Below are 56,986 nucleotides of genomic sequence, written 5' to 3'. Positions count from 1 at the left end.
CCTCACAAGCACCAGGCGATGATGGAGCAGGAGGATACTTCTGTGCCTGCTGGTACGGTTCTGCAGGTTTTCCAGCAGGGCTACATGATTGGTGACCGCGTTTTGCGTCCGGCCATGGTTGTGGTTGCGAAAGGTGGTCCCAAAGCTGCGCCCGCATCGGTCGAGGCGACGCAGAGATCCGGGACGTCCGATCAGCCGGAAGGGCCTGCGAATGAGGCAAGCCCATCGGATGAGGATGAGCCGGATCGCTGATCACTAAACTTGAGTTGGGTTATAATTCAGGAGCGCTGGCGTAGTTGCGTCAGCGCTCTTTTTTGGCTTCGAGCCCGCCCCCTATTCGAGCAGGGTGACAAAACGGCGATCGGCGCATGTGACTCCGCTTTCCTCAGTGCACGAATAGAAGCTGTAGAGGATAACTTCTGCTCGACCGATGAGATTTTCAGCTGGCACCATACCCATCTGCGGGAATCGGCTGTCCGAAGAGTTGTCGCGGTTGTCACCCAGCATAAAATAGTGGTCCGGCGGTACGGTGACCTCAGCCATATTTCGGCCGGGCATATAACGGGTCCGCTGTAGAACCTTGTGGCTATCTCCAGGAATGAGGGTTTCCTCGAACTCATCGACCTCAACGATGCGCCCTTCGTATTCGCGATAACGGTAGGTCCTCAGGTGGCGGCGCGGCACGGGCTGGCCATTCAGCACCAGTTCGCCATTCACCATCGCGATGCGGTCGCCGGGTAATCCCACAAGACGCTTAATCATGCGTTCACCTGACGTCGGGTGCATAAATACGACGATGTCACCATGCTTGGGCTGGTGGCCAAAGATCCGGCCGGTGAGGCTTACGGGAAGCTTCAAGTCATAGGGCAGCGAGTATCTGCTCCAGCCGTATGCGTATTTGGAGACGGTCAGCCGATCGCCGACCTGCAACGTCGGCAGCATGCTTTCGGACGGAATGAAGTATGTTGCGAAAGCGGTCGCCTGAAAGAGGAAAGCAAAGCCGATTGCTAGGCCGATGATGCCCAGGAAATCACGGATTTGGCGCAGCATATTGTCTCCGGGTAGAGCCCGCCTGACGGTCGGAGCTACCACCTACCATACAACTAAAGGCGGCATCATTACGTAGTGGGACGACAGATAGTTTTTCTTAAGTCCCGCGGGTTCGGTCAAGATCGGGCACGGGATTTTGATATGTGGTGACGCGGCGCAGGGTCAGATTGAAGCGGCCGCCCTCCGTCAGCAGATCGGACGATCCCGGGATGATCCTGTCGATCCCGTGGTAAGCCTTGCGGGCCGAACCACCGAGGACCGCCACGTCTCCGGAACTTAAGACAATGCGCGTTTTGGGATCCGACCTACGAAGTCCTCCGACGTGGAAAATTGCGTCATCACCGAGGGAGACGGATACGACGGGGGCAGAAAAATCGCTCTCATCACGATCGACATGACTGCCCATACGGGTTCCCTGACCGTAGTAGTTAATCAGACAAGCTTCAGGATCACCTGGCCAATCGGCCACGTCTCGCCATAACGCGCGCAGTGTCGCGGGTAAGGGCGGCCATGGCTCGGCCGTCTCGGGATGTCGGTCCTGATACCGGTAGCCTGAAATGTCAGAGACCCAGCCCAAGGCGCCTGCGTTGGTCATTTGTACGGAAAATGGTTTGCCGGTTCTCGGCATAGCGGGGCTGAAAAGCGGGGCCTGGGCGATGATTCGGCGGATTTCCTCGAGAAGTTCGAGTTGCTGAGGGTCCTTGAAATAGCCGCGAATATGACGGAAACCTCTGAGCATGGGACCTACCTGCGACACGACCCCGCCAAGTTGAGGCTTGGGAGGGGAAATATTTCACTTCCGGATCACGTTCGCGTTAGCGCGCACAGTTGCACCCGGAAAAGCCCTGCTTATATAACGCCAAGCTGATCCGTGAACTCCAGGGGACCGTGTCCGACCGCACGGTGGTTTGGGCAATCAGCACCCAAGCCCCAGTGCTGGACAGCAAAGGCGCCAGTCTCTGGGCCTTAACGGTCTGCCGAATTAAGAAGGAAATTAGACTATGGCTAAAGTCATCGGCATTGATCTCGGTACGACCAACTCGTGCGTCGCCGTCATGGAAGGCGGAAAGCCGAGAGTTTTGGATAATGCGGAAGGCGCCAACACGACGCCGTCCATCGTCGCGTTTACTGACGATGGTGAAAAGCTCGTGGGTCTGCCAGCCAAGCGCCAAGCCGTAACGAATCCACTGAATACGTTCTTTGCGATCAAGCGCCTTGTAGGTCGTCGTTACGATGATCCGCTTGTCGAGAAGGACAAGAAGCTTGTTCCCTACAAGATCGTTGAAGGCCCAAATGGCGATGCCTGGGTTGAGGCCAACGGTCAGAAATATTCCCCGCAACAGGTTTCCGCATTCATCCTTCAGAAAATGAAGGAGACCGCCGAAGCGAAGCTTGGCGAGAAGGTGGAGCAGGCGGTTATTACCGTTCCGGCTTACTTCAACGATGCGCAACGTCAGGCAACCAAGGATGCGGGTAAGATCGCAGGCCTTGAAGTTCTGCGCATCATCAACGAACCGACGGCGGCAGCGCTCGCTTATGGTCTTGAGAAGACAAACGATTCCAGCACGATCGCGGTCTACGACCTCGGCGGTGGTACGTTCGATATTTCGATCCTGGAAATCGGTGACGGTGTTTTCGAGGTCAAGTCCACCAACGGCGACACCTTCCTCGGTGGTGAAGACTTCGACATGAAGCTCGTTAGCTATTTCGCCGATGAGTTCAAGAAAGAGAGCGGCATCGATCTTCGTGGTGACAAGCTGGCTCTGCAGCGTTTGAAGGAAGCTGCGGAAAAGGCAAAGATCGAGCTGTCGTCCTCGTCCCAGACCGAGGTCAACTTGCCGTTCATCACGGCCGACCAGTCCGGACCGAAGCACCTGACGATGAAGATGACGCGCGCCAAGCTCGAAAGCCTCGTCAACGATCTGATTTCGCGTACCAAGGGGCCGTGCGAAGCGGCTTTGAAGGACGCAGGGCTCAAAGCGGCTGACATCAATGAGGTGGTTCTCGTTGGCGGTATGACCCGTATGCCGCGCGTGCAGCAGGTCGTTAAAGAACTGTTCGGCAAAGAGCCGCACAAGGGTGTCAACCCAGACGAGGTTGTGGCTGTCGGTGCCGCTATTCAGGCCGGTGTTCTCAAGGGCGACGTCAAGGACGTCCTGTTGCTTGACGTTACGCCATTGTCGCTCGGTATCGAGACCTTGGGTGGTGTGTTTACGCGCCTCATCGACCGCAATACGACCATTCCGACGAAGAAGAGCCAGGTCTTTTCGACAGCAGAGGATGGTCAGAGCGCGGTTACCATCCGCGTATCTCAGGGCGAGCGCGAAATGGCCGCCGACAACAAGCTGCTCGGTCAGTTCGATCTCGTCGGTATTCCTCCCGCACCTCGTGGTGTGCCGCAGGTCGAGGTGACCTTCGATATCGATGCGAACGGTATTGTGCACGTGTCCGCCAAGGATAAGGCGACAAGCAAAGAGCAATCGATCCGCATCCAGGCGTCTGGCGGTCTGTCCGACACCGAGATTGATCAGATGGTGAAGGACGCAGAGGCGCACGCTGCTGAAGACAAGAAGCGGCGCGAGCTTGTTGAGACCCGCAACCAAGCTGAAGCCTTGATTCACCAGGTCGAGAAGTCACTGGAGGATAACAAGGACAATCCGAAGGTCGATGCCGTCAAGGGCGAGGTCGAGGCTGCTATTGCGTCCGCTAAGGAAGCGATGGGTAAGGACGACGTGGAAGCGATCACTACCGCTGTGGCAGCTCTCACGCAGGCGTCGATGAAGATCGGTGAAGCCGTTTACGCCGGCCAAGGCGGTGATACGGCGGCTGGCGGACCTGCTGCCGGTGATGGGGCTGAGGGAGGTGCCCAGGCTTCCTCGGAAGGCCGCGACGACGTCGTTGATGCTGATTTCGAAGAGATCAACGACGACAAGAAGTCGGCTTAATCTCAAGTCCACTGGTGCGCGAAAGTCTCTTTCGCGCACCAGTACGTCACGGGGCGGCGCGCTAGGTCCGCGAATCAGTGACAGTGTCCGTTGGTTATGCACGGGGACATTGATCGCGTTATCCGGATCCGAGTTGCCGGAAGGGGTTTTCGCCACACAGGGCGAACTGGTGGTAGAGGATGAGCCGCATTGGTCCGGTCCGCTATGCCAGTGAGGATATTTTCATGGAGCACTTGCGGTCATAGGCGTAGGTTCATGCGGGGTGTGCAATGCGCGGAGACGCGTACCGTGTGGGATGGGAGATCTTCTATGATTGTCTGGCTCGCAGCGAAGAAGGACGCGCGCTGAAATGAGCAAGCGCGACTTTTACGACATCTTGGGCGTGCAGCGCGGAGCACAGGATCAGGAAATCAAGTCGGCTTTTCGCAAGCTGGCGAAGAAATATCACCCTGATGCCAACGCAGATGAAGACGCCGAGCTTCGTTTCAAGGAAATCAACACCGCCTATGAGGTTCTGAAGGATCCACAGAAACGGGCTGCTTACGATCAGTTCGGACACGCAGCCTTCGATGGCAGCATGGGTGGCCGGGGTGGTCCGGGCGGTGGCTTTGGGCCGGATTTTGCTTCGTCCATGTCGGACATCTTCGACGATTTGTTCGGAGAGTTCATGGGAGGGCGTCGGGGCGGTGGTGGTCCTCGCAGCCGTACGGGCCGTGAGCGCGGTGCCGATCTTCGCTACAACATGGAGATTAGCCTTAGCGAAGCCTATACGGGCAAGACGGCTGAGATCCGCGTGCCGACGAGCGTGGCTTGCGAAACATGCTCCGGCACAGGAGCCAAGCCGAATACGAAACCCGTGGCGTGCCCGACCTGCGCAGGGCTCGGCAAAGTGCGCGCCAGCCAAGGCTTTTTCACGATTGAGCGGACGTGCCCGTCGTGCCACGGACGTGGCGAGATTATTCAGGATCCGTGTACGAGCTGCGGCGGCTCAGGACGCACCACGAAGGAGCGTACGCTGTCGGTCAATATTCCAGCCGGCGTTGAAGATGGTACGCGCATTCGTCTAGCCGGAGAAGGTGAAGCTGGATTGCGCGGCGGGCCTTCGGGTGATCTCTACATTTTCCTTTCCATCACTCCGCATGCTTTTTTCCAGCGCGACGGCGCGGACATCTTCTGTCGCGTTCCCATCTCTATGACGACTGCGGCTCTTGGCGGTCAAATCGAAGTTCCAACAGTTGCTGGCAGCAAGAAGCGGGTCAAAATCCCCGAAGGAACGGAAAGCGGTAAGCAGTTCCGGCTTAAGGGAGAAGGGATGTCCGTCCTACGTTCCAAGGTGATGGGCGACATGTACATTCAGGTTGAGGTCGAAACGCCAAAGAATTTGACCCGCCGGCAGCGTGAGCTGCTTGAAGAGTTCAGAGCGCAAAGCGGCGATGAGACGAGCCCAGAGAGCCACGGCTTTTTTGCGCGCGTGAAAGAGTTCTTCGACGGTAAGGCGGGCTGATGGGCAATCAGGCGAAATTGCTTTTTTTCGCCGGCTCAACACGGAGTGCTTCGTTCAACAAGAAGCTCGCTCGTCTCGGCGCGACGATCGCTTCGTCGGATGGCATCGACGCAACGTTCGTCGATCTCGCCGACTACGATATGCCGCTCTACAACGGTGATCTCGAACTGGACTCCGGGCAACCGGAAAATGCCAAGCGGCTTAAGAAGCTGTTTGAGCAGCACAACGGAATTATGATCGCGTGCCCCGAGTATAATTCCTCCATCACGCCGCTGTTGAAGAACACCTTGGATTGGGTGAGCCGCATCCGAGAGAATGATGGGACGGCGAAGGTCTTTAAGACACGCGTGTTTCTACTGGTGTCCGCATCATCGGGCGGTACGGGTGGACTACGTGGCCTTCATAGCGTGCGCCCGGTGCTAGAGTTGGGGCTTGGCGCTCTTGTGCTGCCGGATCAGTTCATGTTGCCGCGCGCAAATACCGCTTTCGCGGAAGACGGCAGTCTGAACGATACAGACGCGCAGGAACGTCTGAGGACGGCCATCCGCAAACTTGCACACACGGCATCCGTCTTGGATGCGGCGGGTGTGTTCCCGCGTTAGTGCTGAATTATAGCCAGCAAGATCGAGATCGTTACGGCCGACAGGACTGTGCCCAATGCGATTGCGCCCGAGGCTGAGTTGATGGCCCGGCCGCTTTTGGAGGCGAACAGAAACGCGTTGGCGCCCGTCGGTACGGACGCAAAGATCGTGATGACACCCTGCGAAACGGGGCTCAACTGGAATACCTGAGACGCCAGCAGGTAAGCGATCGTCGGCATGGCGATCAGCTTCAGCAGCACAATCGATGACAGGGTCGGCGCTTGGCCTTTGATTTCGGCTTTCACGAGAGACAGGCCGAGTGCGATCAGTGCTGCGGCGACGCCTGATTGCGCAAGCAAGGTCAACATCGTGAGAATAGGCGCAGGCAGTGTGAGGGTGGTTACGCGCCACAACGCGCCGAGAGCAATGGCTATGATAATGGGGTTGCGGCTGAGATCCCTCACGAGGTTCGAAATGAGATCGCGGGCTGATTGGTTCGCTTCGCGGTCCACCAGTCCAGCGTGAAGCGTTGCCGTCAGCCAGAGTGTTGGCGCGTGGATGGATAAAATCAGGGCGATGGTGGCGGTCGCGGCATTCCCGTACGTGGCCATCGTAAGCGGCAGGCCGAGCATGAGCAGATTGCCGAAGGCTGATGATATGGCAATCGATGGGCCGTCCTGCGCCGGGCGATGCAGGATGCGCGTTGTGGTGAGAGCGGCGAGGAGCCAAATGATGCCTACCGTGCCAAAGTAGCTTCCCCACACACCGACAACGGACAGATCGGCGAACTCGGCTGTCGCTACGGTTTTGAATAGGAGGGCGGGAATCGCCAAGGAAAAGGCAAACTCGGCGACCCCCTTTTCAGCCGCCGGGGAAAGCCAAGCCAAACGGCCAGAGAGGTAGCCTAGGATGATGAGCCCAAACACGGGGGCTACGATGGCCAATACTGCGAGCATGCGCACCGCGCCTTGTTTTAGCCGTTGATGTTGGTCTTCGATCCGGAGGTTTGATCCGGTGGCGGTGAACGCATACGGCTTTGTTGTTTCCTAGCTAAGCTCGGAGGGTTAGGCAACTAGACTAGGTGTCGGATGGTCAGTAAGCGCCGGTCCCTGGGATTGCCCAAGGCGACTCTTTCTGCTGCTGAGGGGAAAGGCCTCCGGTCGTAAGCGGTGTTGTGGGACCGCCGGGCGCGGGATCGACCACGGAGGAGCCGAACTTTTGAACTTCGAGGACTGCGAGCCCGCGCGAGGACAATCCGTCTGGCGTAAAGCGGACGATGCCGTCGACGCCGTTGAAACCAGAGGCCCGCGTTATGGCAGCTGGAGAATAGCGGTTGGCGGACGGATTGGACGATAGCGTAATCGCCAAGCTCATCGCGTCATAGGCGAGGCTCGCCAGCCGTGGCGGCGCCTGTCCAAAGTTGCGTGCAAAGCGTTCTGAGAACTCCCGCCAGCCGCGCGGGTCGGGGTTCGGGTACCATCCGCCAACAAACGCTTGATCTCGCCCGATGTTGGGGAACTCCCACGCGCCTGTTCCAATGATCTTGATCCGAGATGTATCGAGGCCAGCATAGGCGATCTGCGGGCCTAGGCTCGGAAGGGTTTCTTGCCCTCCGGGGAGGAACAACGCTTCGACAGGTGAGCCCATTTGCCCAGCCTGCTTGATGATATCGAATACGCGTCGTGCGGGTTCGAGCATCTGATTTGCGCCGGGTTCGTAGCGCTCCAGTGCGACGATGGTTCCGCCCGAACGCGTCACAGTACTACGAAACGAATTTTCTATCGCTGCGCCATAGGTTCCGTTAGGGATGAGAGCGGCGAAACGGCGCTTACCCTTTGAGATTGTGTAGGTAACTATGCGCTCGACTTCAGACTCGGGAAGGTAGCTCAGAAGGTAGACGCCGTTTCCAGCGACCTTGCGATCGTTCGAGAACGCGATGATTGGCACGTTGGCTGTGCGTGCCACCGACGCAGCGCCGGTTACGGCGCTCGAGAATAATGGGCCGAGGATGATTTCGGCGCCTTCATCGATGGCTTGCTGTGCTGCGGCGCGCGCACCTTCGGGCGTGCCTTTGTCATCCTTTGCAATCAGCTGGATGGCTGGGTTATCCAACTCGAACAGGGCCATTTCGCCTGCTTGTTTCATGCTCTTGGCGACGGCGGCGGATTGGCTGAAGCCGCCGAGTGGGAGCAACATGGCGATTTTAACGGGACGGTGGCTTTTGCCGGAAGGGCCTAGCGCGGCGGCTTCGGTCGCTTGATTGGGCGTGGTCAGTCCGGGGCCGCCCAAATTCGTCGCGCACGCGGCTAGCCCCAGCGAGAGCGCGCTCAGACCGAGAATTGATAGTATGCCGGCGGGCCGGATTCGGAGCCATAGTGCTCCGATTTTTTGTATGAAGCTCGCTGCGACGGCCTTCATCATATTGTATTCGATCTCCGCGAGTAGCAGGCTTGGCCAAGGACCGCGGCAATCCGGATTGGCCAAGGGCGCCCCAGTTTGGCGCCCCGAATCGCTCGCAGCCGCCAATGCAACCCTGGATAGACGGTGATAGCACGCGTCGGAAGTCCTTTCCTGTCACTATGCAGCAAATTTGGCTACACGTTGCCCAATTCGCTGTTGAAACCAATACTTGGTGAACATGATGCTCTTGGGAAACAGCCGTACGCTTGAGCATAGGAAGGTTTTTCCAACGTGACGCGCTTGAAGGTTAATCCCGAAAGAGGCACTTCCGGCCGTGAGTCGACTCGCCACGACGGCGGTTTGGACCTTGTCGCGCCGCGTGTCGTGACTGAGCTGGAGCGGGCCTTCTCCAAGGTTACAGAGGCAGGGCTCTACCTCGTGGCGACGCCGATCGGCAATCTTTCCGATATCAGTTTGCGGGCGCTCGCCGTACTGGCGAAGGCCGATGTCATTTATGCCGAGGACAAGCGCCACAGTGGTACGTTGCTTAGCCACTTCGCGATCAAGGCGCCGTTGCGGTCCTATCATGAGCACAACGCCGAGAAAGAGCGTCCGCATATTCTCGCGGCACTCGCACACGGGGACCGGGTTGCGCTGATCAGCGACGCGGGAACGCCGTTGATCTCAGATCCGGGTTACAAGCTCGTGCGTGACGTCATTGCCGAGGGGCATGCGGTCATTAGTATTCCGGGCGCGTCTGCGCCGCTCACGGCTTTAACGGCAGCGGGTCTCCCCACGGATACATTCTTGTTTGCGGGGTTTTTGCCGACACGGAAGGATGCGCGGCGGGGGCGGATTGAGGCCCTGGCGCAGGTCCCGGCGACATTGATCTTTTTTGAAGCGCCAACGCGACTTGCGGAAAGCCTTTCCGATCTCAGTGCCTGTCTCGGGCCACGTGCCGGAGTCGTCGCGCGGGAGTTGACCAAGCTCAATGAGGATTTCGTGCGCGGGCCTCTGTCCGAACTTGCCGTTGCTTACGATGGTGAGACGGTCAAAGGGGAAATCGTCATTCTTGTCGGGCCGCCGGTTACCGAAGAGATTGCGGATACCGATATCGAGGAACGGCTGAAGGCGGCTCTCGCAGACCTTAGCTTGCGTGATGCCGCGCGTTTGATCGCCAGTGAGTTGAAGGTGGCGAAGGCGCGCGTCTATGATCTCGGACTGGCTATGAAGCGAGCGCAAGATGGCGGATGACGCGGAGGCTAGGCGCTGGAAACGTCAAAGGCGACGTCGGTATTTCAGTGGTTTGATGGCGGAGCGCGTGGCCGCAACTTGGCTGATGTTCAAGGGATACAGAGTGCTGGGCCGCCGTGTGCGAACAGCGGGTGGGGAGATTGATCTCATCGCGGTTCGTGGACGTCGTCTTGCATTCGTTGAAGTGAAACAGCGGCGGAACGTGGGCGCTGCGCAAGCGTCTATTCAGCTGCGGCAGCGACAGCGGGTGCGACGAGCCGCAGAACTCTGGCTCAGCAAACGGCGATCGTTTGAGAATCACGATGTAGGTTTTGACGTGGTGTTTCTCGTGCCGTGGCGATGGCCGCTGCATATTCAGAATGGTTTATCGGATCATGAGCTTCGGTGAACTGTCAGTACGAAAATACTGATGATTGACAAGCCCGTGGCTGGTGCCCTTCTTGTGTCGCGCAAATACCCCGGGAATTTTCCCGTTCCCTCCCTGCTTCAATGAGGAAGCCGCCGATGTCCTTGAAAATTGCTTGCCAGATGGATCCGATTGAGCGGATCGATATTGCCGGCGATTCCACTTTCGCGATCCTGATCGAGGCGCAACGGCGCGGGTACGAACTTTTTTATTATACGCCACAGAGCCTGTCGCTGCACGGCGATAAGCTCATAGCGCGCGGTGCGAGTCTCAAAGTTCAAGACAAGGCAGGTGCGCACTATCACCTGGAAGATCCGCGCACCGAGGATCTGCGCGGGCAAGACGTGGTGCTGTTGCGCCAGGATCCGCCATTCGACATGGCCTACATCACGACGACGCATCTGTTGGAGCGCATCCATCCGCAGACGTTGGTGGTCAACGATCCTGCGCATGTACGCAATGCACCGGAGAAGATTTTCGTTCTCGATTTCCTTGATCTCATGCCGCCGACGATGATTACGCGGCAGCTCGACGATGTTCTCGCGTTTCGGCGTCAGTATAAGGACATCATCGTCAAGCCGCTGTACGGCAACGGCGGGGCTTCTGTTTTCCGGTTGAAGCCGGACGACTCCAATATCGGTTCTCTCGTTGAACTCTTTCAGACGGTTTTTCGCGAGCCCTTCATGGTGCAAGAGTTCCGGCCGGAGGTTAGTGGCGGCGATAAACGGATCATCTTGGTGGATGGTGAGCCGGCGGGTGTCGTCAACCGTATTCCTGCGGAAGGTGAGACACGCTCGAACCTGCATGTTGGCGGCAAGCCCGCGGCGGTGGACCTTACAGAGCGTGACCTTGAGATCTGCGCGCGGCTCGGGCCGGAGCTGAAGCGGCGCGGGTTGTTGTTCACCGGCATCGATGTGATCGGGCCTTATCTCACTGAGATCAATGTCACGTCGCCAACGGGTATCCGGCACATTCAGGCGTTGGGCGGCCCAGACATCTCGGCGAAGATTTGGGACGCGATCGAGGCGCGGGTGAATATCGGGCAGTGAAAACCCACTTCTTGTTCCTCTTATGTTCTTGAAATGGCGTATGCGGTGCGTTAGGCTCCTTTGATCGTGAGTGTACGGATCGGGGGCTCAGATGTACGCGCAGATTTCGACGTTGGCGTTCGTGGGGATCGAGGCGCGTGCCGTTGAGGTGCAGGTTCGGATCACGCCCGGAGCCCCCGCATTTGCCATCGTTGGATTGCCGGACAAGGCGGTTGCGGAAAGCCGTGAGCGGGTCCGCAATGCCTTGCATGCCGTGGGGTTGGGGCTTCCTTACAAGCATCTCACAATCAATCTGGCTCCCGCCGATCTGCCCAAGGAAGGCAGCCACTTCGATTTGCCCATTGCCCTAGCACTGATGGCGGCCATGGGCGCGATAGCGCCGGATGCGATAGCGGATTTTGCTGCAATCGGAGAGCTTGCGCTTGATGGATCTATCCGTGATGTGCCGGGCGGCCTGCCCGCTGCGATCGGTGCGAATGCGCTGGGTAAGGGGTTGATCTGTCCAGCGGGATGCGGGGCGGAGGCAGCCTGGGCAGGCGAGGATTTTACGCTGCTGGCGCCACCGCATCTGCTTTCACTGGTCAATCACTTCAAAGGCCTTCAGACCCTGTCGCGGCCAAAGCCTAATGTCGAGGCGAACAACGAGTTGTTGCCTGATCTGCGCGATATCAAAGGGCAGGAGAGCGCCAAGCGTGCGTTGGAAATCGCCGCGGCCGGCGGGCATAATCTCCTAATGGTAGGGCCACCGGGCTCCGGCAAGTCGATGCTGGCTGCGCGCTTGCCGTCCATTCTGCCGCCGCTCGAAGTGGAAGAGATGCTCGGCATTGCGTAGCAAAAGCACCAAGTAATTCGTAGCTACGTCAGTGCCTTGAGGATAACCTTTCTCAAGGAGAACCGAGCATGCTCGTAAAGCTTTCCCCGCACCCTGAGCAAATTCGCTATTACGCTCAGGGTGCACTTAACGCCTTCAAGACTCTAGACGCGGACACGGCCATAGAAATCGCAATCGCCGAATTGAAATCGCTTCTGTCGTACCTAGACAGAGCAGATGATACCGAAACGGTACTTGGCGTGCGAGCGGTTGAATCTGGAGTCGGGAGTGAAGCTCGTGTCGGTGACGCTAAGCCCGGACATGCGCCCAATCTCGAAATCGTGCGGTCCTAACTGGTCCATAGGATCACTAAGGTTGCGGACTTCATTCCCTGCAACACAGATCTTGCCTGTTGAGGTAGGGAACACAGCGTGAGGATCGAATAGACGTACTTCGTTCTTGTAGGTGAACGTAATTCGCAGACGGTCATTTATTGCCCCGCAAATCACGTCTTCATAGGCGTAGTTGCGCGGCGCGGGTGGATCGCTTGGCTTAGACGAACGCGGTTGAGAAAATCCGAATGCTGTGCGTGGTCTGCGTACCATTGGGGCCTCTGCAATGAATGTAAAAAAGTATCCCCTAGCACGAGTCGCAAATGGCAGAACCTCACGTCATTACAGCCTTAGCGAAGAAGCGCGCCGAGCTTTCGGGCGACATCGAGCGCACACAGATTGAACTACGTAAGATGATCTTGGATCTGGAGCGACTAGACGCAACGCTCCTCATGTTCGATCCAGATTATGAGATAGCTTCAATCAAGCCAAAGGCCTTCCGCCCACCGGAAGACTGGTCAAAGCGCGGGGAAATGACTCGCTTAATTCTCGGCATCTTGAGGAAGGCGACAGAGCCGCTGACGAGCCGGGACATTGCCACTCAGCTCGTCCTAGAGCGAGCCCTAGACCGGCATGACGCCAAGCTCCTACGCCTCATGACAAAGCGTGTAGGGGTTGCCCTCAGAGGCCAGAGGGACAAGGGCGTTACGGTCTCAACGATAGGGCCGGGGCAGTGCGTGCTGTGGAGGCTTATGATCCGACCTTGAGCACGCCGGTACGCTTAAGATCGTCAATTTCTCGAAGAATGAGGTATCGCGCCACATCGGTCGGCGTTGAGCCATATCCCATGTCTGCAAGTCGCTCCAAGCACGCATAGGCGTCTGGCGGCAAACCAGGCTCAACCTTTTTCGTCGTTTGCGGGTTTTTGGGACGTCCCCGCTTGCGTTCGCTTGCTGCCATCTTTTCAAGCCTCTATTTAGAGGCTAAAAATAGCAGTGAATTAAGTGATTCGTTACTCGAATCATCCCTAGTGTTGCGGTACAAAGAAAAAGGGCCCACCTCACGGCGAGCCCTTCTAGTTGACGCTAATGGTGGCAACGGCATTTTACTCAGAACGCTACGCTACCAACTCAGTTACAAGGCTTGGGCTTAGACCGCTGGTGTGGCAACACCTTAACGGTCTTAGGCCCAGGCTTCTTTGAAGTGCGTACCGTCCGCACTTTTTTAGAACAGCTCATGAGCCACCTCCTTTCTGCCCGCTACTGCCGTCCGTTCCTCCTTTTCTCAAGGGCAGGAAACGAGCGAGTGAATGCGTTGCAGTCAGGAGATGCCGCTGCCGGCTGGCACCTTAACTGATTCAGAGTTGAACGTCTGCCTTGCCGGGATGTTCTCTGGCGAAAAGGGGACTTTCACCCTGACCTGATTGGCCCCCTTTGCCATCAGAGCATCATCCAGAACCCGAAGCCGAATAGCGCAATCATCACGACGATGAAGATCGCCTCACGTCGCCATGTAGGAGGCGGACCGCCGTAGTCAGGGGATTTCTCGTAGCCTGAGGGCATCGTTCCATAAGAAATTAGGATTTTGTGTCACTATAGTGTGTATCGTTACACACACTCAAAATCTTGATTCGCGGCTGGGGGTGTGTATATATATGTCCAAGAACCCACATGCTTCGCTTGAGTTCAATAGCCGTAAGCTCTTGCGTTTGCTGCAGAAAGACGGGTGGGTAATCACCCGCATCAACGGCAGTCATCATACACTTAAAAAGAAGGGCGTTAAGCACCCAATCATCTTCGTGCATCCCAAAAAGGACCTGCCCATAGGCTTGGTCAAACGAATTTATAAGGATGCCGGATGGGAATGTTGAGTGGTCTGTAAGAGGAGACACGCGACAATGAAGACCTATATTGCATACGTTTACAAGGATCCTTCCAGCTCGTTTGGTGTCTCGTTCCCCGATCTTCCTGGATGTTACGGGGCCGGGGAGAGCTATGACGAGGCCATCGAAAACGCGAAGGTTTCATTGCGCGAGTATGCGAAGGCTTTGGATGAGGACGGCGATGAGATGCCGACTCCGAGATCGCACAGCGCTCTTGAGAGCGATGCGTCCGAAGCTATCGAGATGGATAAGGCGGCCTTCGTGATCGAAGTGCCCTTGATAGTTGTCAGCAGCAAGCGCCGTGTCAACGTTTCTATGGACGACGGCTTGATCGCCGCGCTTGATCGGGCTTGCCAGTTGGCTGGCGTCAATCGCTCGGCCCTCCTGTCACAGTTGGCTGGAAAGTGGCTTGAGGAGACATTGGGAGCAGTAACCGTCAAGAGACCGAAGAAAAAGGCCCTTATCGCAGCCTAAGATGAGCCGAGCGCGATGCTCCTGCATCGCGCTCGGCGCTTCGGCGTTAAACTTTGGTTCTTTGCCAGTACCCCTTCCAATTCCGGCTAACGGAATGCCCCATTGCGAGGCCGATAACCCGCTTCGCCATCGCGGCGTTGTCCATCTCCCGGTGATCTTCCATCCAAGCTGCGTGTTGTGCGTAGGCGGCTAGATAGCGGGCTGAAACGTGGTGATGCTGACCGCGAACCATGCGGCGGAGCCGGGAGAAGTAGCTTTCAGCTTGGTTCGTGCACACACCGTTGAGGCTGAAAGCTTCGCTGTGATTGATGCGGAGCGTCGGGAACGTGGCGTGCAGAGCATCCCAGTGTGAGGCCTCATCGGCATGAACAGTTGAGCCATTGTCGATGACCTTTGAGACGGTCTCGACGCCATCAGACTCATGCTCATGAACGAAGGGAAGGGTACGGCCTTGGCGCTGTCGAGCAACGACGACCACGCGACGCTTTCCGGTCTGATTTTCAGATAGGCGACGGTCCTTGCGGTCCGTTTTCTTGTTGGCTGGCTTTACGTGGCCGCCGAAGTAGGCGCCATCGACTTCGACAACACCTGAGAGCGTGTGCGAGGCGGTTTCAGAAGCCATCGCTTCACGGAGCTTGTGAGCCAAAATCCAAGCCGTTTTGTGCTGCACATCCAGATCGCGGGAAAGCTGCATCGCTGACACGCCCTTGGCTGCGTCCACAATGATCGCGATGGCGGCCAGTATGTCCGTGAAGCTCAGCTTGCGGCTGGCGAAGATCGTGCCCGAGGTCACGCTGAATTGGTGGTGGCACGCCTTGCACTTGAACTTGCGGCGCGTGGTGATCTCGTAAGCCTTGTCATGGCCGCACTTCGGGCAAACCGCAGCGCCGTCCGTTTCCGGCCAGCGAAGCTGGCGGAACAGGTCATAGGCTTTGTCTTCTCCCATCGTGAAAACCTCACGGAGGGAGAGGGTGCGAGCCCGAGCTGTCAGTTTGAAGTTGGTGGCCATTTCGTACTGTTCCCGTTACGTATGTAACGTATATAGTACGTATGGGCACTGTGGACAAGGGCAAATGCATCGTATATGTTACTTTTTGTAACGCAGGAGATGCATATGGTCGAAAAGACGGACTGGGAAGCCCGTGTCGCAAACCTATTGAAGGCGGAACTTAAGCGGAAAGGCGTGACCTATGCCCAGCTTGTGGAGAAGCTGGCAGAGATCGGAGTTGACGAAAAGGAAGTGAACATACGGAATAAGCTCGCACGGGGGAAATTCTCAGCGGCCTTCTTAGTCCAATGCCTAGAGGCGGTAGATGCCAAAGAGATCAGGATTTGAATGCATCCTTAGGAACGACCACCATCGTCCCTTTTGCGTCTTCGCGCATAAGGCCAACGAACTGGAGTAGCGGCAGCGCCCTGACTATTTCCTGATTGTATGATGTAAATACTACTTCGCCAGCCTCCCGTCTACATTCGATCATTTGGTACAGGCCGCCACTGTATTGGATGGTGCAGTTTTTGAACGTGCACTTCACGAAGTGGTGGTCATCAATGATGACTATTTGATTTTCAAAAGAGGCGTTTACGACCATCTTTAAGTTGGGTTGAGTTTGCTCAATTGTGGCTGTGCCTGGTTGTTCCGTGCGCACCTCAAGAGCGGGCGGAGCGGCAACTTGATTATACCGAAGTCGGCAAAACGCTAGAAACGCGATGCTTCCAGCGAGTATCAAAATGGCAGATGATACCAATGCCACGAGAAGCACAGCAGCCCACCCCTGCGAAGCAAGAGCGCCCCACTGGTTGCCGAGCCATGCGAAGCCACCTGTGCTCATGACAAGTAACCCCAACGCCCACCAAGACTCGACTTTGCTAGCCAAATTCCCGATCTGTGAAAAAGCGCCTCTGAGCAACGACATAGTATAGACTCGCCCCCGATCCGACATCCTTGCCCCCCACGATTCGCGCTGGAGCACGGGGACTCTATCACTTCATTGCTGTGTTTCTTCATCCGAGATCTCCTCGGACATTACGTGAAAAGCTACTTGGTGCTTTTGCTACGCAATGCCGGAGATGCTAGAAGTCTCGATGGTGCATTCCCTTGCCGGAGAATTGATGGGCGGGAAGCTGGCGAGCCGGAGGCCGTTTCGCGCGCCGCATCATTCCGCGAGCATGGCGGCGTTGGTCGGTGGCGGATCGCGGCCGAAGCCGGGCGAGGTTTCTCTGGCGCATCTCGGCGTCCTCTTCCTGGATGAACTGCCGGAATTTACACCTCAGGTTCTGGACAGTCTGCGGCAGCCAATCGAGACGGGTGAAACCGTCATCGCACGGGCCAATCATCGCGTCGTTTACCCCTCGCGCTTTCAACTTGTCGCTGCGATGAATCCTTGCCGCTGTGGTGGCGGGTCTCCCGGCCAGTCGTGCAAGCGAGGGCCGCGATGCGCGAGTGACTATCAGGCGCGTGTATCCGGGCCGTTGATGGATCGCATCGACCTTCAGATCGAGGTACCTGCGGTGTCAGCGGCGGATCTCGTCCTGCCGCCACCTGTGGAAGGCAGTGCGGATGTCCGGATTCGTGTGGATGCGGCCCGTCAGCGCCAACGCGAACGTTTTCGGGCTCACGGTGCCACGCGTATTCGAACGAATGCCGAGTGTTCGGGAGAATTGCTGGAGAAGACCGCTATGCCTGACGGAGAGGGCCGGGCGCTTCTGCGACAAGCCGCAGATACCTTGGGCCTTTCCGCACGTGGTTTTCATCGAACGTTGAAGGTTGCGCGAACGCTGGCGGATCTCGACGGCGTGGAGGAGGTCGGGCAGATTCATATAGCCGAAGCTCTGTCGTACCGTGGTGAAAGCTTGCGACAGCGACAGGTTGCCTAGGACGCGTTCGTGCCGCAAACGGCTAAGGTTTGTTCTGGGTGTTGTCGGCTTCGACATGGGCGCTTTGGATGTCTCCGACTGAAGCAAGGGCCTCGCACCTGACCAGCAACCGCTCGTTTGGAGGAAAGTGGACGTGATGGACGTTTCTACGTGGCGCCCCATGACATTGGGGGACCTTGAGGGTGTCCTGACTTTGGCGGACGTCGCCTTCCCTGATCATTTCGAAGAACCGGCACGTTTTGAAGAGCGGTTGCGGCTTAGTTCTACAACCTGCTTTACGCTCATTGCCCCGCACGGCGACATCGAAGGTTACTTGATAGCCTATCCTTGGACGTATGGTAGCGCGCCACCACTCAACGGCCCGATTGGCGCAATCCCAGAGAACGCAGATGTGCTCTACATCCACGATCTCGCTCTTCTTCCCGTCGCCCGAGGCAAAGGCTATACGCGGGCGATTCTCGATCATCTGGTGGAAGCGGTACCGTTGGCTGGATGGCAAGCTGTGGCACTCGTCGCCGTCAATCAATCCGTTCCGTTCTGGGAGCGGAACGGCTTTGAAGTTCTCGCGATCCCAAGCATGAGCACGAAGCTTGCCAGCTATGGGGACGATGCGCGCTATATGGTTCGCGGGCTCAAACGCTGATTGCGAAATTGTGCGGAGCACACGCGTGTTCGCTGTCGGTCACATCGTGTGTGCTCTGCAATTATATTCGGGAAATTCTTATTCGGCGGCTTTGATGGTGGTGGTCGGCTGAGCCTCCCACAGGGCCTTGAACTCGGGAATACCGAAAACCGCGATGATGTTCAGGTCGTCGTCGAGGATTTCATAGATCGGTCCGTCGACGTTGCGATTGCTGAAGAACGCGATCACGTCCTGATCGCCTCCACCCTCGCGATGAGGCTCGCCTCCGGCTAGCGTCGACACATAACTTCCGACAGGCCTGACTTCTTTCAGCTCTCCATTGGCGCGATAGATGCGAAGTTCGCCCTGGAGCACCAACGTGATGTAAGCGGCGCCATGGCGATGCAATGCGATTTGCGAATTGGCGTCGAACTTGAACAGAATATCGACAATGCGTTTTTCTTCATCGACGGCGCAAATATGGTAGGCGACGTGAGCCAAACCTTCGAGCGTATTCCAATGGATGTTCTGAGTATCAAAAGGAAGGGTCGTCACCGTGGTTCCTTTCACTAAAATGCTCTGCGTTGAAGTGCTGGAAACCTGCCTCAGGCAGCGCAGGCCCGCTTGCCATTTTGCGCCAAGCTCCATTCGATTTTGAAGGTTGCTGGAACGATGGCGCTTCGTTTACCAGGATTTACACGTGCAAGCTCACTCGGGCCTATTCGCACATTCATGGGCGAAGGGGGCGGCTCCATTGCGCGCGTTCTTAGCGCCGTTGATCTGCCGTTCGCGATCCTTGAGCAGCGGGACATTCTCGTGCCGTTACGGGAGCAGTTTCGACTCCTGGACAGAGCCGCGCGGGAAACCGGAGATCCTCATTTCGGCGCCCGGCTTGGACAGGTGGTCAAAAGCACGGAATTGAGTGCATTCGGGGCCTGGGTCTGCGCGGCTGGGACATTGCAGCAAGCCACATGGCGTGCGCAAGTTGGCATGGACACCCTGCTGCAAACGTCTACCCCGCTGACACTTTCAGTGTGCGGGCCGATTGCGCGCTGGTCGATTGAATTTCTCGAGCCTGAAAGTGAGGGACGGCATCACAACGAGTTTCTCGCACTCGGGTACATGATAGATGTCGTGCGCGTTTACGCGGGACCGACATGGCGCCCCAATGTCGTGATGAGCGCGCTTCCCCGCGGGACACCTACGCGTGAGCTCGAGGAGATCTTTGGCGCGAACATCTCTCACGGGCATGCGGTGCCGGCGATAGAGTTTTGTGCGCCGTTACTTGAGAACGCTTCGTTTGCCCATCGTTTCAATCGGCAGCTTGGGGCTCCGGTTCCAGAGCCGTCCGTGCCGCGTCCAACGGATGTGGCGGCGGCGACTGCCAGCGTCGTCGAGCTGGCTCTTCATGACGGCTATCCGCGTGTGGATTGGGTGGCGTCAAAGCTCGGGACAACCCGGCGTTCGCTTCAGAGGCGGCTGAAAGAAGAGGGGACGACGTTCAATCGCGTCGCCGAGGCGATCTTGCTACGGCGGGCCGAGCAACTTCTTCGTGAGAGCGAAGCGCCGGTGACGGACGTTGCGTTTATGCTCGGTTATGGCGACGCTGCGCACTTTACGCGGGCGTTCCGACGATGGACCGGTGTCTCACCGAGTCAATATCGCCAAAATATTCCTTAGGTTGCCGAGGGCGATCAAAAAACGCCGGGACGCTTACGATTAAGCGCCCCGGCAATTTGATGTTCTGAGATGCGGTGCCGTTTCGGCAAACGTTATGCGTCTGCGCTCAAGCCGGTCTGCATTTCGAATGCTTCGACCGTGTTCTTGAGGAGGCAGGCGATGGTCATCGGGCCGACGCCGCCGGGAACCGGCGTGATGGCGCCTGCGACCTTTGAGGCTTCGGCGAAGTTGACGTCGCCGACGAGACGACCCTTGCCGTCCGGCCCTTCGATACGGTTGATGCCGACGTCAATGACGATCGCACCCGGCTTGATCCAGTCGCCGCGAACGAACTCGGGGATACCGACGGCAGCTACGACGAGATCCGCTTTCTTGACCACGTTTTCAATGTCGCGCGTGCGCGAGTGCGCGATCGTCACCGTGCAGTTTTCGCGAAGCAGGAGGGCGGCCATCGGTTTGCCGACGATGTTGGAGCGGCCGACAACGACGGCGTCCATGCCTGACAGGTTCGGGGCGACGGATTTTGCAAGGATGACCGAGCCGGTTGGCGTGCAAGGCACCAGTGCGCGTTCGCCAATCCAAAGGCGGCCGACGTTCACGGGGTGGAAGCCATCAACGTCTTTGATCGGATCGATAGTGTTGAGAACGAGTTCGGCATCGATGTGTTTCGGAAGCGGAAGCTGAACCAGGATGCCGTTCACCTGCGGATCTTTGTTGAGAGTGTCGACAAGTGCGAGCAGTTCGTCCTGAGAGGTTTCGGCAGAAAGTTTGTGCTCGATAGAATTCATACCCACTTCGACGGTCTGAGCGCCTTTGTTGCGGACATAAACCTTGCTGGCCGGGTCCTCGCCGACGAGTACGACAGCAAGTCCGGGTACCTGACCATGCTTTGACTTGATCGCAGCCACCTTCTTTGCCATCTCGGCGCGGACTTCTGCGGCAACCGCTTTGCCGTCGATAATGCGTGGACCTGTCATTTTTTCTGTTTCCTTCCCTTCAGGTATTTAAAAAATCAAGGCTGACTGGATAGCGCGTATCTGGCGCCTATTGCGCTGCGAGGTCTTGCCACAGGCTTTCGAGGCGCGTTGCAAGTCCTTTCGGTTCGCCATGGATGGTCAAGCCCTTGACGCGAGATTTCTGGCCTTGGCTCACCGCAACGGACGTTTTGGGAACGCCGATCCATTTGGCTACGAGCTTCTCGATGGCTGCGTTGGCTGCGCCGTCAGCCGGTAGCGCGCGCACTCGGGCTTTGATGGCTGGGCCATCGGCGGTTTGTTCCAGGCCGAGGATTTCGTCGCGCGCAGCTTTCGGCGTTAGGCGGATACGCAACTCGACGCCTTCGGCGATTTGGCGCCATGGCAGGGATTTGTCCGTCACAATACCATTTTTGCAATGTTGGGCAGTACGACGCTCTGGATGAAGAAACACGCCAAGAGCAGAACAATGGGCGAAATATCGATGGCTCCGAGATCCGGTAAAATTGCACGGATGGGGCGCAACAGAGGCTCGGTCAGCGCGTTTAGAGCACGATAAATGGCCTGGACGGTGGGATTATAGCCGTTGATCACGCCGAAGCCGACGAGCCAACTCATGATCACGCTGGCGAGGATAACGTAGGTATACAGCGTGATGACATAGCTGATGAAGTTCAAGAGCTCGAGCATTCGTGCGGATCCATTTGCTTGCGGTTCGCTGACGTGTAGCGTTGCCGTGCGCTGCGGGCAAGTCGCTCTGGGTATGTATATGATGATGAAAGTCTAATGAATCCCGTGTTTATGCCAGCGGAAGGACGCGGATCACCTTACAGCTGCTTGACATGCTCGGAGTGCGGGCAGTAAATCGCCCGCACCTAATTTTCAGGGGCCGTAGCTCAGATGGGAGAGCGCCTGGATCGCACCCAGGAGGTCAGGGGTTCGATTCCCCTCGGCTCCACCAGCATCTCACCACGACGCCATTGTACCCCGGTCTCAGTTCAGCGGGATATTGACAGTGCCCTGAAGGGTGTAGCCGTTATAGTCACCGGCGCCCATGCCGTCCCAACTGGCCGATCTGCCTGGATTTTAGAAATCGCACTTTCCGAATGGAAGGGTTCGGTCACTCGGCGGTCCGGGATGGGTCGCAAAGTGACGCTGCCCTCAGCAGATCTGCTGGTTACTGAATATCAGCGGCATTTAGATCCGTACACTTTCGCTGTTGTGCCTGACGGACAACAAAACGCTGTCCGAGGACTCCGTAGTCACCGACGGGTTATTGCAATATAATGCATTGGGTGCGTGATTGCTGCCGATGGAGGATTCAGTGAGCAACGAATTCTCTGGAAGTTACCCACTTGAACCGCGCAAGGGAGAGATTGACCGTCTCAACGTCCAGGCTCTGGCCATGGCGCCAGAAACCTCGCGCATGCTCGACCTTATAGGTGTCGGCGAAGGCTGGAAGTGTCTCGATATCCGGTTGCGGGCCAGGCGGGATTACGGGCCTTTTGAGCGAGCGTGTTGGCTCTAAGGGCCACGTTGTCGGTTTGGACATGAACGCGGACTTCCTTGAATACGCCCGAGCTACCGCCCCAGCGAATACAGAGTTCTTGTTGGGTGATGCTTATGACTCGGCGCTGACGGCGGAAACATTTGATCTTGTGCACATGCGCTTCGTTGCCAGTACGGCAGGTGCGCCGGAGAGGTTGTTGCGTGAGGCGACGCGTCTAGCAAAGTCGCGAGGGACAATTGCCTTGCAGGAGCCCGATGGTTCGACTTTGAACTGCTATCCTCCTCATCCTAGTTGGGACAAGTTGAAGGATGCTTTGCTCGGAGCTTTCAGAGGCGTGGGTGCCGATTTGGAACTCGCTCGCCGTATTTACTATGTGATAATTCAATCGGGACTCACCGATGTGCAATATCGCCCCTTCATTATCGGCGTGCGGTCGGTGGATTCGATGGTCGACTACTTGCCGTCGACAGTAGAATCATTGCGCTCGACGGTTCTCCAACTCGGCCTGCTTGAGGAGAACGAATTTACGACAATGCTCTCTGCGTGCCGAGCTCATCTCGCGCGCTCCGAAACGGTTTTCACTATGTATACGGTCGCACAGGTCTGGGGTCGGAAACCTTGACGGCTTTCCTCTCCAATTGGGGAACGTGTCCGTCGCTCAACAGTCTCACCCATCAACTTCGCGTGTTCCTCCTCCGATCGGAGGAGGACGAATGGCCTATTTCCAAGCACAGTCACGGCATTGATGTGAACCGCGAGCGGATTTCAAACGCTTTCGAACCCCCCGCGGCACTTCTTCCTCCCGTTCAGATTCTGAAGCAGCACTCTAAGCCTGCTTCCATTGAAATTTTGGGAGTTACGTCGATGGTGAACAAATCTCTTATTTTGATTATGGCGTCGGCAGCGGTTGGCGCTTTGAGTTCCGTTCCCGTGCAAGCCGTAGAAACGCCTCCAAATAGCGGCACCACGTCCTATACGACACACTTTGTTTTCGTGCCCAAGTCGACGGTGGATATTCCAGGAGTCGGCAAAGCCGTTGCGCTGGAAGCGACCGGACCGACAGAAAACACTAAGGGTGATTCTTTCCTCAACGACATGAAGGCCAAATGTGAAGCGGTCAGTATAGAAACGGCTGGCAAGAAGTGGATCGACGGCGCTTGCGCTTTGACGGATGTAGACGGCGACGTGGTGTTCTCGACCTTTGACACCCGTGATCTCGACAAAACACAGCCGAAGATGGATTGCGGCACGCATATCATCACCGGTGGCACAGGAAAATATCGCGGTATCACAGGGAAGGAGCCGTTTGCCTGCATCAATAAGGACGATGCCAGGGCAATCTGAGCTGCGAGTTTCATGAGTTCAGATTGCCGGGATGTCCCGGTTCTGGTGAAAATATTGTTGAGGTGCGTTCGCGCAGTGCTTGTCGCGATGCCCAGTTCTGCAGCGACCTCGGGTACGGTTTTGCCGGAAAGGATAGGGCCGAGCACGCGAACTTCGGCGGGCGTGAGTCTGAATGCCTGCGCAACGGCTCGGGCACAGGTCGACTCTTCCATTGGAGTGCTTACGAAAACCGCTGCAACCACTTCTGACGCGAAGGGTTTGCGCGTGCTTCCTTGGGAGAGGGGGAGGACGCGGGCGATAACTGGCTTTTCGTCGTCGTTGCTCAACCGAACGGCAAGACTGGTCCCGGCTAAGCCGCCTTCGTTGCGAGCGGCAATTGAAATGGCTTCTTTGAGTTTTGATGATACTGGGCGCCGTTCGGCTTCAAGGTGTCCCTGTATTTGGTGCAAGGGACTCGTCTCGTTGCCCATCATGGTGCTGGCCGTTCGATTGGCATACACGATCTCAGCGTTTTTATTTGTGAGTACTATTCCGAGTTTGAGAGCGTCGAGCGTTCCATGGAGGTGTGTTTCGCTGACTGTCTTCGCGTAGAGTATGTTGCTGATTGTCACGGCGCGACGGACATGCGGAATGAGAACGCGAATTAAATCGATGGCGACGTCATCAAAATAACCTGCGGTTTCATGTCTTCCAAAACTTAGCAATGCAAAACGTGTCGGGGATCGAAAAATGTTAATTTGTGCTATATCGCAAATGCCATGAGAGTGTGCCCATTCTCTGAATAACGGCGATGATTCAATCTTGGAGATTGGTCGTTCGCGAGATGCAATTATCGGCTCATCGATCAAAATTTCCCGACCAACGATGTTTTCTGCGTAAGAAATGTACGGATTTTTTGCCTCACCCCACCGGGTTGCTATTCCGCGCTCTTTGGACATAAGCATGCGTTTGTTTGCAACATCGCTTAAGGCGAGTTGGACAATCGGACAGCCGAGCAAGTTTATACACTCGTCGAGCGTCCCGTCCCATAACCCGGGATCGAGCGTGCAATCGTAAATCCGGGAAATTAAATCGGACAGATCCTTAGAGGACATGAGCGACGTCTTCATGATGCTGCTCAAAAAATTAAGCGGATCGTTCGAGGTTTTGGTGTGTGGGAACAGCTTCCCCCGAAATTACAGCGGGAAGGCGTATCGGTTCAGATCTCGGGGGAAACATCACCAGCACTAGCGCAATTCCGAGATGGGATTGCCTAACAGGCTTTGCTCCCTAAGAGTTCGGTTTGCCACCTGGCCGGACACCAATCGCATCATCGCGATGTGGTGCCGTCAATCTGTCGTGTGACCGGTTACCTTGCCGACGTCTATTCGAATGTGCGGTCCGCATTTCGGGTCCAAAGATTTGTAACTGCGGTATCCGGCCCAGCGTTCCAACTGAACATGCTCGAGGTCGTCGCCTCCTTATACCTATCCTAGCCCATTCGGCATGCGGCTCCTGCTTCGCAGAGGCCGTGCTCTTCATCACAAGCAACAGAGCTTTACGTCCGAAGCGTGGGGGATGCGGCAGCGCGCCGCTTTGTCTTTTAAGATGCATATCTTGTACATCTTTTGCTGGCAGGTCGCCCTAAGCTCAATGGAGAACATAAGAAAATGTCTGCTCAGCTCGCACCTGAGACTATTCAATTGGTCAAAGCCACCGTCCCGGCCTTACGTCAGCATGGGTTGGCAATCACGCAGAAGATGTACGAACATCTCTTCAAGAATGAAGAGATCCGGGATCTCTTCAATCAGTCTCATCAGGGTGCAAACGGTTCCCAACCCAAGGCTCTCGCGCAGGCGATCCTTGCGTACGCGGAGAACATTGAAAATTTGGGCGCACTAGCGCCTGCAGTGGAGCGGATTGCTCAAAAGCATGCAGGGCTCAACATTCTTCCGGAGCACTACCCGTTTGTCGCAAATGCTTTGCTCCAAGCGATCAGCGATATTTTGGGCGATGCGGCATCGGACGATATCTTGAAAGCTTGGGGAGAAGCTTACTGGTTTCTGGCAAATATTCTGATTGGCCGTGAGGCGGAGATTTATCGGGAAACGGCCACGGTGCCAGGTGGTTGGGCCGGATGGCGGCCGTTTGTGATCGAAAAGGTTGAGCCCGAAAGCTCCGTCATCTGCTCCTTCTATTTGCGGCCGCAGGATGGGGGAGCAGTTATCTCCCATAAGCCCGGTCAATATCTGACAGTGCTGTTACAGGGGGATGGGTTGCCACCTCTGAAGCGTAACTACACGATCTCCTGTGCCCCTAATGGCAGTTATTACCGCATCACCGTAAAGCGAGAGGGGCGGGCTTCCACTTGGCTTCATGAACATGCGGCGGCTGGTACGGTGTTGGAGGTCTCACCTCCTGCGGGCGATTTCCATCTCGATGTTGGTCAAAGTGAGCCCATCGTGCTGGTTAGCGGCGGGGTTGGACTGACGCCTATGGTCAGCATGCTTGAGACTGTTGCTGAAAAGCGGCCGGATCTCCCAACCTGGTACGTGCATGGCGCATTGAATGGGGCTGTTCATGCGATGGGGAGCCACGTGCGGGGCCTTGCGCAAAGGTCACCGAACATTGATGTGAAGGTGTTTTATGCGGACGCCACGAGCGCTGTTGGAGAGGCTGGCGGTTGTGACGAGGAGGGGTTGATTTCGGCTGATTGGCTGCATCGAAATACGCCATCCGATCGTGCGACGTATTTCCTCTGTGGGCCAAAGCCGTTTCTACGGGATATCGCGGTTGGGCTCAGAGACGCTGGCGTTTCGCCGGATCGGATTCGCTATGAGTTTTTCGGTCCAGCCGATGATCTTTTAGCTGCCTAAGTCGGCACGGAGTGAGACGGCGCCAAGCAAAAGTTAAGGCGCCGTCTTTTTTCACTGCAGAATGCTGTGGTGCCCCAAAAAACGATCAGCTTTTAGCTGTACTTTTTCATTGGATGGCCATGCTTGGTGTCAGCTCGATTTTTTGGAAGTCAGGCAATCCCCAGGACTTGTCGAAAAACGGCTCGGTTGGACCATAGAACCGGAAGTAGGCGAACCAGCCCATGTCCGGATTGGTCTGCACCCAGTTCGTTTCCTTGCCTTTCGGCGCGCTGGGGCCGAAGTAGACATCCACAGAGCCATCGCTGTTTTTCGCAATGTCTGACTTGCGCGAGGAGATGTCAGGGCGCCCTTGCTCGGTGACGGGCATCTGTCGCGTATTCTCGTCGTACGCGGTGACGGACCAGAATTGCTTGGCCGGAGGATTAGGAGGAACGTGCAGCTTGTAGGTGTTGCTGCCGTTGAGCCAATTGCCGTCAGAGTCTTTGTAGGACGCGATGTACCTTTGCCCAACACCAGGGGGCTGCGTCAGCATGGCTTTGGAGATAACCACCGCCTCATAGAACCATGCGGCGCGTTCGTCGAGCTGGTCGTAAGTCAGGGCTCTCTGGTCGGTGGAAACGACCAACGCGTGCTTCCAGTGAGTACCCTCCCAGAACGGCGGCTCTACCCGTTTGTCGGTCGTGTTAGCCTTCGCCATCGCCTCGCCCACGACAACGCCGTCCTCAAGCAGCTTCGTCTGCCGTTCGTCGGGCTTGTAAGGTTTTCCTCTCTCAATGCCGAGGAATTTTAGCTGCGCCAGGATGAACCGGTCGCGCTCGTCGACGGGGTTACGCTGGATGACCTCGTTGAGACTGTCCCAATAAGCCATGCCACGTGGCGGCATCTGGCTCCACTTCTTGTCGCCTGCGTCACGCGCGGGCATCGCCTCTCCGGTGCCTGCAACCGTCCATCGATATGTCTTGATTTGCGGAACCAGCTCCGCAATCGCCTTTTCCTTGTCGGCGCCCAGCAGTCTGAACCCGGCCAGGACATCACGACTCGTCGCTTCCACAACGTAATAGCCTTCGGCTTCTACGAGCCCGTATCCCGGCGGCATGATCAGGTATTTTCCGCCTTGCCCCTTGTCAGGTCCGACAACACCTAAATCAGCTAGAACGCGTTGCCAGTTGTCGAGGATCATGCCTGCGATCAGTCCCGCGGGGACTTCGACGACAAAGGGGCCAGTTTCCTTCAAATCGATGAACGTCGCGATGTAGGGTGTTGTGTAGTTTGGAGTCAAAATGCCCAGCTTTTCGGTGAAGTCGAAATAGTTCAGCATCTCGCCGCTTTTTCCACCGAAGACGTTGTAATGAGCCCGGCGCCACTCGTTGAGCCCGACCGCGGGGATGCCCCAGATGTACGCTTGAGCTGCGCGCTGGAAGTCCATTTCGTCATAGAGCTTCTCCACCGTTTCTTTTGACGGATAGCCGCTTTCGAACGTGAGCTTGCCAATGCGGGTGTTGATGGTCTCTTGCGCAAGGGCAGGCGATGACACGGGGTAAAATGCGAGACTAGATAGAAGTATTAGTGAGGGCGTTGAGAACCGGCTTTTCCTTCTCAATTTCAGTGAGTGCTTTGGTTTGCTGAGGCGCAAAGTCATGCTCGCTACTCTATGATGAAATTTGTCGGGGGGAATGTATCGTTACCTCGCGTTGCCCCGGGCTCATGCCCACAGCAAAAGCCGAACGTTGTCGGACACGTTTCGTAGATTTTTGCGCAGATTGACTTTGAAGGGTGGGCTCCGGATTGGGAGCCAACTTCGGCTCGGTGGTGCAGCCGCAAGCGTTGATACCCAAGGGCATCGATAGAGAAATGTCTGAAACTTCGCGATTTTCAGAATGCGGGCTATGCCGTCTGAAAGACGAAGCGAAGGCAACATGTTGCCCTCGGGAAATAACCACCCCGGCCATCGTGGACTTGCTCCTTTAGAGAAGTCCCTCAGCCACCCGTCGTGACAAAACGATGCTATTGGCTTCTCATCTCAATCACAACCTTAAAATTATTCAATACGTCATTGATTGAATTGCTTTTATTTCTTTTTTTTAATCAGGTTTCGGCCAGTGGTATGTATTAACGGAAACCGGTCCAGCAAGAATACAGCTTTTTCTATTGCGGTCGGAGAATTGACGGGTGGTTATGCTCTCCGCCTCGTACCTCTTGCGTATGTTCACTTTTTGTTCTAGCATTCCAAAATGCAGTTTGACCTCGCATTTATGGAGCCAAATCCCTTGGTGGAAGTCCATTTCCGCCTGCTGAAAGCGCATGTGAGAACGCATGGTCCGCTGGGTCGATGGATCACCTTCGATCCCATAACGCAGATGGTTCATGCGGTTCTCGATGGGCGAACGCGTGAGGACATCTCCAAGCGGGCCTTCCGCAAACTTTGTGGGCGTTTCACCAGTTGGGACGACCTGCGTCACGTCTCACCTGACGCGATTGCGTATCTTATTCAGCCTGTCACCTTTGCGGACAACAAGGCTGCGCAGATCTCCGCAGCACTTCATAGAATTCATTATCTTCGTGGGGCCTTGAGCCTCGACTTTCTCGCCGGCTATTCCGTGGAAGCGGCGCGTGCGTGGCTTGAAGCTTTGCCTGGTGTTGGCCCTAAGGTGAGCGCAGCAGTCGTCAACTTCAGCACGCTAGGGATGCCGGCTCTGGTCGTTGATAGTCACTATCAGCGCATTGCTAAACGTCTTGGGGTTGTGGCGTCAAAAGCTAGCGACAGGGCGGTAGACAGGTCGCTCGCTCGTCTGGTTCCGGGTTGGATGACAACGGACGATCTGCAACATAACTATTTTCTTGTGAAGCGACATGGGCAGACGGTCTGCCATCATTCTCCGAACTGCCGCGTCTGCGTCCTAAAAGATCTTTGCCTTTTTGGCAGGAGGCGGTGCGATGGGTTCTGAGCTTTCACCCAAAGACGTTCTTCTGCGTGACAGGTTTCAGCACGCCGCAGAGACGTCTTCGAAGATCACGGCTTTGCGCGGTTTGATCGCGGCTACCGAGCGGCACGCGACCCGAAAATACGTTCACCCTGAAAGGGAGGCCCGCCTTCCTTCATCAATCTGGTGTACCGGGGTGCCGGATATCGACGGAGCTTTGCCGGAAGGTGGTTTAAGCCGGGAGGGCGTGCATGAATTTTCGGGTGAGAAGTATGCCGACATGCCTGTGGCATCAGCCTATCTTCTTGCGGTTCTCAGGAGGTTTGCGGATTTAGAGCCGGCGTCTCCATCTCGATATGTCCTCTGGTGTCAGACTGTGAGGACTGAGCGTGAATTCGGTGCGCCTTACGGAGCAGGATTGAGGGAATTTGGGTTTGATCCGCAGCGTTTCCTCTTCGTCAGTTCGGCTAAAAATAACGATGTGCTTTGGGCGCTTGAAGAAGGTGCGCGTGCTGGCAGTCTTCTCGCTGTTATTGGCGAAGTCGACACGATTTCGTTCACACAAACTCGTCGCCTGTCGCTAGCAGCAGCGGCGGCTGGCACGCCGGTCCTCTTGCTCAGATCCGATCAGGATCGCGCAGCTAGCGCGGCTGAGACTCGTTGGCGTGTGCAGGCGGCTTCGGGTGTCAGTGACCGTCTTGTGTCGACGGTTCCGGGGCATGCACGCTGGCAGATCGCCCTCAACCGTTGTCACGGAGGACGGCCGGGCAATTGGACTGTGGAGTGGGAGCATGAAGCGCATTGTTTCCGTTTGGTTGAAGACCTTTGCGCTCGATCATCTGAAATGGCAGAGGCGCAGTTCCCGAGGCCCTGCATGCGACTTGCATCCGGTTGAGGCCGATCCTTTTGCGCTTGTCTGCAAGGACGCAAGTGGTGTCCGGATCAGCGCGCCGAATGCGATTGCCCGTAAGGGCGGTGTGTCAGAAGGCATGCGCCTTACGGATGCGCGCGCGCTCCTGCCTACACTCGTAACAGAAATCAGAGATTTTGAAGCTGAGGCGCGCGCCTTGCAGGGTTTGGCTAACTGGTGCCGACGTTATGCGCCGGTTGTCAGTGTTGATGGCGTTGATGGCCTTTGGATCGATATCACGGGTGCGGCGCATCTTTGCGGGGGGGAGGATGCCCTGCTCTCCGATCTTGGCAAGAGACTGCGCACCATTGGTTTTGCGAGCAGGCTCGGGTTGGCTGATACTCCAGGAGCGGCGTGGGCGATTGCCAGATTTCACGGGGGTCGCGAGGCTCAGAGCGTGCCGTCGGGGGATGTGAAGACAGCCCTTTCTCTGTTGCCTTTGGCGGCGCTCCGTCTCGATCCGGATGTCCTGCTTCTCCTCAGGCGATTTGGCTTCAAAACGATTGGCGCCCTGTGTGAAATTCCACGTGCCAGTCTCTATCGCCGGTTTCCAGCGGGTGAGGCTGGAGAAGCGGTTTTACATCGCCTCGATCAGGTTCTTGGGCTGGCTTCGGAACCTATCGTCCCTCTTCAAGCCGCGCCGGATTATTTCGAGCGTATTTCCTTTCCAGATCCGATCCTCGCAACAGAGAGTTTTTATCGTGGCCTCCACGAACTTCTGTGCCGGCTGTGCCGCCGTATGGAAATGGATCACAAGGGGGCAACGCGTCTGACGTTTGCCGCCTACCATGCGGATGGCGGCGTTTCGCAAGTGAGCATTGCGACGGCACGGCCTTCGCGAGATGCCAAACATTTGGAGCTTCTTTTCCGAGACCGGATCGAGACGCTTAATCCCGGTTTCGGAGTCGATGTTCTCATTTTATCGGCAGATGCCGTCGCTCGGCTTGGCACAGACCAGTTGTCGCTTTCGCGCGGTGCAGCCATGGAGCGCGCACGGGTGGATGTGTCGTCATTGGTCGACCGCCTGTCGAACCGTTTGGGAGCTGGAAGCGTGCAGCGGATACTCCTTCACGAGAGTCATATTCCGGAGCGGGCGGAGATACGCGTGCCGGCTCTCCGCGGGGGGGCTTCTGCGGTGACGCGGTGCCCCTCAAAACCACCTCGGCCCTTCCGTCTTCTGGCGCGGCCTGAGGTGGTTCAGGTCCTTGCGGAAGTTCCAGAGGGGCCGCCTCTGCGGTTTACGTGGCGGCGTGTTGCACACCGCGTCGTTCGCGCCGAAGGACCGGAGCGGATTGGCCCGGAATGGTGGGATCAATCATTCGGGCCAGTTCATCGCACACGTGACTACTACCGTGTCGAGGACGATAGGGGACGGCGGTTCTGGTTGTTCCGCGAGGGGCTTTATCGCGATCAGGGAAGTTCAAAGGAAGAGCCTCTGCCGACCTGGCATATGCATGGGCTATTCGCATGAGTGGCGTACTATCCTTCTCTCCGCGTTATGCTGAGCTGCAGGTGTCGAGCAATTTCTCGTTTCTGCGCGGAGCGTCGCATCCGCAAGAGTTGGTGGCAACGGCGCGAGAGCTGGGACTCTCGGCTGTTGCGTTGACTGACCGTAATACTCTTGCCGGAGTGGTGCGCGCGCATACTGCGGCTAAGGACGCTGACATTCCTTTTATCGTGGGGTGCCGGCTCGATCTCGCCGATGGTGTAAGCCTTCTTTGCTATCCGATGGATCGTGCTGCTTATGGCCGTCTGTCGCGGCTTTTAACGCGCGGCAAGCGTTTCGCCGACAAGGGTGACTGCCACCTCACTCTTGAAGATGTTTACGTCCATGCCAAAGGGCAGATTTTTGTTTTCCTGCCACCGGAGCGTTGGGAGCACGATGTGCTCGTCCGGGACGTGGCGACGATTTCAGACCGGCTCGGAGCTCCATGTTTTTTAGCCGCGCATTACACGTATCGCGGTGATGATCGGCGTCGCATTGCGGAACTGAATGCGATTGCTGAGAAGACTGGGGCGCCGCTCGTGGCGACGGGGGATGTGCTCTATCACCGTCCGGAACGCCGCCCGCTTCAGGATGTCGTCGCTTGCATCCGGGAGCATTGCACCATTCAGGAGGCTGGATTTCGCCTGGCGGCGAATGCCGAGCGGCATCTTAAATCCCCCGCAGAAATGGTCCGGCTTTTTAATGGGTATGAGGCCGCGATTGCGCGCAGCCAGGAGATTGCTCAGAGTTGCCGTTTCTCTCTTGATGATCTGCGCTACAACTATCCTCGTGAGCCGGTGCCCCCTGGAAAGACGCCTCAGCAGTATCTCGAGGATTTGACTTGGGAGGGAGCGCATCAGCGGTATCCGGAGGGCATTCCGGATAAGGTGCGAGAGGCGTTGCGAAAAGAACTCGTGCTTATCGCCGAGTTGAACTTTCCGCTCTATTTTCTCACGGTGCACGATATCGTTCGCTGGGCACGCAGTCAGGATATCCTGTGTCAGGGGCGAGGCTCTGCAGCTAACTCGGCTGTTTGTTATTGCCTCCACATCACCTCCGTAAATCCCACTGAGATCAATCTGCTATTTGAGCGCTTTATTTCGCGGGAGCGTAAGGAGCCGCCGGATATCGACGTGGATTTCGAGCACGAGAGGCGGGAAGAGGTGATGCAGTACATCTATGCCCGCTATGGGCGCGAGCATGCCGGCATCGCTGCGACGGTTATCAGCTACCGTTCCAGGAGCGCTATCCGCGAGGTTGGAAAGGTGATGGGGCTTTCCGAGGATGTGACGTCTGCGCTCTCCGGTACGGTGTGGGGGACTTCCAATAAAGGAATTGCTGAAAATCGGGTGCGCGAAGCAGGGCTAGATCCGACCGATCCGCAGCTTTATCGAACACTGGAGCTTGCCACGGAATTGATTGGCTTTCCGCGGCATCTGTCTCAGCATGTGGGCGGGTTCGTGCTGACTGAAGACCCGCTTTGCGAGGTTGTTCCCATCGGGAATGCTGCCATGGAGGATCGCACCTTCGTTGAGTGGGACAAAGACGATCTCGATGCGCTCGGGATACTCAAGGTCGATGTGCTTGCGCTTGGCATGCTGACCTGCATTCGCAAATGTCTCGACCTTTTGAAACGTCACTACGGTGAAGAGCGGGATCTCGCGAGCTTTTTTCCAGCTGATGACATTCCCACCTTTGAGATGATCCAGGAAGCCGACACGCTCGGTGTTTTTCAGATCGAGAGCCGGGCGCAAATGAGCATGCTACCGCGTCTCAAGCCGGCAAACTTTTATGATCTTGTTATCGAGATCGCAATCGTACGGCCCGGCCCAATCCAAGGTGGAATGGTGCATCCCTATCTGCGCCGCCGGAAGGGGCTGGATAAGGTTCAGATTCCGTCACCTGATCCGAAATATGGGGATCGCGACGAGCTTAAGGACATTCTCGGTAAAACGCTTGGCGTGCCTCTGTTTCAGGAGCAGGCCATGAGCCTTGCGATGAAGGCGGCGCAGTTCACGTCTTCGGAACTCAATGGATTGCGTCGAGCGATGGCAACGTTTCGGCGTTCCGGCACCATCCATGTTTTCGAAGACAAGATGGTGTCGCGCATGGTGGCGCGGGGGTATGACGAGACGTTCGCGCGCCAGTGCTTCAGTCAGATCAAAGGGTTTGCTGAATATGGTTTTCCCGAAAGCCATTCGGCGAGTTTCGCGCTTCTGGCTTATGTATCGTCTTGGCTGAAATGTCATCGTCCTGAGGTGTTTGCCTGCGGGCTGCTCAACTCGCAACCGATGGGATTTTATGCCCCGGCGCAAATCGTGCGCGATGCGCGTGACCACGGTGTCGAGGTGCGCCCGGTCGATGTCAACATGAGCGAGTGGGACAATACGCTTGAGCCTGCCAAGGAAGATCGATGCGCTTTGCGGCTCGGAATGCGTCAAGTGGACGGCCTGCGCGAGGAGCATGCAAATAAGATCGTTGAAGCCCGCGAGCTTCCTTATGAAGACATGGAACAAATTAGATTGCTATCCGGCGTTCCTGTGGGTGGCCTTCAGAAACTAGCGGAAGCGGATGCATTCCGATCTCTCGGACTCGATCGCAGGGCGGCGTTGTGGAACGTGCGGGGACTCGCTCAGGCAAAGCCGTTGCCGTTGTTTGCCCATGCTCACACCAGCGCCGCTGGGCCAGATCCCGATATCAGACTGCCGGAGATGCCGCTATCGGAGCATGTTATCGCCGACTATCAAACGCTCCGTCTTTCGCTCAAAGCGCATCCGATGGCTCTTTTGCGTGCGCACTTCACGGAAGCTCGATGCGTGACGACGGAACGATATCGGGACTTAAAGGATGGAACGCGTGTTTCGGTGGCTGGTGTCGTGCTTGTCCGGCAACGTCCTGGAACGGCTAAGGGCGTGATGTTTATGACGCTTGAAGACGAGACGGGCATCGCGAACGCGGTCGTCTGGCCGAAGACGTTTGAAGCTTATCGCAAGGTCGCAATGGGGAGCCGGCTCGTTGTAATACGTGGGCGCATCCAGTCGCACGATGGCGTTGTTCACCTAGTTGCGCAACGGCTTGAGGATCATTCGGCCAAGCTGGGTCTCCTCTCCGATTCCGATGTCAAATTACCGCTTAGTTCGGCGGACGAGGTGATGCATCCAAATTATGAACGCTCACCTCGCCGTCATCCCCGGACAGTCCGCATCATTCCTAATTCGCGGGACTTTCATTGAGGTGCAGAACGTCTTCTAGCGGCCCGCGAAATCTGGTTTACGCTTTTCAATGAAGGCATTCATGCCTTCCTTCTGGTCGGCCGTGGCGAACATCATTTCGAACAGGCGCCGTTCCATCAGGAGGCCCGTGTCCAGTGCTGCGTCGGCCCCTGCCAACGTGACTTCCTTCGTCAGGCGTATGGAAATCGGTGGTAAGCTCGCGATCTTGCGAGCCATCTCTAACGCGCGATCCAAGACCGCATCATCGGGCACGACTTCGCTAGCTAGTCCCATGGTGAAGGCGTCCCGCCCTGAAATCGGTTCTCCAGTCAGAACGAGTTTCATCGTTTGGTATTTGCCGATAGCGCGGACTAGACGCTGCGTGCCGCCGCCGCCCGGCATGACGCCGACACAGACTTCCGGCTGGGCGAACCGCGCGTTCTCGCCGGCTACGATGATATCTGCGTGCAATGCAAGCTCGCAGCCTCCGCCGAGTGCAACGCCGCGGACTGCAGCGATGACCGGTACCGGGCATGATGAGATGACGTTCCAGAAGCGTCTCACATTCCGGTTCATAATTTCTACCGGCGTGTCGTCGACGATCTCCTTGAGGTCGGCACCCGCCGCGAAGGCTTTGTCATCTCCGGTGATAACGATGCAACGCGCGGTCTCGTCGGAGCTGAGTTCCTGGAAATGGCTGGCGAGTTCTTTTCTCAGCGCAGTGTTGAGCGCGTTTCGTGCATCCGGGCGGTTCAGCCGCAGCAGCTTCACACCTTCGGATGGTTCTTCGCGTAGCACGAGCGCCATAGTTTATTGCCTCCCAGCTTATGATTTATCGTGATGATATCGCTTTCGGGCGAGGCTATCGGTCCAATTTTTATTCAGCCAGTGGATTTGCCGAATATTGTCCATTCGATTTGGTGATAATGCGGGAAATTAAAGCCTCTGGCAGAGATCGAGCAGGGACTGCCGCAGCCATTGGTGGCCGGGGTCCTTCTCCATATTTTTGCTCCAGATCAGGAAGATCGGGATCTTGGGGAAGTCTATTGGCGATTTGAGAACTTTGACCCGGAAGTGCTCCATGTAGAGCATGGCCATCCGGCGCGGCAGGGTGCAGATGAAGTCCGTGCTTTTCACGATCAGCGGCATCGAGATGAAGTGTGGGACGTGCAAGGCGCGATTGCGGGTCAGGCCGCGCACGGCAAGCTCCCGGTCCACCATCGGGGATTTCTGTTCAAGGACCACGTGGGGCAGCGAGATGTACTGTTCCAAGGATAGCGTGTCACGAATGGTTGGGTGATCGACCCGGACCATGGACACCAGTTCGTCCGTCATAAGATGCTGATTTGTAAAACTATTGTCCCTGATCCGGAAGTAGTCGATCACGAGGTCGATCCGTCCATCGCGCAGTTCGTCCTGTAGGGCCAGGCTCTGTTTGAGCCGCACATGCGCCTTGGTATTTGGTGCGACGCCAGTCAGCCAGTCCATGAAGCGCGGGGTGATGACGGCTTCCCCATAGTCCTCAGCAGCGATTGTGAAGACGCGGTCTGATTGGGCGTAGTCGAATTGCTCAGGGCGGTCGCGTAGTGCGCTTGTGATGAGGTCGAGGGCTTGGCGCACCTCCTGGATCATCTGCCGGGCACGTAGCGTTGGGGTCATCCCTCGCGGGGTCCGGAGGAAGAGTTGATCATCAAGAGTGGCGCGCAGCCGGGCCAATGCGTTGCTTACGGCAGGCTGACTCATCGCCAGCTTATCTGCAGCGCGCGTCAGATTTCCTTCGCTGTAGATGACCTCGAAGACGAGCAGAAGGTTCAGGTCGATCGCTCTTAAATTCATGTTCTGAATAATGGTGATTATGGAGTTCAATTAGATTTATAGCATGGCCGCTCCTACGCTCCTTTTCAACCGACAAAAATATGTCGTCCCAGCCAAAAGAAAACGCGGGCGACGCAAAGGGATGAAGGGAGGGTTGGCGTGGCGGAAGCGATTTCGGCTGTAGGTGTCGTTGGTGCGGGGGCCATGGGCCGGGGCATCGCGCAGGTCGCTGCAGTCGGCGGCTACGAAGTTATCCTGATTGACTCCAAGCCGGGCGTTGCGGAAGACGCCAAAGGTTTCATTGCGAAGCTTCTCGCGCGGAGCGTCGAGAAGGGCCGGATGGAGCAGAAAGATGCCGAGATCGTGGTTGGACGGATCACGACCGCGGAGAGCCTTTCCCAATTGAACGGCTGCGATCTCGTCGTTGAGGCGGTGATCGAAGACCTGGATGTGAAGCAGGCGCTGTTGGCTGAATTGGAGGGGATCGTTCGCAGTGACTGCATCCTCGCGAGCAACACTTCGTCTCTATCTATCGCAGCGATTGCCGCTAAGGCCAAGGCGCCTGAGAGAATTGCGGGCTTCCACTTCTTCAACCCTGTTCCGCTCATGCGCCTTGTGGAGGTCATTGACGGCATTCGCACCGCGCCATGGGTTTGCGAAGCGCTGATGGAAGTCGGCCGGCGGATGGGGCGTGAGCCGGTACGGGTGAAAGATGCGCCGGGCTTTCTCGTCAACCAGATTGGGCGTGGATACACCATTGAGGCAGCGCATGTGGTTGATGAGAGCATCGCGACGACCGAAGATGTTGATCGGGTCATGCGCGATCTCGTCGGCTTCAGGATGGGCCCGTTTGAGTTGATGGATCTGACCGGGCTGGATGTAACGCATCCGGCGACCGAGCTGATCCACCAGCAGTTCTTCTTCGAACCGCGGTACCGTCCTTCGCTATTGATGGCGCAGCGCACGGCGGCCGGCATTCTCGGACGTAAATCGAATGGTGGCTTCTATCTCTACAAAGATGGCCAGCCCATTGGACAGGACGAGCCGGCCGCGCCATCGACGCTCCCTTCCAGCGTCTGGATCAGTCAAGCCAACCCGGATGGTGCGCGTGCGATTTTGGGCGCACTCGAAGCAAGTGGCGTTAAGGTTGAAGCTGGAGAGCGTCCCAGCGATAGCGCGCTGTGTCTGGTTGCGCCACTTGGTGATGATGCCACGACAACCGCTCTTAAAGAAAACCTCGATCCGGCCCGGACCGTTGCGGTCGAAACGCTGTTTGCGATGGATCGCCGGCGCGTCATCATGCCAACACCCGCAACGACAGCAGAGATGCTGGAGGCAGCTCAGGCCGTGCTTGCAGCCGGCGGGATATCAGTGACCGTTCTTCGTGATAGTCCGGGTTTTGTCGCACAGCGCATCGTGGCGATGATCATCAACATCTGCTGTGCGATTGCGCAATCAGGCGGCGCTTCTCCTGAGGATGTCGATAAGGCGCCGACCCTTGCGCTCAACTATCCGGCTGGTCCGCTCAGTCTTGGTGACCGGATCGGGCCTCAGAAGGTCCATCAGATTCTGAGTGCGTTGTTCGCGACCTATGGCGATCCGCGTTATCGCCCGAGCCCTTGGCTGACACGCAGGGCGCGGCTCGGCCTCTCATTGAAAGCACCGGAACGGATGCCCGTCTAAACGACGGCGAGAATAGCTGACTGATTGAAACAGGGAACGACCCAGGAAACGACTATGCTGGATGCCTATTTATACGACGGATTGCGGACCCCTTTTGGACGCCATGGTGGAGGTCTTGCTCCTGTCCGACCTGATGATCTTCTAGCGGGCGTGATCCGCGATCTTGCTGAGCGCAATAACGGTGCGGTCTCCAAAGTGGAAGACGTTGTCGTCGGGTGCGCTAATCAGGCGGGCGAAGACAGCCGGTGCGTTGCGCGCCATGCGTTGTTGCTTGCTGGATTGCCGATCGAAGTAGGTGGCACTGTCTTGCAGCGCAATTGCGGGAGCGGGCTTGGTGCTATTGCAAGTGCCGCTCATGCGATCACTGCTGGAGAGGGTGACCTTTTGTTGAGCGGTGGTGTTGAGAGCATGAGCCGTGCTGCATTCGTCATGAGCAAGGCCGATTCTGCTTACAGCCGGAACATTCAAATCTTTGATTCAGGCGTCGGTGCGCGGTTTCCGAACAAAGTGATCGAAAAGACCTTCGGCGCGGATAGCATGCCGCAGACGGCGGATAATCTCGCGGAAGAGCATCAGATCTCGCGCGAGCAATGCGATCGCTTCGCGCTTCAATCGCAACAGAACTATGCGCGCGCAGAGGCTGAGGGATACTTCGAGGGCGAAATCGCGCCCGTAAAGATTCCACAAAGGCGCGGAGATCCCAAGATTGTCGCCAAGGATGAACATCCGCGTGAGACGACGATGGAAGGGCTGCAAAAGCTCAATGCGATACATGCTGGAGGCGTTACGACTGCCGGCAATGCGTCGGGCATCAACGATGGCGCGGTGGCCTTGTTGTTGGGGAGCCGGGACGCGGGCGAGAAGCTGGGGCTTACGCCGAAAGCGCGCATTCTCTCGTCAGCTGTTGCCGGCGTCGCTCCACGGATTATGGGGTATGGTCCCGTGCCAGCGTCAAAGAAGGCGCTCGAGCGCGCGGGTCTCACCATCAACGATATGGATGTCATTGAAGTCAACGAGGCGTTTTCCGCTCAGGTGCTGGCATGTCTCGCCGGCCTCGGCGTGGACTTTGAAGACAAGCGTGTCAATCCGAACGGTGGCGCGATTGCGCTGGGACATCCGCTCGGTGCATCGGGACCGCGCATTCTTCTGACTGCGGCACGTCAGCTTGAACGTACCGGTGGCCGGTACGGCCTCATCTCCATGTGCATCGGCGTCGGTCAGGGCATTGCCGTCGTTATTGAGCGCACCTGACGCCGATACCGGGAGGATCGACCATGACAGTGACGGACGCCGTAAAGCCCGAAGCCTCAGAGAATTTCTCCGAGTTCACCAATCTTGGGGCAGCATTTCAGTGGGAAGACCCCTTCCGACTAGACGAAGAGCTTAAAGACGAAGAACGCTTAGCTCGCGACAGTGCTCGGCAATACGCGCAGAAGTCGCTGATGCCGCGCATTCTGGAAGCCAACAGGACTGAGACCTTTGATGTTTCCGTCATGCGGGAGATGGGCGAACTCGGATTTCTCGGCGCGCCTATCGACGGCTACGGATGTGCGGGTGTGAGCTACGTCACGTATGGCTTGATCATGCGAGAACTGGAGCGTGTGGACACTGCTTTTCGCTCCGCGTGCGGGGTGCAGACCACGCTCTCTATGACGCCGATTTACGCCTATGGCAGTGAAGCGCAGCGGCGGAAGTATCTGCCGAAGATGGCGACTGGCGAATTGCTCGGCTGTTTTGGATTGACGGAGCCCGATCACGGCTCGGATCCGGGCAGCATGAAGAGCAGGGCGAAAAAGGTCGCCGGCGGATATAGGCTCAGCGGCAGCAAGATCTGGATCACACACTCTCCGATTGCGGATTTGATGGTGGTGTGGGCTAAGGACGATGACGGCGAGATTGGCGGCTTTATTCTCGAACGCGGCATGACCGGGCTCACGACGCCGAAGATTGAAGGCAAATTCTCGGTTCGCGCATCGCCGACAGGCGAGATCGCGATGGACGATGTTTTCGTTCCGGATGAAAACCGCTTGCCCTACGCCAAGGGGCTCAATGCGCCGTTCGGCTGTCTCAACAATGCAAGATTCGGAATCTGCTGGGGCTCGATGGGGGCTGCCGAGTTTTGCTGGCATGCTGCCCGCAGCTACGTGCTGGACCGCAAACAGTTCGGGCGTCCGCTGGCGGCCAATCAACTCGTACAGAAAAAGCTCGCCGACATGCAGACGGAGATCACGCTCGGTCTCTTGGCGTGCCTTCATTTGAGCCGGTTACGCGACCGTAAGCTGGCATCACCCGAAATGCTTTCGCTGCTCAAGCGCAATTGCGCCGGGAAGGCCCTGGAAATCGCGCGGGTGGCGCGTGACATGCACGGCGGAAACGGCATTTCGGACGAATACCACGTCATCCGGCACGTCATGAATATGGAGACTGTCAACACGCTCGAGGGCACGCACGATATCCATGCCTTGGTGCTGGGTCGGGCGCAAACCGGCATTCAAGCCTTTCGCTGAAGAGAAACAGCAATACTGACCGTTGGTCCACAACCGGCAGGGGAAACATGAAGACGTCATTGAAGCCGTTGGTGAAGCCAAACGCGATTGCCGTGGTCGGCGCTTCCTCGGATTTTCGCAAGGTTAGCGGCCGGCCCGTCAAATGGCTGATCGAGAAGGGCTACAAGGGGAAGATTTATCCGGTTAATCCGAAGGCGCAGGAGATCGGCGGGCTTCCGGCGATCGCGTCGATCGATGACTTGCCGGATGGTGTTGACCTTGCTGTCGTTGTGTTGCCGGCTAGCGGTGTCGTGCAAGCGATCCGCGATCTCGGACGAAAGGGCGTTCCTGCTGCGGTCGTCTTCGCCTCTGGGTTTTCCGAGATTGGGGAAGAGGGCTGCAAGCTTGAGGCCGAGCTACGTGAAGCGGCGCGGGCCTCCGGCGTCAGGATCTGTGGTCCCAACTGCCTTGGTCTCTTCAATGCTTTCGAGCGCGTGATTGCATCCTTCAGCCAGTACGTGAATGGCGAAGTTCCGGCTGGTCCGATCGCGTTCGTTTCGCAGTCGGGTGCGTTTGGTACGGCGATTTCCGCATTGGCACGCTCGCGCGGTTTGGGGCTTGGGTATTTTGTCAACACGGGCAATGAAGTCGATGTGACCTTTGTCGATGCAATGCGCCAGGTGATCGAAGATGAACGTATTCGCGTCGGTGCGGGATATATCGAGGGACTGAAAGATGGTCCCGGGCTATGTGATCTTGCCGATCGCGCGATGGAGCTCGGTAAGCCGCTCGTGCTGACGAAAGTGGGCCGCACGGGAGCTGGCGCGCGAGCGGCGGCCTCACATACGGGATCTCTTGCGGGCGAAGACATCGTTTTCGATGGTGTTGTTCGCCAGAAGGGAATAATCCGTGCGCGCAACGAAGAGCATATGCTCGATCTTGTCGAGGTGCTCTCTTGCTGCGACCTGCCCGAAGGCGCGGGTATCGGTATTGCTACCCAGTCCGGTGGTGCCGGCGTGCTAATGGCTGATCGTATCGAGGAGTTGGGGCTTTCCGTTCCGCGCCTCAGCGATGCGACCCAGGCGAAGATACAAGAATGCATTCCTGGCTTTGGTGCGACAGCCAACCCAGTCGATGTGACTGGGCAGTTTGTTGCCGATCCCAAGATCCTGAGTGAAAGCGTCCTGCATATGCTGGACGATCCGGACGTTGATGTCGGTATCGTGTGGCTCCAGCTTATGGAAGGGTTTGCCGATACGCTGGTCTCTCTGTTCGAAGACATCAAAGAACGTGCGACCAAGCCCTTCATTGTAGCGTGGGTTGCGGCACCGGATGAGGCTGTGAAGGCTTTACGCAAACGCGGGATCGCCGTGCTGCGTGGTGCGGAGCCGGCTGTTGATGCCGTTGTCGGTTTGATCCGTTTTGCTGAAGCGCGACGTCAGTGGTCTGCGGATCGTGAGGTGCGGGCGAAGCAGCAGCTTGCGCAGGTGGTTATTCCCTCGGGGGATGGTCCTTTGTCGACCGTCGATGCCGTTCGCATTCTGAAATCTGCCGGTGTTTCGATTGTTCCCACCGAGTTCGCAGCGAGTGCGGAAGAGGCGGTGCATGCAGCGGAAAGTGTCGGCTTTCCGGTCGTTATGAAAATCGAGTCTGCAGACATCCTGCACAAAACGGAAGTCGATGGCATTCGTCTGGGGCTCAAGACGGCGGAGGATGTGCGTAGCTGCTTTGCGGATCTGGTTTCGTCGGTTGCACAGAAGCGCCCCGATGCAAGTATCGATGGCGTGGTCGTGCAGCCGATGTTCAAGGGCGACGTCGAGGTCGTTATCGGTCTGCAAGATGATCCCGTCTTTGGAAACGTCATCATGGTTGGTCTTGGTGGCGTGCTCGTTGAGGTGCTCAAGGATGTGGCGTTCCGCAAGTGTCCGCTCACGCCTCGCGATGCTTCCAACATGATCGATAGCCTGATGGGCGCGGCGATGTTCGGCTCATTCCGTGGGCGCAAGGGAATCGATCGGGATGCACTCGTCGCGATGCTCTGCCGTGTTTCCGAACTGGGGGCCGCGACGGAGGGTGTTTTGCGAGAATTGGATCTCAATCCGGTGATGCTGACGAGTGAGGCCGCTGCTGCCGTGGATGTCGTGATGGTGCGCCATCCTCGCCAAGTGACTTCAGTGTCGGATAGCAAAGCATCGTCTGGGCTTTCCGCCGCCGCTTTGATGGAGAAATGACGCAAGCTGCTTGGCCAATGAGGTCGAGGATGCTTAGGGCTCACTTTATGTGGCTGCACTATTCATCATTTGCATGAGGCAGATATCGATTATCGATTAGACCAATGATGTGACCAATTTTATGGTTGGATGTAATCTTATAGAATTGGAGGTTTTTACACGGACGCGCTGAAATCTTTCACACAATAGGAGATTGGACGAAGAAGCCAAAATCTCCACGGAGGAAACCCAAATGACGAATGCAATTAAGACAATGATTGCGGCTGGTGCTCTTTTATTGGGCGCAAATGCAGTCCAAGCAGAGAATTACAGTCTGATCTCCGCGCCATTTGGCAGTGGCTCTTATATCCTAGGCTCCGCTCTCGAGCAGATTGTCAGTAAAAACCATCCAACAATTCGCATTAGTCACAGCGAGAGCCCAGGCTTTGCGTTTAATCACGTGAAGCTGCAGAAAGAGCCTGATCTCCGTAAAACCATGATCATTGGATCAGGACGTGGCGTCAGTACACTGGCTGTGCGTGGTGAAGAGCCGTTTAAAGAAACGCTTCCGCCCGTCAAAGCTATCGCGAACTACAATCTGGGCAGCTATTTCCTCGCCACTCTCAATCCCGATATCAAGTCGGTGGCCGACCTGAAGGGAAAGCGGGTCGCTCTGGGCCGCAAACCGCAGATCAACTGGACCATTCAGCCTGAGCGGTTGATGCGCGTCGGTTGGGGTTTGGGTAAGGACGTTCAGATTGAGTATCTAGGTGTGCAGGAAGCCGCCGCCGCGCTGCTCGATGGACAGGTGGAAGCGGCTATCGTTGGTGGCTATTTCGATCCGCTCACGAATACTATGGTTCTTTCTCCGCAAACGACCGAGTTCCTCGCTTCAGGACGCAAGGTCTATTTCCTTCCGTGGGGTGGGGATGCTGTGAAGAAGGCACAGGATTCCGGGATGCCCATGGTGGCTGTGACTATCCCAGCGGAAGCTCTGCCTGGTCGCGATGAGCCGCTTGACGGTTTTGCTGACACGATTTCCTGGACAGCTTCGGAAGAGTTTCCTGAGGAAGCGATTTACCAGATTACGAAGCTGATCATCAATCATGTCGGGGAGTTCAAAAACTACCACGCACTCGGCAAGCTGATGTCGCCAAAGGCTCTCATGTATGGCTGGGAGCCGAGCGAACTGCATCCTGGTGCGCTGCGGGCTTACAAAGAAGCCGGACTGATCGACTGAAGCGCTTCTGAACGGTTGGACCCGGCAATAAGCCCCGCCGGGTCCAGTTGATTAGCCTTCGCCCATTCCGCTCACCTTCGCCGAAAGGGCAAGCTGATGAGCATGTCAAAAATACTCGACTACATCATCGTCGCCGTAGGGATTGCCGCGTTCGGCTATCACATGCTGACGACGCAGGTGCTGATGGTTGGCTCCTATGAGCATCAGACAATCCATCTGATGTTTGTGGTGACGCTTATTTTTCTCGGTGCCGTGCGATTGTCGACATCAGTATCGGCGCGGCTCTGGTATTTGAGCATGCTCGGATTGGGGTTGTTTGCGACGGCCTACATCTATTTGAATTTGTCTCACCTGGAAATGGTGATCGGATTTCCAGAAACAATGGACGTGATTGTCGGCGTCATATTGATGTTGGTGGTTTTGGAAGGGACGCGTCAAGCGTGGGGAAACATTATGCCCTGCGTGATCGTTTTCTTTGTTGCCTATTTCTTCCTCGGTCAGTATTTGCCCGAGCCGTTTTATCATCGTCCGTTTAATTTCAGCTATGTCGTCTCTTATTTGAGTGTTGGCCTTTCTGGTATCTACGGGAATTTTTTATCTATTTCCGCAAACTATGTTTTTCTTTTTGTTATTTTCGGAGCGCTGCTGGAGATTCTCCGAGTTCATGGCCTGTTTCGCGAACTGGGGCAGGCCGCCGGACGCGTATTCCGGGGCGGGCCTGGCCAGACCGCGGTGATATCGAGTGCCATGGTTGGCACGGTCACCGGCGCGGCCGTGGCGAACGTCGCGATCACGGGCGCCTTCACGATCCCTTATATGAAACAGACGGGCTATAAGCCCCACATTGCGGCAGCGATTGAGGCCACGGCGTCAACCGGCGGCCAGCTCATGCCTCCCGTGATGGGCGCTGCGGCGTTTCTGATGGCCTCGTTTATCGGCGTGTCCTACGCAAGCGTGATGGCAGCCTCGCTTATTCCAGCGTTGCTCTATTTCTGGGGTTGTATGCTGAGTGTGCAGCTCATTGCTGTCCGCGAAAATATCCGTGCTCCGCGCGCACCGATCGACGTGCGGCTCATCTTTCGACGGTTACCGCTATTCTTAATCCCTCTCGGCGTTCTTGTCGTTATGCTGCTTATGCAGTACTCGGCAAACCTCGCCGCGTTTTGGGCCATCATCGTTGCCGTTGTGTTGAGCTATATCTCGAGCGACACGCGTCCGACCTTCAAGGAGCTAGCGGAGTGTCTGTCGCGAGGTGCTGTAATCGGCGCGCAAATTGGTATTGCGCTAGCGGGCGTCGGCATGATGGCGCAAGCGCTTATCACGACCGGCATGGGCACCAAAGTTGCGAGTGTGGTCGAAATGTTGAGTGGCGGGAGCCTCGCGCTCGCCCTGGTCATCACGATGATCGTGTCTATTATTCTCGGACTCGGTATTCCAACCAGCGCAGCTTACGCGCTTGTTGCGATTGTGGTTGTGCCCGTGCTGATCGAGATGGGAGTAACCCCCATCAGTGCGCACTTCTTTGCGTTCTACTTCGCGGTCGTATCTGCCATTACGCCACCTGTTGCGCTGGCATCGTTGGCTGGTGCGGGCATAGCGGGGGCCGACTATGTGAAGACGTCGCTCTACGCGTTTATGATTGCCCTGGCGGGATTCATCATTCCGTTTCTGGTGGTCTATAATCCCGTGCTCGTTCTTGAGCCGGATGATTGGGCGCACGGTGTATTTGCCCTGATCGCTGTGCCGATTGGTATGTCGACATTGGCCATGGCCATCTTTAATTGTGCGCTTACGATGTTCAGTTTGTACGAGCGCGTGTTGGCCATCGTCTCAACGGCCCTGATCGTAGCATTCCTGGTTCTTCGCCACGACAGCGGTTTGCCGTTCGAGTATCCAGTGCTTGGGATTGGCTTGTTAATTTTTGCTGTCCTCATGATGGGGCAGATGCGAAAAAGGAAAGCTGAGACCACTGCTTTGCCAAAAGCGCAGCCTATCGGTCAATCTTATGCAGAGCCTGATCCCACACGGTAGACGGTACAACGAAGTTCGTACCGCTAAGGCTATAGACAGACACGTGTTTCTTGCGTTGAGATGGGCGACATACGGGGAAACCTGTTGCCCTCTCTCTTAACGTGGAGCTTTTCTATGAGACTTGTGTTCGCTGCCGCCGTCGCGCTGTCATTGGTTCTGGGTGTGACGCAAAATGTATTCGCTGCTGACGATGAGCTTTCTCCGTACGGAAGTTCGAAGAGTGATATGCATGAGTATCCTATGATCAATGCGGTGTTTGATGCCAACTACACCGATCCCAACAATCTCAACATGCTCTATGCCTTCGTGAAGAACACGATGAAGCCGCTCAAGGGCAAGATGGTCGTCGTGACTCACGGTCCCGAACTCCGGGCGTTCGCTAAAGAGAACTACATCAAGTATCAGGGCCTTATGGATAAGATGAAGGAGCTCGCCGACGCGGGTGTCGAGTTCCGTATGTGCAGCAACGCACTAAAGGCAGCAGGCTACAAGCCAGAAGATTTCCATGGGTTTGTGACCGTTGTTCCGGCCGGTTTTCCTGAAATCGCTTTGCTGCAATCAGAAGGCTACCGCTACATCAATCCGCTTCCCTATTCGCCCAGGGACGTTCGGTATCTTGATCACCCCGAAGCGAAGGCACAATGAGTGCGGATTGATGCCTGGTGCGCTTCGTACCGGGCATCATCCTAAATTACTTATGAAGCTTTGGCTGGTTCCGCGCTGAAGGACAGGTCGTGGTCGGTGGCGAAATGAGCCATCGCTCGTTCGGCCAGCGCTGTAATGGTCAGGAGCGGGTTGACGCCTAACGAGCGGGGAATAATTGATCCATCGATGACGTAGAGCCCCCGATGGACGTCGGTTGAGCCACTTGCTCCTGCGTCGAAGACTTGCCCCTTGTGATTTACGACGCCTGTGGTGCAATCCTCCGCCATTGAGCATCCCCCAAGGGGATGTGCCGTCGCCGGCTGGTGGCCCATGACTGTGCCTGCCAAAGGATTCTTTACGTATGATCCCCCGGCGTCGCCCACGATTTGCGCCAGCGCGGCATCGATGCGGGTGTAGACGGGTTCATCCTTTGCGCCAGGCCACGAGAGGCTCAGGCGATCAGAGTCCAGGATAAAGCGGCCGGAAGCGCTGTCATGCGATACGGCGAATATTGTCTGTAGGTGCGCGAAGGGACCTCGATATACTCCGCTGACCAAGCTTTTCAACGCGCCGAGGATGCGGCCATTCGGAACGAACATCACGGGTAGGATTGGAGCTAGCGCTGATGGCAGGGCTCCGTCCTGAACTGTGAGTTCGTTTTCGAGGGTTTCAGCGTCGCGGACTTCAAGCTGCCCGGTTACGGATGGTCCGACGGCAAAGTCCTCAAGCTTGGGAGGATGGCCAATCCCCACGGCATTTACTTTCGCCTTCAGCCCATAGCCAAAGGCGATGATGTCGCCATTCGCCGAGAAGCGGTGACCCAGGCGGTCTGACACGGCGAGGCCTTTGGCTGCTGCACGGAGTAAAATTTCTGTAGAGCCTAGAGTGCCGGCTGCAAGGATGATGACCGGGGCTGAAAGTTTGAAGCCTTCCTTCTGTCCGTCCTTGCGAAGGTCTTCGACATGCAGTTGCCAAGTGCCGTCTGACTGCTTTTCCAGGCTACTAACCTTGGCGTGCGTAAAGAGTTCGGCGCCATGCGCGACGGCGTCTGGTAGATATGTGACGGCCACAGTCGTTTTGGCGCCAACATTGCAGCCCGCGCAGCAGTCGCCGCATGACGTGCAGGCGGCTTGCGTTCGTCCCGCAGCGTTGATGGTTTCTGAGAAACTCACAGCGACCGGTGTCTCCACCATCGCGTGCCCGAGGCGGTCTGCGGCGGTTTTGAGTGCGTTGAATTTGGTCATGCTTGCGGCGCGAGGATCTTTGGCTGGGCGCAGCCAGTTTTGTGCGCGGACATAGCCCTCCTGCAGCCAGCCGTCCTGCCGAAGCTCTTCGGGCCATGCGTGATCTTCGAAGACACGCGCGGTTGGGCGCAGGGCGACGCCCGCGTTGACAAGGGAACCGCCGCCGAGGCCGCATCCCACAAGAATGTGCATGTGCTCGCCGAGGCGCACGTCATAGAGGCCCGTCGGCGAGCCCGTGCGCACACTTTTACCGGTGACTTGGAGTTCGTTTTTTAGGTCGGGAAATCGGTTGGGAAATTCCCCCGTCAGCACTTCGCGTCCGCGTTCCAGAACGGCGACGCGCTTTCCTGTACGGGCTAAACGGGAGGCCGAGACGCCACCCCCGTAACCGGAGCCGACGATGATGACATCGTAGCAGGGTTTGATTTCGCTGAGGGGTTTGGAAAGACGTGTCATTCGTCAAATTGGTCCTGGTCGGAAGAGCGACTTGGCGCGCGAAACCGCCGCCTTAGGACGCTCATTCACATAGTGTTTGCCTATTGCGAGAACATCCATCCCGGTGCGTAGGAAGCAAGAGATGGCATGTTCAGGCCGTGCAACAATGGGCTCGTGCCGGTTGAAGCTGGTGTTGAGCAGAACGGGTACGCCTGTGATCCGTTTGAAGGCATCGATCACGCGATAAAAATGGGGGTTGTCTGTGGCGGAGACGGTCTGGATACGCGCTGTGCCGTCAACGTGAACGGCAGCGGGGATGATGTCGAGCTTTTCTTCGCGGACCCATGGCGCCATCGTCATGAATGGGTCGGGTTGATCGATGTGGAAGTACTCTGATGCGTGCTCTTCCAAAACTGCGGGTGCGAATGGACGGAAAGGTTCGCGGTGTTTTATTTTCCCGTTGATGACAGCCTTTATCTCTGCACGCCGAGGATCGGCCAGGATTGAACGATTGCCGAGGGCGCGGGGGCCGAGTTCGAATCGTCCTTGAAAGAAGCCGATGATTTTACCGTCGGCGAGATCGCGGGCGAGGCGTTCGTAAAGCTCGGTTTCTTCCATGATCTCGGAGGGCACGCCCGCCTCTTCGAGTTCGTGGGCGATATCGGCGTCGGCATATTCCATACCGAGTGATGCGTGGCGTAATTCGTAAGAACGCGGTTTTCCAAGTGTTTGGTGGTAGTGCCACAGAGCGCTGCCGAGGGGAGCGCCGGTATCCGACGCGCAGGGTGGAACCCAAACGCGCTTCATTTCCGTATGTTCGAGGATGCGGGCGTTGGCGACACAGTTGAGCGCAAGGCCGCCTGTAAAAACCAGGTTGCGCGAAGGGAAGCGCTTTTCCATCTCGCGTACGACATGGATGATCGCTTCTTCAGTTACGGTTTGTAGCGCATGGGCAATCGCCAGGTGGCGGTCTTCCAGTAGTTCGCCGGTTTTGCGCGGTGGGCCGAAGACATCAAAGAAGCGCTGCTTGAATGGTTTCAGCTCGCCGAACGTTCGATAGCTGAAATAGTCGAAGTTGACGCTATAACGTCCGTCCGGTTTCAGGTGGATGACGTCGCGAAAACGCTCCACGTAGCTGTCGTCGCCGCAGGCTGCGAGCGCCATTACCTTGCCTTCGTCGGAAAAGCCACCGAAGCCCAGGTATTGGGTCAGAAACGTGTAGACGAGGCCCAGCGAATTGGCCATCGGCTCATGCCAATGACGCTCAATGTTATTGTTCCGTCCAGTGAATATCGTCGTGGCAGCGTCATCGCCGAAGCCATCCATAACGAGGATGCTCGCCTCTTCGAACGGTGAAACGAAAAAGGTCGCCGCGTGCGACTCATGGTGGCCAACGCCGATAATGGGCGGCAAGGGAATGCGGTCTTGTGTGAGCCGTTTGAGCTTGCGACGGAGAACGGCAGAGACGCGCACGATTTCATTACGCTGGGGCGTATGAGAACGCTCTAGCAACAGTGCTAGGCTCATAGGAAGATGGCTGGTGATGGCGCGTGCAAATGTTCTGCGCAGGCGCTGTTCATCCCAGGGCGTTGTGATGACGTCGATGCTGCGGAGATCGGCGATATCATCGCCAAGAGCTTCAACAAGAGCGTGCCGTGGAAAAGCTTTCGTGTGCTTTTCGCGGTTGAATCGTTCTTCCTCGACGACAAGCAATGGCTTGCCATCCTCGATCAGGGCGAGGCCGGTGTCGTGAGTTGCTGCAACTAGCCCCAGGATTCGCAAGCCGCTGTCACACCGTCGTTCACATGGTTTCCCGGTGCCGGATGTTGGAGCGTTTCACTATGCTCGCGTCCGGCTGCCGGCGAAACGAGCTTCTCAATCGTGCTTACCGTGGCAGTGCTTGTACTTTTTGCCCGAACCGCATGGGCACGGTGCGTTTCTTGCGACGCGTCCCCACGTTGCAGGATCGGACGGATCAATATCGCGCGAGCCTCGGCGTGTTTGTAAGGGCGCGCGACGTTCTTCTTCGCCGTATCCATCCCGGCCACCAGCTTCGATCGCGGCATCGGCCATTGCGAACTCGTCCAGGCCAGTCGTTGCATCGATATGATGAGCGTGCATGGGTGGTAGTTCTGTTGGCTGCAGGTACTCGTCCTCAGCTTCCTGAGCGAGCTCGATGTGCATGAGCTGACCGGTTACGGCTTCACGCAATCTCGACAACAGGGCTTCGAATAGAACAAAGGCTTCGGACTTGTATTCATTCAGTGGGTCGCGTTGCCCGTAAGCTCGGAAGCCGATGACCTGACGCAGATGCTCAAGCGTCACAAGGTGTTCACGCCAGAGATGATCCAGCGTCTGAAGGAGCACCATCTTTTCGATCTGACGGAACAGGTCGCTTCCGATGTCGGCGGCTTTGTAGGCGGCCTTTTCTTCGACGGCCTTCGAAAGGCGCTCGCGAATTTCTTCGTCGGCGATGCCTTCTTCGTTGGCCCAGTCGGCAATCGGCAAATCGAGGCCGAAGGTGTTGGAAACCGCTTCGGTCAGGCCGGCAACGTCCCATTGTTCCGCATAAGCGTTTTCAGGAATATGTTTCGTAATCAGCTCGTCGATGACCTGGTTGCGCATCTCCTGGATGATTTCAGAGACGTCGTCTTCGCCCATGATTTCAAGGCGTTGCTCGAAGATGACCTTACGCTGGTCGTTCATCACGTCGTCGTATTTGAGAACGTGCTTACGGGCATCGAAGTTGCGCGCTTCAACTTTGCGCTGCGCCATTTCGAGTGATTTGTTCATCCAGCGATGGGTGATCGCCTCGCCTTCTTGAAGGCCGAGAGACTTCAACACGCTCTCCATGCGATCGGACCCAAAGATCCGCATGAGGTCATCGTCAAGAGCGAGGTAAAACTTTGAGCGTCCGGGGTCACCCTGGCGGCCGGAGCGGCCACGCAGCTGGTTATCGATACGACGGCTTTCGTGGCGTTCGGTTGCAATAACGAAAAGGCCACCGGCATCGAGCGCACGTTGCTTGTCTTTGGCGACCCGCGCTTCGATTTCCTCGAATTTCTTCTTCTTTTCGGTCTCTGTCGGCTCGCGACCAGCTTTGGCTTCTTCTGCCAGCCAGTCCTTGAGTTGATACTCGGCGTTGCCGCCCAACTGAATATCGGTACCGCGGCCTGCCATGTTGGTCGCGATGGTGATCGCGCCGGGAATACCCGCTTGGGCGATGATGCTCGCTTCCTGCTCGTGATAGCGGGCATTCAAGACATTGTGCGGAATGACAGCCTCGGAGCCCTTTGCGTTGCGGGCGCGGTCGATGAGGAAGTTTCCAATATCTGTCAGGTAGTTTTTGAGTTCGCTCTCCTTCTCCTTGAGGGGCTTTGCCTGCTCAATGAGTTTATGGCCGAGTTCGGAGATCAGCTTCTTGTCTTTGAGCAACTCCGAGAGCTGTTCGGATTTCTCAATGGATACCGTACCGACAAGTGTCGGCTGTCCGCGTCGTACGCTGTCGGCAATGGTTGTTACGATGGCAGAGAGTTTTTCTCGCTGCGTACGATAAACCTCATCATCTTCGTCAATGCGCGCGATGGTTTTGTTGGTCGGGATCTCGATGACATCGAGCCCGTAAATGTCCATGAATTCCGAGGCTTCAGTAAGCGCCGTACCGGTCATGCCGGCCAACTTTTTGTAGAGCCGGAAGTAATTCTGGAAGGTGATCGAGGCCAGCGTCTGGTTTTCAGGCTGGATCTCGACGTGTTCTTTGGCTTCGAGCGCCTGATGCAGGCCTTCCGAGTAGCGACGTCCAGCCATCATACGGCCGGTGAACTCGTCGATAATGACGACCTGGCCACCTTTAACAATGTAGTCCCGGTCGCGCTGGAACAGCTTGTGAGCTTTTAGCGCCTGATTGACGTGGTGGACTACGGTGACGTTATCGATGTCATAAAGCGAGCTGCCCTTAAGCATTCCGGCGGCTTCGAGCAGCTGCTCGATGTGCTCGTTGCCGACATCGGTCAGCGAGACCTGTCGTTGCTTTTCATCGAGTTCATAATCTTCCGCGTTCAATTGCGGCATGAAGCTGTCGATGGCGTTATAAAGTTCGGCGCGGTCGTCAAGCGGACCAGAGATAATGAGTGGCGTGCGGGCTTCGTCGACCAGGATTGAGTCGACCTCGTCGACGATCGCAAAGAAATGATCGCGTTGGACCATTTCATCGCGGCTCATCTTCATGTTGTCGCGTAGATAATCGAAGCCCAGCTCGTTATTGGTGGCGTACGTTACATCACAATTGTAAGCGTCTTTGCGTGCATCATCATCGAGTTCATGGACGATGCAACCGACAGTTAGGCCTAGGAAACGATAGATCTGGCCCATCCAGTCGGCGTCGCGTTGGGCGAGATAGTCGTTGACCGTAACGACGTGGACGCCTTTGCCAGCCAATGCGTTGAGGTAGACGGGTAGTGTCGCCACAAGCGTCTTACCTTCACCGGTCTTCATTTCGGCGATATTGCCACCGTGCAGGACCATGCCGCCGATCAACTGGACGTCGAAGTGACGCTGGCCTAGCGTTCGCTTTGCGGCCTCGCGCACGGTTGCGAAAGCAGGAACCAAAAGGTCGTCGAGTTTGGCCCCTTCTTTGATCTGGCGGCGGAACTCTTCGGTCCGGGCTCGCAGGGCGTCATCCGATAGGGCCTCGATTTCCGGTTCCAGAGCGTTTATTGCCTGAACGCGGGGGCGGTAGCTCTTTACGCGCCTCGCATTGGACGAGCCGAAAATCTTGGTTGCCAGCGTGGCGATTGGGAGCATTCGGTCCTCAAACGTTTTTCAAACGGGAGCCCCTCCGGACATCCCAAAAATTCTCAGCCCCGCTGCCGTCATACGCATCGCAAGCCCGTTCACGCGATGCTCACACCGGTGGTTGGGCGCGATCTTCAACCTTGGGTGGAAGAACGGCCGAGAGTGCGAAGCCGACACGACAAAGTGCGGCCAGACGAACCGGTCCATGCCGTTAGAGGCAGAAATAAGGACCGGCAAGCGTAAATGTCAACGGATCGCCGTGGCTGAGACGGGTCGAAACGCGATCAGCGGTTGACCAATCTATCGAAATCTTCACTTGGCAGCGTCGCATGGGCTGGTCTATCGATGCCGGCAACACATTGAGTTTTAACACTCCTACGATGGCCGGGCCGGTTCAAAAGTCACAACTAAGAGCCGTGGCGGTAGAAGCCAATCGACCGGGAAAGGAACAACGCGTGAAAGTTTCCATGACATCCAAGTCCACAATGAATTTACTCGCGGCGGCCATGCTTGGCGCCCTCGTCTGGCTGCCTGCTGGGCCAATCGCCGCCGAAGATGCACCGCTGGCAACCGTCAATGGCAAGCCCGTTACGGATCGGGATCTGCAACTAGCAGAATCTGAAATCGGCTCCGACCTCGGCAATCTGCCGGAGTCCACGCGACGTCGCGTTTTAGTTGAATACATTATCGAAACGCAACTTATGGCGGATGCCGCGCTTGGCGAAAAGATGGATCAGGCGCCGGGCTTCGATGAGCGGATGGCCTACTACAAGCGCAAAGCGCTACGCGAAGCCTACTTCGATAGCAAAATCAAGGACTCTGTGGGTGAAGCGGCCGCTAAGGCATTTTACGACGACCAGATCAAAGGCATGAAGCCGGAGGAAGAGGTCAAAGCGCGTCACATTCTGGTGAAAACAGAAGAGGAGGCGCGTGATATCAAGGAAAAGATCGCTCGCGGAGCCGACTTTGCGGAGATGGCTAAGGAATTCTCTCAGGACCCTGGGACGAAGGATAACGGTGGGCTTCTTGGCTTCTTCTCGCGCGGTCAGATGGTTCCACAGTTCGAGGAGCCTGCGTTCATGCTAGAGCCGGGCGATATTTCCGATCCGGTCGAGAGCCGGTTCGGCTGGCACCTGATCAAGGTCGAGGAGCGCCGCAAGAAGCCGCTGCCGACATTCGACGAGGTCAAGGACCGCATTCTTAACTCAATGATCCATCGCAAGGCTCAGTCCGTCGCGGAGGATCTCCGTAAAAACGCGAAGATTGAATACGTCGATCCGGAGATCAAAAAGGAAGTGGCGGCGCAAGAGGCTCAAGCCGAGCAGCAGCGCCAAATGATCGAGCAGCAAATCAAGCAGCTTGAGGCGAAAGAAAAGGCAGGCGAGGCGGACAAGAAAGATGCCGAACCGGCTGAGGGCAAGAAAGCCGAATAAGCCGGCGCTCGCTCTAATCTTTGCTGATGTCTCGGGCCGCTTGTTTTTTAGCGGCCCGAACTGTTTTCTGTGCCGGGGTTTCAGTCCTTTCACCTTTTGTTGAATCGCGGAGCCCCCCTTAGCTCTTTGTTTGGTTGTGCTTCTTATCGGAAAGCCGGTTTCCACTTTTCCGGATGCACGCCACCTTCTCATTCGGAGATCCGAGATGGGTTCACCACCACCGCTTTCGCCGTTCGCCCCCAAATCATTGCCGCAGGCTGCTCCGGTGGAAGGCGTGCGTTTGGCGGTCGCTGAAGCGGGTATTCGCTATAAGGGCCGAAAGGATTTGATGGTGGCAGTACTGGACCCTGGCACGGTGGTAGCCGGCGTCCTCACGCAGTCCAAAACAAGATCTGCGCCTGTCGATTGGTGCGCGGCTCAATTGCGTCACGGATGCGCGCGGGCATTGGTGGTCAATTCCGGTAATGCGAATGCTTTTACGGGTAAGCGCGGGCAGGAAGCTGTCGAGATCACGGCAGCCGCAGCGGCGGAGGCGGTTGGGTGTGCTCCAGAAGAGGTGATGCTGGCTTCGACGGGTGTCATCGGAGAGCCGATGGACGCCGGTGCGTTTTCACACCTGCTGAAAGGGCTTGCTACTGAAGCGGCGCCTGATGCGCTGTTGCCGGCGGCGCAGGCTATCATGACGACGGACACCTATCCCAAGCTCGTGTCAGTGAGCGTTGATTTGGATGGGGTGCCGGTGCGCATTGCGGGTTTCGCCAAGGGGGCAGGCATGATCGCGCCCGACATGGCGACGATGCTGAGCTTTATTTTTACCGATGCTCCGATCGCACACCCGGTCCTGCAAGCTCTCGTTTCAGAGCTCGCTGATCAAACCTTCAATTGCATCACCGTGGATGGCGATACTTCGACTAGCGATACGGTTCTTGTGTTCGCAACGGGTAAAGCTGCGGAGCGCGGTGCGGCGGAGATTGCGGACGCAATGGATCCTCGCGTTCCGGCGTTTTCTGCTGCGCTCAAGGGCGTGATGCATGACCTCGCGATGGCGATCGTTAAAGACGGCGAGGGATTGAGCAAGTTCGTGGAAATCGAGGTGACGGGTGCTGAGAGTGACAAGGCAGCCCGAACAATCGCTTTTTCTATTGCCAATTCACCAATCATGAAGGCCGCGATCGCCGGTGAAGATCCGAACTGGGGACGCGTCGTCATGGCGGTGGGCAAATCCGGAGAGGCTGCTGACCGCGACCGGCTTTCGATCTGGTTCGGGCCGCATCTCGTCGCGAAAGAGGGGGAGCGCGCGCCGGAGTATGTCGAACAGACCGTGGCTCAATATATGAAGAACGCTGAGATTAAGATCTGCGTCGACGTTGGTATCGGCGGCGGTCACGCACGTGTGTGGACTTGCGATTTGACGCACGCGTACATTTCTATCAATGCGGATTATCGCAGCTAGAAACAAACGAGAGGGATGCTGCACGCATCTCCGCGATGAGGTGAGAGCGATGGAACCAGAATTCTGGATCAAGCGCTGGGAAACGGGTGACATCGGCTTTCATCGTGACGAGGTGCAGGCGGGGCTATCCGAATTCTGGCCGCAGATCGCCCAGAACACTGAAACCCGTGTTTTTGTGCCTCTGTGCGGTAAAAGTCTCGATATGCGTTGGCTTGCGGCGCGCGGGCATTCCGTGCTCGGCGTGGAACTCAGTGCACAGGCGGTTGAAGCCTTCTTTGAGAATGAGCGGCTTGAGCCTGAGTTGCGCCGGGAAGAAAGTTTCTCGGTTTATTCTGCGGGGCCATTTGAGATCTGGTGCGGCGATCTGTTTCAATTGCCCGAAGGCGTCCTTGCAAATGTCTCTTATTTTTATGACCGGGCGAGCCTTGTGGCACTCCC

General features: G+C 56.8%; 49 protein-coding genes, 1 tRNA gene and 3 pseudogenes (2 of these 53 running past the window's edge). 35 read left to right on the top strand and 18 right to left on the bottom strand.

Annotation, left to right across the window (positions count from 1 at the left end; translation table 11 throughout):
* A protein-coding gene (grpE, locus tag YBN1229_RS03875) for a nucleotide exchange factor GrpE (RefSeq protein ID WP_052743679.1) crosses the window boundary here: on the top strand, positions 1-252 show its 3' portion. It extends 483 nt beyond the left edge of the window; the window shows 252 of its 735 coding nt (coding positions 484-735); its start codon lies beyond the left edge, outside the window; it ends in the stop codon at positions 250-252.
* 81 nt (positions 253-333) lie between these two features.
* Here grpE and lepB read toward each other — a convergent pair whose 3' ends face one another.
* Positions 334-1,050, bottom strand: a complete 717-nt coding sequence (lepB, locus tag YBN1229_RS03870) for a signal peptidase I (protein WP_046476823.1) — start codon at positions 1,048-1,050, stop codon at positions 334-336.
* A 97-nt stretch (positions 1,051-1,147) separates the two neighbouring features.
* Positions 1,148-1,789 carry an alpha-ketoglutarate-dependent dioxygenase AlkB family protein gene (locus YBN1229_RS03865; protein WP_046476821.1) on the bottom strand — a complete coding sequence of 214 codons (642 nt, stop codon included), beginning with the start codon at positions 1,787-1,789 and terminating at the stop codon, positions 1,148-1,150.
* Between the two features lie 262 nt (positions 1,790-2,051).
* On the opposite strand from YBN1229_RS03865, the gene dnaK reads away from it, so the two are divergent.
* From dnaK to YBN1229_RS03850, 3 genes are all read left to right on the top strand, one after another.
* Positions 2,052-3,995, top strand: a complete 1,944-nt coding sequence (gene dnaK, locus YBN1229_RS03860; protein WP_046476818.1) for a molecular chaperone DnaK — start codon at positions 2,052-2,054, stop codon at positions 3,993-3,995.
* Between the two features lie 349 nt (positions 3,996-4,344).
* A complete protein-coding gene (gene dnaJ / locus YBN1229_RS03855; protein ID WP_046476816.1) occupies positions 4,345-5,499 on the top strand; it encodes a molecular chaperone DnaJ in 1,155 nt (384 codons plus the stop codon).
* Complete coding sequence (locus YBN1229_RS03850; RefSeq protein ID WP_046476814.1) at positions 5,499-6,101, top strand: NADPH-dependent FMN reductase; 603 nt, start codon at positions 5,499-5,501, stop codon at positions 6,099-6,101. Before dnaJ ends, YBN1229_RS03850 begins: the two co-directional genes overlap by 1 nt.
* Here YBN1229_RS03850 and YBN1229_RS03845 read toward each other — a convergent pair.
* Positions 6,098-7,036: an AEC family transporter gene (locus YBN1229_RS03845; RefSeq protein ID WP_046476812.1), complete on the bottom strand. Its 939-nt coding sequence runs from the start codon at positions 7,034-7,036 to the stop codon at positions 6,098-6,100. The two genes, YBN1229_RS03850 and YBN1229_RS03845, sit on opposite strands and share 4 nt — an antisense overlap.
* 136 nt (positions 7,037-7,172) lie before the next feature.
* Entirely contained in the window at positions 7,173-8,501 is a 1,329-nt protein-coding gene (locus tag YBN1229_RS03840) for a penicillin-binding protein activator (protein ID WP_052743678.1), read from the bottom strand.
* A 270-nt stretch (positions 8,502-8,771) separates the two neighbouring features.
* On the opposite strand from YBN1229_RS03840, the gene rsmI reads away from it, so the two are divergent.
* The 6 genes and pseudogenes from rsmI to YBN1229_RS03810 all read left to right on the top strand — a co-directional run bounded on the left by rsmI (position 8,772) and on the right by YBN1229_RS03810 (position 13,099).
* A complete protein-coding gene (gene rsmI / locus YBN1229_RS03835; RefSeq protein WP_052743677.1) occupies positions 8,772-9,734 on the top strand; it encodes a 16S rRNA (cytidine(1402)-2'-O)-methyltransferase in 963 nt (320 codons plus the stop codon).
* Positions 9,724-10,122 carry a YraN family protein gene (locus YBN1229_RS03830; protein WP_046476810.1) on the top strand — a complete coding sequence of 133 codons (399 nt, stop codon included), beginning with the start codon at positions 9,724-9,726 and terminating at the stop codon, positions 10,120-10,122. The genes rsmI and YBN1229_RS03830 overlap by 11 nt, the downstream gene beginning before the upstream one ends.
* A gap of 116 nt (positions 10,123-10,238) precedes the next feature.
* Complete coding sequence (gene gshB / locus YBN1229_RS03825) at positions 10,239-11,189, top strand: glutathione synthase (RefSeq protein ID WP_046476808.1); 951 nt, start codon at positions 10,239-10,241, stop codon at positions 11,187-11,189.
* A gap of 91 nt (positions 11,190-11,280) precedes the next feature.
* Positions 11,281-12,018 (top strand): annotated as a pseudogene (locus YBN1229_RS03820) (magnesium chelatase domain-containing protein); the annotation flags it as partial.
* A 71-nt stretch (positions 12,019-12,089) separates the two neighbouring features.
* On the top strand, positions 12,090-12,353 hold the full coding sequence (locus YBN1229_RS03815) for a hypothetical protein (RefSeq protein ID WP_046476806.1): 264 nt from the start codon (positions 12,090-12,092) through the stop codon (positions 12,351-12,353).
* Between the two features lie 302 nt (positions 12,354-12,655).
* A complete protein-coding gene (locus tag YBN1229_RS03810; protein WP_046476805.1) occupies positions 12,656-13,099 on the top strand; it encodes a hypothetical protein in 444 nt (147 codons plus the stop codon).
* Here the strand turns inward: YBN1229_RS03810 and YBN1229_RS03805 are convergent.
* Positions 13,083-13,292, bottom strand: a complete 210-nt coding sequence (locus YBN1229_RS03805; RefSeq protein WP_046476803.1) for a hypothetical protein — start codon at positions 13,290-13,292, stop codon at positions 13,083-13,085. The two genes, YBN1229_RS03810 and YBN1229_RS03805, sit on opposite strands and share 17 nt — an antisense overlap.
* A 694-nt stretch (positions 13,293-13,986) precedes the next feature.
* Between YBN1229_RS03805 and YBN1229_RS03800 the strand changes: the two genes are divergently transcribed.
* Positions 13,987-14,202 carry a type II toxin-antitoxin system HicA family toxin gene (locus YBN1229_RS03800; RefSeq protein WP_046476800.1) on the top strand — a complete coding sequence of 72 codons (216 nt, stop codon included), beginning with the start codon at positions 13,987-13,989 and terminating at the stop codon, positions 14,200-14,202.
* Between the two features lie 27 nt (positions 14,203-14,229).
* Positions 14,230-14,688: a type II toxin-antitoxin system HicB family antitoxin gene (locus YBN1229_RS03795; RefSeq protein WP_046476797.1), complete on the top strand. Its 459-nt coding sequence runs from the start codon at positions 14,230-14,232 to the stop codon at positions 14,686-14,688.
* Positions 14,689-14,734: 46 nt separating this feature from the next.
* On the opposite strand, the gene YBN1229_RS03790 is transcribed toward YBN1229_RS03795, so the two are convergent.
* Positions 14,735-15,697 (bottom strand): IS1595 family transposase, encoded by a 963-nt coding sequence (locus YBN1229_RS03790; RefSeq protein ID WP_046476794.1) that lies wholly within the window; start codon positions 15,695-15,697, stop codon positions 14,735-14,737.
* Between the two features lie 105 nt (positions 15,698-15,802).
* Between YBN1229_RS03790 and YBN1229_RS03785 the strand changes: the two genes are divergently transcribed.
* Entirely contained in the window at positions 15,803-16,024 is a 222-nt protein-coding gene (locus tag YBN1229_RS03785; protein WP_046476790.1) for a DUF6471 domain-containing protein, read from the top strand.
* Here YBN1229_RS03785 and YBN1229_RS03780 read toward each other — a convergent pair.
* A complete protein-coding gene (locus YBN1229_RS03780) occupies positions 16,014-16,520 on the bottom strand; it encodes a hypothetical protein (protein WP_152024954.1) in 507 nt (168 codons plus the stop codon). The genes YBN1229_RS03785 and YBN1229_RS03780 overlap by 11 nt on opposite strands.
* A gap of 235 nt (positions 16,521-16,755) precedes the next feature.
* Between YBN1229_RS03780 and YBN1229_RS03775 the strand changes: the two are divergent.
* Positions 16,756-17,565 (top strand): annotated as a pseudogene (locus YBN1229_RS03775) (YifB family Mg chelatase-like AAA ATPase); the annotation flags it as partial.
* Between the two features lie 136 nt (positions 17,566-17,701).
* Positions 17,702-18,208, top strand: a complete 507-nt coding sequence (locus tag YBN1229_RS03770; RefSeq protein ID WP_197540877.1) for a GNAT family N-acetyltransferase — start codon at positions 17,702-17,704, stop codon at positions 18,206-18,208.
* Positions 18,209-18,286: 78 nt separating this feature from the next.
* Here YBN1229_RS03770 and YBN1229_RS03765 read toward each other — a convergent pair whose 3' ends face one another.
* Positions 18,287-18,742, bottom strand: coding sequence for a hypothetical protein (locus tag YBN1229_RS03765; protein ID WP_046479923.1), 456 nt, complete (start codon positions 18,740-18,742; stop codon positions 18,287-18,289).
* Positions 18,743-18,859: 117 nt separating this feature from the next.
* Between YBN1229_RS03765 and YBN1229_RS03760 the strand changes: the two genes are divergently transcribed.
* Entirely contained in the window at positions 18,860-19,867 is a 1,008-nt protein-coding gene (locus YBN1229_RS03760) for an AraC family transcriptional regulator (protein WP_046476783.1), read from the top strand.
* Between the two features lie 92 nt (positions 19,868-19,959).
* Here YBN1229_RS03760 and folD read toward each other — a convergent pair whose 3' ends face one another.
* From folD to YBN1229_RS03745, 3 genes are all read right to left on the bottom strand, one after another.
* On the bottom strand, positions 19,960-20,844 hold the full coding sequence (gene folD, locus YBN1229_RS03755; protein WP_046476781.1) for a bifunctional methylenetetrahydrofolate dehydrogenase/methenyltetrahydrofolate cyclohydrolase FolD: 885 nt from the start codon (positions 20,842-20,844) through the stop codon (positions 19,960-19,962).
* Between the two features lie 67 nt (positions 20,845-20,911).
* The gene (locus YBN1229_RS03750) at positions 20,912-21,244 is read right to left on the bottom strand and encodes a DUF167 family protein (protein ID WP_046476779.1); all 333 of its coding nucleotides are present in this window, start codon (positions 21,242-21,244) and stop codon (positions 20,912-20,914) included.
* Positions 21,241-21,531 (bottom strand): YggT family protein, encoded by a 291-nt coding sequence (locus tag YBN1229_RS03745; protein ID WP_046476777.1) that lies wholly within the window; start codon positions 21,529-21,531, stop codon positions 21,241-21,243. Before YBN1229_RS03745 ends, YBN1229_RS03750 begins: the two co-directional genes overlap by 4 nt.
* A 195-nt stretch (positions 21,532-21,726) precedes the next feature.
* On the opposite strand from YBN1229_RS03745, the gene YBN1229_RS03740 reads away from it, so the two are divergent.
* The 4 genes from YBN1229_RS03740 (at position 21,727) to YBN1229_RS19110 (ending at position 23,695) form a co-directional block, all read left to right on the top strand.
* Positions 21,727-21,802, top strand: a tRNA-Ala gene (locus tag YBN1229_RS03740).
* 363 nt (positions 21,803-22,165) lie between these two features.
* Entirely contained in the window at positions 22,166-22,369 is a 204-nt protein-coding gene (locus tag YBN1229_RS18865; protein WP_160298682.1) for a hypothetical protein, read from the top strand.
* Positions 22,347-22,973: a methyltransferase domain-containing protein gene (locus YBN1229_RS03735; RefSeq protein WP_160298681.1), complete on the top strand. Its 627-nt coding sequence runs from the start codon at positions 22,347-22,349 to the stop codon at positions 22,971-22,973. Before YBN1229_RS18865 ends, YBN1229_RS03735 begins: the two co-directional genes overlap by 23 nt.
* A 242-nt stretch (positions 22,974-23,215) precedes the next feature.
* Positions 23,216-23,695: a hypothetical protein gene (locus YBN1229_RS19110; RefSeq protein ID WP_244465001.1), complete on the top strand. Its 480-nt coding sequence runs from the start codon at positions 23,216-23,218 to the stop codon at positions 23,693-23,695.
* Positions 23,696-23,712: 17 nt separating this feature from the next.
* On the opposite strand, the pseudogene YBN1229_RS19330 reads toward YBN1229_RS19110, so the two are convergent.
* Positions 23,713-23,907: pseudogene (locus tag YBN1229_RS19330) on the bottom strand (helix-turn-helix transcriptional regulator); the annotation flags it as partial.
* 1,437 nt (positions 23,908-25,344) lie between these two features.
* On the opposite strand from YBN1229_RS19330, the gene hmpA reads away from it, so the two are divergent.
* Complete coding sequence (hmpA, locus tag YBN1229_RS03725) at positions 25,345-26,550, top strand: NO-inducible flavohemoprotein (protein ID WP_046476770.1); 1,206 nt, start codon at positions 25,345-25,347, stop codon at positions 26,548-26,550.
* A gap of 106 nt (positions 26,551-26,656) precedes the next feature.
* On the opposite strand, the gene YBN1229_RS03720 is transcribed toward hmpA, so the two are convergent.
* A complete protein-coding gene (locus tag YBN1229_RS03720) occupies positions 26,657-28,150 on the bottom strand; it encodes a DUF1214 domain-containing protein (protein WP_046479922.1) in 1,494 nt (497 codons plus the stop codon).
* 631 nt (positions 28,151-28,781) lie between these two features.
* Between YBN1229_RS03720 and YBN1229_RS03715 the strand changes: the two genes are divergently transcribed.
* The 4 genes from YBN1229_RS03715 to YBN1229_RS03700 are packed head-to-tail and all read left to right on the top strand — an operon-like array spanning position 28,782 to position 35,100.
* Positions 28,782-29,495 carry an endonuclease III domain-containing protein gene (locus YBN1229_RS03715; protein ID WP_046476768.1) on the top strand — a complete coding sequence of 238 codons (714 nt, stop codon included), beginning with the start codon at positions 28,782-28,784 and terminating at the stop codon, positions 29,493-29,495.
* Positions 29,485-30,366, top strand: coding sequence for an ImuA family protein (locus tag YBN1229_RS18860; RefSeq protein WP_052743676.1), 882 nt, complete (start codon positions 29,485-29,487; stop codon positions 30,364-30,366). The genes YBN1229_RS03715 and YBN1229_RS18860 overlap by 11 nt, the downstream gene beginning before the upstream one ends.
* On the top strand, positions 30,263-31,852 hold the full coding sequence (locus YBN1229_RS03705) for a Y-family DNA polymerase (protein WP_046476766.1): 1,590 nt from the start codon (positions 30,263-30,265) through the stop codon (positions 31,850-31,852). The genes YBN1229_RS18860 and YBN1229_RS03705 overlap by 104 nt, the downstream gene beginning before the upstream one ends.
* A complete protein-coding gene (locus YBN1229_RS03700; RefSeq protein ID WP_046476764.1) occupies positions 31,849-35,100 on the top strand; it encodes an error-prone DNA polymerase in 3,252 nt (1,083 codons plus the stop codon). Before YBN1229_RS03705 ends, YBN1229_RS03700 begins: the two co-directional genes overlap by 4 nt.
* A gap of 15 nt (positions 35,101-35,115) precedes the next feature.
* On the opposite strand, the gene YBN1229_RS03695 is transcribed toward YBN1229_RS03700, so the two are convergent.
* The gene (locus YBN1229_RS03695; protein WP_046476762.1) at positions 35,116-35,886 is read right to left on the bottom strand and encodes an enoyl-CoA hydratase-related protein; all 771 of its coding nucleotides are present in this window, start codon (positions 35,884-35,886) and stop codon (positions 35,116-35,118) included.
* 129 nt (positions 35,887-36,015) lie between these two features.
* A complete protein-coding gene (locus tag YBN1229_RS03690; protein ID WP_046479920.1) occupies positions 36,016-36,915 on the bottom strand; it encodes a LysR substrate-binding domain-containing protein in 900 nt (299 codons plus the stop codon).
* A 138-nt stretch (positions 36,916-37,053) separates the two neighbouring features.
* On the opposite strand from YBN1229_RS03690, the gene YBN1229_RS03685 reads away from it, so the two are divergent.
* The 7 genes from YBN1229_RS03685 to YBN1229_RS03655 all read left to right on the top strand — a co-directional run bounded on the left by YBN1229_RS03685 (position 37,054) and on the right by YBN1229_RS03655 (position 47,189).
* A complete protein-coding gene (locus tag YBN1229_RS03685; RefSeq protein ID WP_197540876.1) occupies positions 37,054-38,577 on the top strand; it encodes a 3-hydroxyacyl-CoA dehydrogenase in 1,524 nt (507 codons plus the stop codon).
* A gap of 54 nt (positions 38,578-38,631) precedes the next feature.
* Positions 38,632-39,828, top strand: coding sequence for an acetyl-CoA C-acyltransferase (locus tag YBN1229_RS03680; protein ID WP_046476760.1), 1,197 nt, complete (start codon positions 38,632-38,634; stop codon positions 39,826-39,828).
* 23 nt (positions 39,829-39,851) lie between these two features.
* Positions 39,852-41,084 (top strand): acyl-CoA dehydrogenase, encoded by a 1,233-nt coding sequence (locus YBN1229_RS03675; RefSeq protein ID WP_082101006.1) that lies wholly within the window; start codon positions 39,852-39,854, stop codon positions 41,082-41,084.
* 47 nt (positions 41,085-41,131) lie between these two features.
* Entirely contained in the window at positions 41,132-43,294 is a 2,163-nt protein-coding gene (locus YBN1229_RS03670; RefSeq protein WP_076605277.1) for an acetate--CoA ligase family protein, read from the top strand.
* Between the two features lie 232 nt (positions 43,295-43,526).
* Positions 43,527-44,513 carry a TAXI family TRAP transporter solute-binding subunit gene (locus YBN1229_RS03665; protein WP_046479916.1) on the top strand — a complete coding sequence of 329 codons (987 nt, stop codon included), beginning with the start codon at positions 43,527-43,529 and terminating at the stop codon, positions 44,511-44,513.
* 96 nt (positions 44,514-44,609) lie between these two features.
* A complete protein-coding gene (locus YBN1229_RS03660; RefSeq protein ID WP_046476757.1) occupies positions 44,610-46,544 on the top strand; it encodes a TRAP transporter permease in 1,935 nt (644 codons plus the stop codon).
* Between the two features lie 114 nt (positions 46,545-46,658).
* Positions 46,659-47,189, top strand: a complete 531-nt coding sequence (locus YBN1229_RS03655) for a DsrE family protein (protein ID WP_046476755.1) — start codon at positions 46,659-46,661, stop codon at positions 47,187-47,189.
* Between the two features lie 50 nt (positions 47,190-47,239).
* Here the strand turns inward: YBN1229_RS03655 and YBN1229_RS03650 are convergent, their stop codons facing one another.
* The 3 genes from YBN1229_RS03650 to secA all read right to left on the bottom strand — a co-directional run bounded on the left by YBN1229_RS03650 (position 47,240) and on the right by secA (position 53,671).
* Positions 47,240-48,889 carry a GMC family oxidoreductase N-terminal domain-containing protein gene (locus YBN1229_RS03650; RefSeq protein ID WP_052743673.1) on the bottom strand — a complete coding sequence of 550 codons (1,650 nt, stop codon included), beginning with the start codon at positions 48,887-48,889 and terminating at the stop codon, positions 47,240-47,242.
* Between the two features lie 3 nt (positions 48,890-48,892).
* A complete protein-coding gene (locus YBN1229_RS03645; RefSeq protein WP_046476754.1) occupies positions 48,893-50,650 on the bottom strand; it encodes a carbamoyltransferase family protein in 1,758 nt (585 codons plus the stop codon).
* Positions 50,651-50,743: 93 nt separating this feature from the next.
* Entirely contained in the window at positions 50,744-53,671 is a 2,928-nt protein-coding gene (gene secA, locus YBN1229_RS03640) for a preprotein translocase subunit SecA (protein ID WP_046476752.1), read from the bottom strand.
* A 458-nt stretch (positions 53,672-54,129) separates the two neighbouring features.
* Here secA and YBN1229_RS03635 point away from each other — a divergent pair, with 458 nt between their 5' ends.
* The 3 genes from YBN1229_RS03635 to YBN1229_RS03625 all read left to right on the top strand — a co-directional run.
* A complete protein-coding gene (locus YBN1229_RS03635; RefSeq protein WP_244464999.1) occupies positions 54,130-55,095 on the top strand; it encodes a peptidylprolyl isomerase in 966 nt (321 codons plus the stop codon).
* A 205-nt stretch (positions 55,096-55,300) separates the two neighbouring features.
* On the top strand, positions 55,301-56,548 hold the full coding sequence (gene argJ / locus YBN1229_RS03630) for a bifunctional glutamate N-acetyltransferase/amino-acid acetyltransferase ArgJ (protein WP_046476750.1): 1,248 nt from the start codon (positions 55,301-55,303) through the stop codon (positions 56,546-56,548).
* Between the two features lie 49 nt (positions 56,549-56,597).
* Positions 56,598-56,986, top strand: partial view of a thiopurine S-methyltransferase gene (locus tag YBN1229_RS03625; RefSeq protein ID WP_046476747.1) — the 5' portion only. The gene runs 262 nt beyond the window's last position; 389 of the gene's 651 nt are visible here — the first part of the coding sequence; it begins with the start codon at positions 56,598-56,600; its stop codon lies beyond the right edge, outside the window.

The sequence above is a fragment of the Candidatus Filomicrobium marinum genome, assembly GCF_000981545.1.
In the GTDB taxonomy this organism is placed as follows: domain Bacteria; phylum Pseudomonadota; class Alphaproteobacteria; order Rhizobiales; family Hyphomicrobiaceae; genus Filomicrobium; species Filomicrobium insigne.
Note: the sequence above shows the minus strand (reverse complement) of the source record. Positions and strands in the feature narration are given on the sequence as shown.

What these genes read in the sequence shown, in the direction of transcription:
- lepB (WP_046476823.1), bottom strand. Translation starts at nt 1,050, where the DNA reads ATGCTGCGCCAAATCCGTGATTTCCTGGGCATCATCGGCCTAGCAATC.
- YBN1229_RS03865 (WP_046476821.1), bottom strand. Translation starts at nt 1,789, where the DNA reads ATGCTCAGAGGTTTCCGTCATATTCGCGGCTATTTCAAGGACCCTCAG.
- dnaK (WP_046476818.1), top strand. Translation starts at nt 2,052, where the DNA reads ATGGCTAAAGTCATCGGCATTGATCTCGGTACGACCAACTCGTGCGTC.
- dnaJ (WP_046476816.1), top strand. Translation starts at nt 4,345, where the DNA reads ATGAGCAAGCGCGACTTTTACGACATCTTGGGCGTGCAGCGCGGAGCA.
- YBN1229_RS03850 (WP_046476814.1), top strand. Translation starts at nt 5,499, where the DNA reads ATGGGCAATCAGGCGAAATTGCTTTTTTTCGCCGGCTCAACACGGAGT.
- YBN1229_RS03845 (WP_046476812.1), bottom strand. Translation starts at nt 7,036, where the DNA reads ATGCTCGCAGTATTGGCCATCGTAGCCCCCGTGTTTGGGCTCATCATC.
- YBN1229_RS03840 (WP_052743678.1), bottom strand. Translation starts at nt 8,501, where the DNA reads ATGATGAAGGCCGTCGCAGCGAGCTTCATACAAAAAATCGGAGCACTA.
- YBN1229_RS03830 (WP_046476810.1), top strand. Translation starts at nt 9,724, where the DNA reads ATGGCGGATGACGCGGAGGCTAGGCGCTGGAAACGTCAAAGGCGACGT.
- gshB (WP_046476808.1), top strand. Translation starts at nt 10,239, where the DNA reads ATGTCCTTGAAAATTGCTTGCCAGATGGATCCGATTGAGCGGATCGAT.
- YBN1229_RS03815 (WP_046476806.1), top strand. Translation starts at nt 12,090, where the DNA reads ATGCTCGTAAAGCTTTCCCCGCACCCTGAGCAAATTCGCTATTACGCT.
- YBN1229_RS03810 (WP_046476805.1), top strand. Translation starts at nt 12,656, where the DNA reads ATGGCAGAACCTCACGTCATTACAGCCTTAGCGAAGAAGCGCGCCGAG.
- YBN1229_RS03805 (WP_046476803.1), bottom strand. Translation starts at nt 13,292, where the DNA reads ATGGCAGCAAGCGAACGCAAGCGGGGACGTCCCAAAAACCCGCAAACG.
- YBN1229_RS03800 (WP_046476800.1), top strand. Translation starts at nt 13,987, where the DNA reads ATGTCCAAGAACCCACATGCTTCGCTTGAGTTCAATAGCCGTAAGCTC.
- YBN1229_RS03795 (WP_046476797.1), top strand. Translation starts at nt 14,230, where the DNA reads ATGAAGACCTATATTGCATACGTTTACAAGGATCCTTCCAGCTCGTTT.
- YBN1229_RS03790 (WP_046476794.1), bottom strand. Translation starts at nt 15,697, where the DNA reads ATGGCCACCAACTTCAAACTGACAGCTCGGGCTCGCACCCTCTCCCTC.
- YBN1229_RS03785 (WP_046476790.1), top strand. Translation starts at nt 15,803, where the DNA reads ATGGTCGAAAAGACGGACTGGGAAGCCCGTGTCGCAAACCTATTGAAG.
- YBN1229_RS03780 (WP_152024954.1), bottom strand. Translation starts at nt 16,520, where the DNA reads ATGAGCACAGGTGGCTTCGCATGGCTCGGCAACCAGTGGGGCGCTCTT.
- YBN1229_RS03770 (WP_197540877.1), top strand. Translation starts at nt 17,702, where the DNA reads ATGGACGTTTCTACGTGGCGCCCCATGACATTGGGGGACCTTGAGGGT.
- YBN1229_RS03760 (WP_046476783.1), top strand. Translation starts at nt 18,860, where the DNA reads ATGGCGCTTCGTTTACCAGGATTTACACGTGCAAGCTCACTCGGGCCT.
- folD (WP_046476781.1), bottom strand. Translation starts at nt 20,844, where the DNA reads ATGACAGGTCCACGCATTATCGACGGCAAAGCGGTTGCCGCAGAAGTC.
- YBN1229_RS03745 (WP_046476777.1), bottom strand. Translation starts at nt 21,531, where the DNA reads ATGCTCGAGCTCTTGAACTTCATCAGCTATGTCATCACGCTGTATACC.
- YBN1229_RS19110 (WP_244465001.1), top strand. Translation starts at nt 23,216, where the DNA reads ATGGTGAACAAATCTCTTATTTTGATTATGGCGTCGGCAGCGGTTGGC.
- hmpA (WP_046476770.1), top strand. Translation starts at nt 25,345, where the DNA reads ATGTCTGCTCAGCTCGCACCTGAGACTATTCAATTGGTCAAAGCCACC.
- YBN1229_RS03715 (WP_046476768.1), top strand. Translation starts at nt 28,782, where the DNA reads ATGCAGTTTGACCTCGCATTTATGGAGCCAAATCCCTTGGTGGAAGTC.
- YBN1229_RS18860 (WP_052743676.1), top strand. Translation starts at nt 29,485, where the DNA reads ATGGGTTCTGAGCTTTCACCCAAAGACGTTCTTCTGCGTGACAGGTTT.
- YBN1229_RS03705 (WP_046476766.1), top strand. Translation starts at nt 30,263, where the DNA reads ATGAAGCGCATTGTTTCCGTTTGGTTGAAGACCTTTGCGCTCGATCAT.
- YBN1229_RS03700 (WP_046476764.1), top strand. Translation starts at nt 31,849, where the DNA reads ATGAGTGGCGTACTATCCTTCTCTCCGCGTTATGCTGAGCTGCAGGTG.
- YBN1229_RS03695 (WP_046476762.1), bottom strand. Translation starts at nt 35,886, where the DNA reads ATGGCGCTCGTGCTACGCGAAGAACCATCCGAAGGTGTGAAGCTGCTG.
- YBN1229_RS03690 (WP_046479920.1), bottom strand. Translation starts at nt 36,915, where the DNA reads ATGAATTTAAGAGCGATCGACCTGAACCTTCTGCTCGTCTTCGAGGTC.
- YBN1229_RS03680 (WP_046476760.1), top strand. Translation starts at nt 38,632, where the DNA reads ATGCTGGATGCCTATTTATACGACGGATTGCGGACCCCTTTTGGACGC.
- YBN1229_RS03675 (WP_082101006.1), top strand. Translation starts at nt 39,852, where the DNA reads ATGACAGTGACGGACGCCGTAAAGCCCGAAGCCTCAGAGAATTTCTCC.
- YBN1229_RS03670 (WP_076605277.1), top strand. Translation starts at nt 41,132, where the DNA reads ATGAAGACGTCATTGAAGCCGTTGGTGAAGCCAAACGCGATTGCCGTG.
- YBN1229_RS03665 (WP_046479916.1), top strand. Translation starts at nt 43,527, where the DNA reads ATGACGAATGCAATTAAGACAATGATTGCGGCTGGTGCTCTTTTATTG.
- YBN1229_RS03660 (WP_046476757.1), top strand. Translation starts at nt 44,610, where the DNA reads ATGAGCATGTCAAAAATACTCGACTACATCATCGTCGCCGTAGGGATT.
- YBN1229_RS03655 (WP_046476755.1), top strand. Translation starts at nt 46,659, where the DNA reads ATGAGACTTGTGTTCGCTGCCGCCGTCGCGCTGTCATTGGTTCTGGGT.
- YBN1229_RS03650 (WP_052743673.1), bottom strand. Translation starts at nt 48,889, where the DNA reads ATGACACGTCTTTCCAAACCCCTCAGCGAAATCAAACCCTGCTACGAT.
- secA (WP_046476752.1), bottom strand. Translation starts at nt 53,671, where the DNA reads ATGCTCCCAATCGCCACGCTGGCAACCAAGATTTTCGGCTCGTCCAAT.
- YBN1229_RS03635 (WP_244464999.1), top strand. Translation starts at nt 54,130, where the DNA reads ATGACATCCAAGTCCACAATGAATTTACTCGCGGCGGCCATGCTTGGC.
- argJ (WP_046476750.1), top strand. Translation starts at nt 55,301, where the DNA reads ATGGGTTCACCACCACCGCTTTCGCCGTTCGCCCCCAAATCATTGCCG.